The following is a 54444-nucleotide window of genomic DNA, read 5'->3' as shown; positions in this document are numbered from 1 at the left end:
GGTGATCTGTGCGCCGGGCCGACCACGTGGCCCGGATTGCCGGCTCGACCTCGACCAGCATCTGGTGCTGTCCTACCGCGCCTTTGTCGGTGACGTGCAGCTGTCGAGCTGGGACGGTCTGGTCGGCAAGTACCCGTCGCGGCTGTTCGTGCTGCCGCTGGCCCAGGTGATCGACGAATACACCAAGACTGAATTGCGCAGCCTCGCCTCGGTGCCATTGAATCTGTCACGCGACGAGATCGAAGGCGTGGTCGAACACGCTGCCGAAATGCACTGGAGTTATGACGGCAACTACTTCTTCCTGTCGAACAACTGCGCGGTGGAAGGCCTGAAATTGCTGCGCAGCGGCAGCAACAACAAGCAACTCGTCGGCCTCGACAGCATCATGCCCAACGGCTTGCTGGAAGTGCTCAAAGGCCGGGGGCTGGCCGACACCAGCGTGCTCGACAATCCCAAGGAAGCCCTGCGCCTGGGTTATCGCTTCGACTCGTTCCGCGATCGCTATCAGGCGATGTTCGATGTGTTGAAAAAGCAGCTGCCGATCAAGCAAACCAGCGTCGAAGATTGGCTATCGCTGTCTGCCGAGGAACGTCGCCAGTGGTTCGAACGTGCAGACCTGCGCACCAGCGCTGCATTGCTCCTGCTGGAACAGGCGAGCTATCGCCGTCAGTTGCTGCTGGCCCAGGACGAGGTCAAGCAGCGTTACCTCGGCGCTCGGGAGCTGGAAAACGGCGGCATGGACAAGGCCAACGCCACCCTGCAGGAAATTCTCGCCAACAGCGGCTTCCTCAGTCGTCCGGCGGAACTGCTCGACAGCCGCGGCTACGGGCTGCCGCAACCGAGCGAGTTCAAGCGCCTGCAAGACGAAAGCGCCCAACGCCAGAAACAACTGCTGGCGCTGAGCGGCGATCTGGACAAGGAAGTGCGCAAGTTGCTGGAACCCAAGCGAGCGGCCGAAATTGCCGCCAGCGAAGCCAACGTGAAGCAGATCGGCGAGCATCTGCGCAAACTGCACAAGGCGTCCGGCGGACTGGAGCTACCCTGAGACAGAAAACTGGAACTGAATCTTGTGGCGAGGGAGCTTGCTCCCGCTCGGCTGCGCAGCAGTCGTGAATCGGTTGAATGCCGAATTTTCAGGGCTGCTCCGCGCCCCAACGGGAGCAAGCTCCCTCGCCACAGATGATCGTGCCAAATCAGTACAAAACACCATCCAGAATTTCGTAAACGATCCCGGTACCCACCGCGATCAGCACGATATCGCCCCCGGCGCGGCGCCACTCATAACCCGGATAAACCGGCAGACGACTCAGCGCCCGACCGTCCAGCCGCTCGCCGTAATACCCGTGCGGTAACGGCCGGCCGCGTTCCAGATGGATTCCCGGAGGTGGCGGTGCGCCGCGCACGAAGTAGCCGTGATTGTCGCGAATGGTCTGGCGTACCGGGCCGAAGTCGTGTGGCGGGCCGCCACGGTGGTCGTTCTGCGGGCCACGGTGATCGTCACCACGGTTATCGTAGTGGCCCTGCTGCGGGCCGCCGTGGTCATGATCATCGCGTGGATCGGCGCTGGCCAGCAGCGGCGTCGCGCTGAGCATCAGCACGCCCAGTCCGGCAATCAGACGTTTCGGCATTTTCATCAAGTCTTCCTCACTGCACCAACAGCAAAAAGGGATTCAGAACGTGGTTCTGAATCCCTCGGTCTTGCTCAATTAGGCCGTGATGTGAGGCGCTAATTCCTCTGTATCAGGAACTTTACCTTCAGCTGACGCGGGCCTGACGCACGCCCTCGGACAGCGCCTTGCACAGACCCAGCACGCCATCGACAGCCTGGGCCGGCGTGGTCGCATTGGCGATGTGATCGATCAGTGCCGAACCCACCACCACCCCGTCCGCCAAACGAGCGATGGACGCCGCCTGCTCCGGAGTCCGGATACCGAAACCGATGCTGATCGGCAGGTCAGTGTGGCGACGCAAACGGGTGACCGCCTCTTCGACGTGTTCCAGAGTCGCCGCACCGGCACCGGTCACACCGGCCACCGACACGTAGTAAACGAAGCCCGAGCTGCCATTGAGCACTTTCGGCAGACGCGCATCATCAGTGGTCGGGGTGGTCAGGCGGATGAAGTCCAGACCTGCAGCCTGTGCCGGGTCGCACAGTTCATTATTGTGCTCTGGCGGCATGTCGACCACGATCAGACCGTCGACGCCCGCTTCCTTGGCATCAGCGATAAAACGCCCAACGCCATACATGTGAATCGGGTTGAAGTAGCCCATCAGCACCAGCGGCGTGTCGCTGTTGCCTTCGCGGAACTCGCGAACCATTTGCAGGGTTTTCGCCAGATTCTGCTTGGCGCCCAAGGCACGGATGTTCGCCAGTTGAATCGCCGGACCATCAGCCATCGGGTCGGTGAACGGCATGCCCAACTCGATCACGTCGGCGCCAGCGCCGGGCAAACCTTTGAGGATCGCCAGCGAAGTGTCGTAGTCCGGATCACCGGCGGTGACGAAGGTCACCAGCGCGGCGCGATTCTGTTGCTTGAGGTCGGCAAAACGGGTTTGCAGGCGGCTCATCAGTGTTTCTCCTGCTTGGACTGTTCCATATGGTGCATGACGGTCTGCATGTCTTTGTCGCCACGGCCGGAGAGGTTGACCACCATCAGGTGATCCTTCGGCAGTTTCGGTGCGCGTTTGAACACTTCAGCCAACGCATGGGCGCTTTCCAGCGCCGGGATGATGCCTTCGAGGCGGCAGCACTGGTGGAACGCAGCGAGGGCTTCGTCGTCGGTGACCGAGGTGTACTGGACGCGGCCGATGTCATGCAACCAGGCGTGCTCAGGGCCGATGCCGGGATAGTCGAGGCCGGCGGAAATCGAGTGGGCGTCGATGATCTGGCCATCGTCGTCCTGCAGCAGGAAGGTACGGTTGCCGTGCAGCACACCCGGTACGCCGCCATTGAGGCTCGCCGCGTGCTTGCCGGTTTCGATGCCGTAACCGGCCGCTTCGACGCCGATGATCTCGACGCTCTGGTCGTCAAGGAACGGGTGGAACAAGCCCATGGCGTTGGAACCGCCACCGATGCACGCCACCAGGCTGTCCGGCAGACGACCTTCCTGAGCTTGCAGCTGCTCGCGGGTCTCCTTGCCGATCACCGCCTGGAAGTCGCGCACCATGGCTGGGTACGGGTGCGGGCCGGCCACGGTGCCGATCAGGTAGAAGGTGCTGTCGACGTTTGTCACCCAGTCACGCAGCGCTTCGTTCATCGCGTCTTTCAGGGTGCCGGTGCCGGCCACCACCGGAATCACTTCGGCGCCCAGCAGCTTCATGCGGAACACGTTGGCCTGCTGACGTTCGATGTCCGTGGTGCCCATGTAGATCACGCAGTCCAGACCGAAACGTGCGGCCACGGTGGCAGTCGCAACGCCGTGCATGCCGGCACCGGTCTCGGCGATGATGCGTTTCTTGCCCATGCGCCGCGCCAGCAGGATCTGGCCGATGCAATTGTTGATCTTGTGCGCGCCGGTGTGGTTCAGCTCTTCGCGTTTGAGGTAGATCTTCGCGCCGCCGCAGAACTCGGTCAGACGCTCGGCGAAGTACAGCGGGCTCGGACGACCGACATAGTCACGCTGGAAGTAGGCCAGCTCTTCCTTGAACGCCGGATCTTCCTTGGCCGCTTCGTATTCGCGGGCCAGATCGAGGATCAACGGCATCAGGGTTTCCGCCACGTAGCGGCCGCCGAACGCGCCGAACAGGCCGTTATCGTCAGGGCCGCTGCGCAGGTTGGAGGTGTTCGAAGTCTGGGTCATGATGTGCTCCAGGTGAATTCGGGTGAGAAGACAATGGCGTCCACTCTACCCCTGACCTTCCAGGCTGAAAACCGATAAGATCGCCACAACCTGTCAGGAAAACTCACAGATACCATGAGCCACGACCTTCCCCCGTTGAACGCCTTGCGCGCGTTCGAAGCCACAGCCCGGCTGAACAGCGTCAGCCAGGCGGCCGAACAGCTGCACGTCACTCATGGTGCAGTCAGCCGTCAGCTCAAAGTGCTCGAAGAGCATCTGGGCGTGAGCCTGTTCGTCAAGGATGGTCGCGGCTTGAAACTCACAGATGCCGGTGTTCGTTTGCGAGATGCCAGCGGTGAGGCCTTTGATCGGTTGCGCAGTGTGTGTGCCGAGCTGACGCAAAACACCGCTGATGCGCCGTTCGTGCTCGGCTGCTCCGGCAGTCTGTTGGCGCGCTGGTTCATCCCACGCCTGGGGCGGCTCAACGCCGATCTGCCGGACTTGCGTCTGCACTTGTCAGCCGGTGAAGGTGATCTCGACCCGCGGCGCCCTGGACTCGATGCGTTGCTGTTGTTCGCCGAGCCGCCATGGCCGGCAGACATGCAGGTCTACGAACTGGCCGCAGAACGCATCGGCCCGGTGATGAGCCCGCTGTTCAGTGGCTACCAACGCCTGCAAGCGGCGCCGGCGTCAGCCTTGCTCAGCGAGCCGCTGCTGCACACCACATCGCGCCCGCAAGCCTGGCCGAGTTGGGCACAGCAAAATCACCTCGACGCCAAGGCGTTGAAGTTGGGGCAAGGTTTTGAGCATTTGTATTATCTGCTGGAAGCCGCAGTGGCCGGACTCGGCGTGGCAATCGCGCCAGAGCCGCTGGTGGCCGAAGACTTGAAGGCCGGTCGCCTGGTTGCGCCGTGGGGCTTTTGCGAAACCCCGGCGCAACTGGCGTTGTGGCTACCCAAGCGCGCCGCAGACGGGCGCGCCCGGCAACTGGCGCAATGGCTCAAGAATGAGCTGCGCCAGACGGATCACTCGCCGCGCTTGAACAGCAAATAAGCAGCCAGCAGACCAATTGCACCGACCGCCACACCGGCGGTGGTCCAAGGGTGTTCCTGAGCGTAATCGCGGGTGGCGATGCCGGTCTCGCGGGTTTTCACTTTAACTTCTTCATAGGCATCGCTGAGCAGGCTGCGCGAATGTTTCAGCGCGCTTTCAGCGTTGCTCTTGAGCGCCTTGAGGGTCTTGCGCGACTCGTCGGACGCGTCGTCCTTCAGGCTTTCCAACGATTTGAGCAGACTCTCGATCTCGGCTTCCATGCTTTGCAACGAGGCTTTACGTAAAGAGGTGTTGGCCATGGTGGCTCTCCTGCATTGGTGATGAGTGGCGTGTGTTGGTTGGGACTTCAGCGGTTTGAGAAAGTGCAGAAAATCTGAACTTCGCTTGCATTGAGCCGCCGAAATCAACAGTGCAGATTCACTGCTAGTCTCAAATCCACACATCCAGGAGATCGCCATGAGTGACCATCACACGTACAAGAAAGTCGAGCTGGTCGGCTCGTCCACCAGCAGCATCGAAGACGCCATCAACAATGCGCTGGCTGAAGCGAACAAGAGCATCAAACATCTGGAATGGTTTGAAGTGGTCGAGACCCGTGGCCACATCAAGGACGGCAAGGCTGCGCATTTCCAGGTCACACTCAAAGTCGGCTTCCGGATTGCCAGCAGCTGAGTTTGGGCTACGCTTCTGAACTTGCGCGCTGGCCGAGTGCCATAGGAATGGCAAAGCGCTACAAGGTGAGTGCATCGGGAGACCTGATGCCCACCTCTTTTAATCCGACCAGGGAGTGCGACCGATGAAGAAGTTCATATTGGCAGTAGGTTTGTTGAGCCTTGCGGGTGGCGCGTTTGCTGCTGGCAAGCCTTGTGAAGAGCTGAAAGGCGAGATTGCAGCGAAGCTGGATGCCAAGGGCGTTTCAGGGTATTCGCTGGAGGTTGTCGACAAGGGAGCCAATGGCGGAAAAGTTGTGGGCACCTGTGAAGGCGGCACCAAGGAAATCGTCTACAAACGCGGGTGATCGCGATTGAAATGCAAAAGCCGACGCGAAGGCGTCGGCTTTTTTGTGGGCCACTGGTTCCCAATGTGGGAGCGGGCTTGCTCGCGAAAGCGTTATGTCAGCCGACCTCCAGGGTGTCTGACACTCCGTCTTCGCGAGCAAGCCCGCTCCCACAGAAGCCGTATTCCAGAGTCAGCCCTTCATGACTTGGGCCAGCAATTCATAGGAGTGCAGACGATCGGCATGCTCATACAGATCGCAGGTGAAGATCAGCTCATCGGCCTGGGTCTGCTCGACCAGCACCTCCAGCTTCGCACGGATCTTCTGCGGGCTGCCGACCATCGCCAGGCCGAGGAAATCTCCCACCGCCTCGCGCTCATGGGGCAGCCACAGGCCGTCCATGGTTTTCACCGGCGGACGCTGCACCAGACTCTGCCCACGCATCAGCGCGAGAATTCGCTGGTACACCGAGGTCGCCAGGTAGTCGGCCTGCTCATCGGTATCGGCCGCCACCAACGGCACCCCGAGCATCACGTACGGTTTATCGAGCACTGCCGACGGCTTAAAGTGGTTGCGGTAGACGCGAATCGCCTCGTGCATGAAGCGCGGGGCGAAGTGCGAGGCGAAGGCGTAGGGCAACCCGCGCTCACCGGCCAGTTGCGCACTGAACAGGCTGGAACCGAGCAACCAGATCGGCACATTGGTGCCGGTGCCGGGCATGGCGATCACCCGCTGATCCGGGGTGCGCGGGCCGAGGAAGCGCGCCAGCTCGGCGACATCTTCCGGGAAATCATCGGCACTGCCGGAGCGTTCGCGGCGCAGGGCGCGGGCGGTCATCTGGTCGGAGCCGGGCGCACGGCCCAGACCCAGATCGATGCGTCCCGGATAGAGGCTTTCGAGAGTACCGAACTGCTCGGCGATCACCAGCGGCGCATGATTGGGCAGCATCACCCCGCCGGAGCCGACGCGAATCGTCGAGGTGCCACCGGCCAGATACCCCAGCAGCACCGACGTGGCGGAGCTGGCGATGCCGTCCATGTTGTGGTGTTCGGCGACCCAGAAACGGGTGTAGCCAAGCTTCTCGACATGCTGTGCCAGATCCAGCGAGTTGCGCAGCGATTGCGCCGGGCTGCCGTTCTCGCGCACCGGCACCAGGTCGAGGGTGGAAAACTTTACGTCGGACAGTTGCTTCATAAACCTGCGTCTCCGAATGAGGAGGCAGGTTTTTCTTGCGAACGAAAACCTGCCCAATCCATAAGCGTGTTTTATGCAATGAGGGCATATACCCGAGTTTCAATAGCCGCGATGAAATTTCCTACTAAAAAAGTCAACGATTCAGCCGGGCTGAACTTTGTCCCGACGTCTATCCTCAGAAGCCTTGCAAGTAAAAACCACGACGGCGCGGCGTTCCGCGCCAGATCTTGAGGAGGCAGACATGGCTATCGTGAAGAAAGCATCCGCACATTGGGCAGGCGATCTGAAAACCGGCATCGGCTCGATCTCCACTGAAACCGGTGTCCTCAGAGAAGCCCCCTACGGCTTCAAGGCACGCTTCGAGGGCGGCAAGGGCACCAACCCGGAAGAACTGATCGGCGCGGCGCATGCCGGCTGTTTTTCCATGGCGTTCTCGATGATTCTCGGTGATGCGGGCCTGAAGGCCGAGAGCATCGACACCCAGGCTGAAGTGACCTTGGATCAGGTGGAGGGTGGCTTTGCCATCACCGCGATCAAGTTGATCCTCAAGGCGAAAATCCCGGGCGCTACTCAGGCGCAGTTCGAGGAACTGAGCAACAAGGCCAAGGAAGGGTGCCCGGTGTCCAAGGTACTGAATGCGAAGATTACCCTTGAGGCTTCGCTGGTTAGCTGAATCAGCGCTGACTGACCCACTCGCGAGCAGGCTCGCTCCCACATTGGAATGCACTTCAAATGTGGGAGCGAGCCTGCTCGCGAATGTAATCCACAAATCAGCGCAGTTATTGAAGATGTGAGCGAAGTCAGAACCTGCCCCGCAAAAATATGGTCGAATAAGTGACAGCAGCTTCAGCGCACGCCCGTGCGCGCTGCATCAGGGAGCTTCATCTATGAAACGTATTGGCTTGGCGATTCTTTGCAGTGCACTGGCCACAACGGTTCTCGCCGCACCGAAAGACTGCGAAGAATTGAAGAAAGAGATCGAAGTAAAGATCCAGGCGAATGCAGTGCCGTCTTACACACTGGAAATTGTCAGCAAGGAAGAGGCCGACAAGCACGACGTGGCGATGGTTGTCGGCACCTGCGAAAACGGCACAAAAGCGATCGTCTACCAGAAAAACGACATCTGACAGTCCGCTCAAGGCACGCAGTTGATCTGGCGTTCTTCGGCAACTATCTGCCCTTGGCGATTGATCAACCGAGCACTCGGCGTGAACGCCAGCGACCGGGCTTCAAGTCGGTAACGTTGCCCGGCTTCGAAATGATCGTAGCGCACGGTCATGTAACACAGGCGTTCCTGCGGGTCGGTGTCCAAGCCCTGGCTGCCACCGAAGATCTCGAAATCGAAGCGCACCGTCAGCTCATGACTGCCCGGCGCGACCTGGAAAAAGCGCCCGTCCCGCAGGCGCACGTTGTCCAGCCGTTCAGCCATCAGCACCTTACCGCCGGGTGTCGGCATCGAAAAGTCGACCCAGGCGTTGCCGGGATCGGCTGCCGGCATCGGGCTCTGGCAGCCAGCAAGCAGACTTGCAGCGAGCAACAACGTCAACCTGTGCATGATCAATGTCCCGTGATTTGGACATCCAGCATAATCCCGATCAGGTTTTCTGGCAGCCTGCGGGTGTGCCCTGCCCTACGACTTTGCGCTGTTCATCATAAAGCCTGGCCCATGGCCGAAAACCGATGCTGCCGGCTTGCAACTGATAGCGCTGACCGGCGTTGAAGTCCTTGAATGTCAGCTTCAACTGACAATCGCGCCACAGCGGTTCGGCGTCGGGGCCGATGTTGGTGGCTTCGACCGGAAACTGATAACGCACCTTCAACTCATGGCTGCCGGGCTGCACTTCGAAATAACGTTTGTCGACAGTTGCCTTGTCATCGACTTTCAGCGCTTGCAACGCCGTGTCCTGTTGCCGGGCATCGAGATCAATCCAGGCTTGCGAGGGGTCAGGATCGGGCATTCCGAATCCGGCACAACCGGCCAGCGTCAGCAGGCCTCCTGTCAGCAACAACATGCGCATAGCGAAGCTCCAAATGGCGGGATAGTCTTGCGGGCAGACTTTCCAAAGGATTTTTATTTTGAGCAGGCCGCTTCCAAGCCATGGGTTACTTGATCGCGTTTTTCGGATTTTGTTTCCGGGGGTGATGTTTTTGTTGCTCAACGGTTGTTCCAGCGTCAGCTATTACAGCCAGTTGGCCAGCGGTCAGTTGCAGTTGTTGCGAGCGCGTGAGCCGGTGGCCAAGGTGATTGCCGACCCAAGCCGCGATGCAACCCTGCGCACGCACCTGACCCAGTCGCAAAAGGCCCGGGACTTCGCCAGCGAACAGCTGCACCTGCCGGACAACCAGAGCTATCGGCTGTACGCCGACATCGGCCGGCCGTATGTGGTGTGGAACGTGTTCGCCACCCCGGAGTTTTCCCTTACCCCGCAGAACCATTGCTTCCCGATCGCCGGTTGCGTGGCCTATCGCGGCTACTACAGCCAGAGCGCTGCCCGGGGCGAAGCGGCGATTCAGCGCCTGCAAGGCATGGACGTGGCGATTGGCGGCGTCGAGGCCTATTCAACCCTCGGCTGGTTCAATGACCCGATCCTCAATTCGATGATGGGCTGGGGTGACGAACGCCTGGCCACGTTGATCTTTCATGAACTGGCGCATCAGCGTTTCTATGTGAAAGACGACACCGAGTTCAATGAGTCGTTTGCCACGTTTGTCGAGCAGGAAGGCACCCGCCAGTGGCGGGCGTTTCGTGGCCTGCCGCCGGACACCGATGCCAGGCTCAAGCAGCGCGATCAGTTCATCGAACTGGTGCTGGAAACGCGGTCGCGCCTGGAAAAACTCTACGCCCAGCCGCTGCCGGCCGAGCAGATGCGCGAGCGTAAAGCAGCGCAATTCGAGCGATTTCGGCGCGATTACCGGGTGACGCGCGACAGCCAGTGGGCCGGGGACAAGCGCTATGACGCGTGGGTGAATATGCCGCTGAACAATGCGCGGTTGTTGCCGTTCGGGCTGTATGACCAGTGGGTGCCGGCGTTTGCGGCGTTGTTCAGGCAGGTTGGGGGGGATTGGGTGCGGTTTTATGTTGAGGTTGAGAAGCTGGGAGATTTGCCGGTTATCGAGCGTAAGGCAGCACTCAAAGCATTGGCAGAAGCCTGATTTTTCGCGGTCTGTACTGGCCTCTTCGCGAGCAGGCTCGCTCCCACATTGAAGCGGGGTGCAACAAAAATCCCCCGTGGGAGCGAGCCTGCTCGCGAAAGCAATTTCATCAGCGCCGCAAAAACGCCTGATGCAACTCAGCCAAAGTCTCAAAGTGATAAGCCGGCGCTTCGGCACTCAACTCTTCAAAACTGCCAAACCCATAACCCACCGCCGCCGCGTCCACGCCGTTGCTGCGCGCGCCGATCAGATCATGCTTGCGGTCGCCGATCATCAGCGTATTGGCCGGATCCAGCCCTTCTTCGGCGATCAGGTGCGCAATCAGCTCGACCTTGTTGGTCCGCGTGCCATCCAGCTCACTGCCGTAGATCACCTTGAAGTGCTTGGCGAAGTCGAAGTGCCGGGCGATTTCCCGGGCGAACTCCCAAGGTTTGGAGGTCGCGATGTACAGCTGTCGCCCTTGCCCGCTGAGGGTCTCGAGCAACGGTGTGACGCCATCGAACACACGGTTTTCGTAAAGGCCGGTGACCTTGAAGCGCTCACGATAGAAATTCACCGCCTCCCAGGCCTTGGCCTCGTCGAAGCCATAAAACTGCATGAACGCCTGCAACAGCGGCGGGCCGATGAAGTGTTCGAGTTTGCTCAGGTCCGGCTCGTCGATGCCGAGTTTGCTCAAAGCGAACTGGATGGAACGGGTGATGCCCTCACGCGGGTCGGTCAGGGTGCCATCGAGGTCGAACAGTACGGTCTGGTAGTGCATGAGAAATCCTGAGCAGGTGTAGGTCGTTTCAGAGCTGGTCGTAGCCTTCGGCCAGATGCAGGTCCTTGAGCTTCACGTAGTTCGCCGCGCTGTAGGTGAAGAAGGCTTGTTCCTTGTCGGTCAGCGGGCGGATCTGCTTCACCGGGCTGCCCACGTAGAGGAAGCCACTTTGCAGGCGCTTGCCCGGCGGCACCAGGCTGCCGGCGCCGATGATCACATCGTCCTCGACCACCGCGCCGTCCATGACGATGCTGCCCATGCCGATCAGCACACGACTGCCAACGCTGCAGCCATGCAGCATGACCTTGTGGGCGATCGTCACGTCATCGCCGATCAGCAGCGGGAAACCATCCGGGTTGAACGGGCCGGCGTGGGTGATGTGCAGCACGCAGCCGTCCTGCACGCTGGTGCGCGCGCCGATACGGATGCGGTGCATGTCGCCACGGATCACGGTCAGCGGCCACACGGAGCTGTCTTCGCCGATTTCGACGTCGCCGATCACCACCGCGGAGGCGTCGACAAACGCGCCTTGACCGAGCTGCGGGGTGTGATTCTGGTACTTGCGAACGGGCACGATAAGTTCTCTCTCTGTCGCCGATAGCTGCGGTGAGTGTCGATTGTAATTAAGATGGGCGCATGTTTCTTCCAGCCAAGGTGCCAACCGTGAGCGTGAACAACCCTCTTCTGCAGTCCTACGACCTGCCGCCGTTCTCCACGATCCGTGCCGAACACGTGCTGCCAGCCATCGAAACGATCCTGGCCGACAACCGCGCCGCCATCGCCGAAATCCTCAAGACCCAGGTTCAAAACCCGACCTGGGCCGGCCTGGTACTGGCGATGGACGAACTCAACGATCGCCTCGGCGCTGCCTGGAGCCCGGTCAGCCACCTCAATGCCGTGTGCAACAGCGCCGAACTGCGCGAAGCCTACGAGTCGTGCCTGCCGGCCCTGAGCGCCTACTCCACCGAGATGGGCCAGAACCGCGAACTGTTCCAGGCCTATGAAGCGCTGGCAAACAGCCCGGAAGCCGCCGGTTTCGACGTGGCGCAAAAAACCATTCTGGAACACGCCCTGCGTGATTTCCGTCTGTCGGGTATCGACCTGCCGGAAGCCGAACAGAAGCGTTACGCCGAAGTGCAGAGCAAGCTGTCCGAGCTGGGCAGCCGTTTTTCTAACCAGTTGCTCGACGCCACGCAAGCCTGGACCAAGCACATCACCGACGAAGCCGCCCTCGCCGGCCTGACCGATTCGGCCAAGGCGCAAATGGCTGCCGCCGCGCAGGCTAAAGGTCTCGATGGCTGGCTGATCACCCTGGAATTCCCGAGCTACTACGCGGTGATGACCTACGCCCAGGACCGCAAGCTGCGCGAAGAGGTCTACGCCGCCTACTGCACCCGTGCGTCGGACCAAGGCCCGAACGCCGGGCAGAACGACAACGGCCCGGTCATGGAAGAGATCCTCGACCTGCGTCAGGAACTGGCAAAACTCTTGGGCTTCGCCAGTTTCTCCGAGCTGAGCCTGGCCACGAAAATGGCCGAGTCCAGCGATCAGGTGCTGAGCTTCCTGCGCGACCTGGCCAAACGCAGCAAGCCGTTCGCTGCGCAGGATTTACAGCAGCTGCGCGCCTACGCCGCCGAACAGGGCTGCGCCGATCTGCAAAGCTGGGACAGCGGTTTCTACGGGGAAAAACTCCGCGAGCAGCGCTACAGCGTCGCTCAGGAAACCCTGCGTGCGTACTTCCCGATCGATAAAGTTCTCAGCGGTCTGTTCGCTATCGTCCAGCGTCTGTACGGCATCGAAATCGCCGAGCTGAAAGGCTTCGACACCTGGCACCCGGACGTGCGCCTGTTCGAAATCAAGGAAAACGGCCAGCACGTCGGGCGCTTCTTCTTCGACCTCTACGCCCGCGCCAACAAGCGTGGCGGTGCGTGGATGGACGGCGCCCGCGACCGTCGTCGCACAATCGATGGCGTGTTGCAAAGCCCGGTCGCCAACCTGGTGTGCAACTTCACCCCGGCCGACAGCGGCAAGCCTGCGCTGCTGACCCACGATGAAGTGACCACCCTGTTCCACGAATTCGGTCACGGCCTGCATCACCTGCTGACCCGCGTTGATCACGCCGGTGTTTCCGGGATCAACGGCGTGGCGTGGGATGCGGTCGAGCTGCCAAGCCAGTTCATGGAAAACTGGTGCTGGGAGCCGGAAGGCCTGGCGCTGATCTCCGGTCACTACGAAACCGGCGAGCCGCTGCCACAGGACCTGCTGGAGAAAATGCTCGCGGCGAAGAACTTCCAGTCCGGGCTGATGATGGTGCGGCAGTTGGAGTTCTCGCTATTCGACTTCGAGCTGCACGCCACCCACGGTGATGGCCGCAGCGTGGCGCAAGTGCTGGAAGGCGTGCGCGACGAGGTGTCGGTGATGCGTCCACCGGCGTACAACCGCTTCCCCAACAGCTTCGCGCACATATTCGCCGGCGGTTACGCCGCGGGTTACTACAGCTACAAGTGGGCGGAAGTGCTGTCAGCCGATGCCTTCTCCAGGTTCGAAGAAGACGGCGTGCTCAACGCCGAAACCGGTCGCGCCTTCCGCGAAGCGATTCTGGCGCGCGGTGGCTCACAGGCACCGATGGTGCTGTTCGTCGACTTCCGTGGCCGTGAGCCATCGATTGACGCACTCTTGCGCCATAGCGGCCTGAGTGAGGACGCAGCAGCATGAGTGAGGCACCTGTGATTACCAAAAAGCGCTTTATCGCCGGGGCTGTCTGCCCGGCGTGCAGCGAGCCGGACAAACTGATGATGTGGAACGAGGACAGCGTGCCGCACCGTGAGTGTGTGGCCTGCGGTTACTCGGATACATTGAACGAGCAAGGGCTGTCGGTTCCCAAGGAACTGGGCACGCGGGTCAATACCAGCGCGCTCAAGCCGGCGCCGGACAAGACTGTCCAGGCCGTGCAGTTCTTCCCGAATCCGAAGCTGAAGAAAAAGTCCGAAGACTGAGCCGGCAAATAACCCTCCACGGTGCAATGCCGTGGAGGGTGCGGCTTACTTGAGGTTGACTGACTGGAACCAGCTCTTCATCGAGCAAGTGGCAAAGGCACTGGTGCTGCAGTCGCCGTTGGCCAGCGCGGTGCGCAGTTTGTCGACATCGGCTTGCATCACATAACGCACGCCATCCTTGAAATGGCCGCTTTCACCAAAACCGCCCTGCGTCATTTCGTTCAGCGCGTCTTCCTTGCTCCAGCCCTGCACCACGATCCGGTACATCGCCGCCATCAGGCCGGTGCGGTCGGAGCCATGTTTGCAATGCATCAGCACCGGGCCATTGGCTTCGGCAGCCTGAATCGCGCGCAGCGTCTTGAGCACATCGGCGTCATCGACATGGTTGGTGCGATAAGGCAGTTGCAATTGATTGATGCCCGGCTCCGACAGCCAGCTGCTGTCAGCTTCCGGCAGGAAGTTGATCACCGTCGCCACTTTCAGGTTCTTCAGCAACGGCACTGCGCCGCCATCCGGCAAGGCGCTGCGGTAGAGGGTTGGCGACATCTGGAACAGGTTGTACTGCACTTCAACCGGTTGCGCCCACTCCGGCGGACGCGATGTTGCAGCGGCGTCAGCCTGGGCCGGCATCAAGTGCAACAAGGCAACAAGCGACAAACACAAAGCAAGGAAAAGGCGCACTCGAGACATGCTGGGCTGACCGTATCGGAATTCATCAATGAAAGGCCTCGCAGCTTCCACGTCTGACGGTCAAAGCCCTGTGAGGCACTTGTCAAAGAATCGTGAATCCGTGCGATTTCATTGAGCACTCAGGTAAAAAAACCGCAGCTTTTTCCGCTGAATCGGTTCAACCCGATGCATAGCCTGCTACCATTTGTCACACGATGTTGCAGGCGTCCCCCTTTTCCCGGTCAACCACCGGGCCACGCCGCGACGAAAAAATGCTCACGCCGTTCGCAGAAACGGCGGACAACCATCAATGCCTGATGAGGTGCACCCCCATGTCTGACGCAGATCGAGACAACCCGCGGCGTGAGTTCTTGCGCAAATCCCTGACCCTGATTCCCGTGGTCACCCTCGCCGGTAGCGGTCTGGGCAGCAGCGTGTTGCAAGCGGCGCCTGAGGCGGCCCCGTCGACGCCCGCAGCAACACCGGCCAAAGCTGACGCCAGCGCTTATCAGCCGAGCTATTTCACCGCCGAGGAATGGGCCTTCATCAACGCCGCCGTGGCGCACCTGATCCCCAACGACGAGCAAGGCCCGGGTGCCGTGGAAGCCGGCGTGCCGGAATACATCGACCGCCAGATGAACACCCCGTACGCCGCCGGTGCCCTTTGGTACATGCAAGGCCCGTTCAACGCCGACGCTGCGCCGGAGATGGGCTGGCAGAGCAAACTGGTGCCAAAAGAGATCTATCGCTTGGGCATCGCTGCCACGGATCAGTGGGCAAAATCCCTCAACGGTAAAACATTTGCTGAGCAAGACAGCGCTACCCGAGAAGATTTGCTCAAGCAGCTCGAAGCCGGCAAACCGCAGTTCGATGCGGTTCCAGCGAAGATTTTCTTCAGCCTGCTGCTGCAAAACACCAAGGAAGGGTTCTTCTGCGACCCGATCCACGGTGGCAATAAAGGCATGGTCGGCTGGACCATGATCGGCTTTCCCGGCGCCCGCGCCGATTTCATGGATTGGGTAGAACGCAACGAGCAATACCCCTTCCCGGCAGTGTCGATTCGCGGCGAGAGGGCTTGAGCATGGCAACCGTAATGAAAAAGGTCGACGCCGTGATCGTCGGTTTTGGCTGGACTGGCGCGATCATGGCCAAGGAGCTGACCGAGGCCGGGCTCAACGTGCTGGCGCTGGAGCGCGGGCCGATGCAGGACACCTACCCCGACGGCAACTATCCACAGGTGATCGACGAACTCACCTACAGCGTGCGCAAAAAACTCTTTCAGGACATCTCGAAAGAAACCGTCACCATCCGCCACAGCGTCAACGACATCGCCCTGCCGAATCGCCAGCTGGGTGCGTTCCTGCCGGGCAATGGAGTGGGCGGCGCCGGTCTGCACTGGTCGGGCGTGCACTTTCGCGTCGATCCGATCGAACTGCGTATGCGCAGCCACTACGAAGAGCGTTACGGCAAGAGCTTCATCCCCAAGGACATGACCATCCAGGACTTCGGCGTCAGCTATGAAGAGCTGGAGCCGTTCTTCGATTTCGCCGAAAAGGTCTTCGGCACCTCCGGCCAGGCCTGGACCGTGAAGGGCCAACTGGTCGGTCAGGGCAAGGGCGGTAACCCTTACGCACCGGATCGCTCCAATCCGTTCCCGCTGGAAGCGCAGAAGAACACCGTTTCCGCACAACTGTTCGGCAAAGCGGCGACAGAGGTCGGTTACAAACCCTACAACCTGCCCTCCGCGAATACCTCAGGCCCGTACACCAATCCCTACGGCGCACAGATGGGCCCGTGCAACTTCTGCGGGTTCTGCAGCGGTTACGTTTGCTACATGTACTCCAAGGCCTCTCCGAACGTGAACATTCTGCCGGCGCTCAAGCCACTGCCGAATTTCGAGCTGCGGCCCAACTCGCATGTGCTGCGGGTCAACCTCGACAGCACCAAGTCCAAGGCCACCGGCGTGACGTACATCGACGGCCAGGGCCGCGAGATCGAGCAGCCGGCGGATCTGGTGATCCTCGGCGCCTTCCAGCTGCACAACGTGCGCCTGATGCTGCTCTCGGGCATCGGCAAACCGTACGACCCGATCAGCGGCGAAGGCGTGGTCGGGCGTAATTTCGCCTACCAGAACATGGCGACCATCAAGGCGTTCTTCGACAAGGACACCCACACCAACAACTTCATCGGCGCCGGCGGCAACGGCGTGGCGCTGGACGATTTCAACGCCGACAACTTCGATCACGGCCCGCACGGCTTCGTCGGCGGCTCGCCAATGTGGGTCAACCAGGCGGGCAGCCGGCCGATTGCCGGCACCTCAAACCCACCCGGCACTCCGGCCTGGGGCAGCCAATGGAAACGCGCGACCGCCGATTACTACACCCACCAGGTGTCGATGGATGCCCACGGCGCGCATCAGTCCTACCGTGGCAACTACCTCGATCTGGATCCGGTGTACCGCGATGCCTACGGCTTGCCGCTGCTGCGCATGACCTTCGACTGGCAGGAAAACGACATCAAGATGAACCGCTTCATGGTCGAGAAAATGGGCAAGGTCGCTCAAGCCATGGGCCCGAAAGCCATCGCGGTGATCGGCAAGCAGGTCGGTGATCATTTCAACACTGCGGCCTACCAGACCACCCACCTCAACGGTGGCGCAATCATGGGCACCGATCCGAAGAGGAGCGCCCTGAACCGTTATCTGCAGAGCTGGGACGTGCACAACGTGTTCGTGCCAGGTGCGTCGGCGTTTCCGCAAGGCTTGGGTTACAACCCGACCGGGCTGGTGGCGGCGTTGACCTACTGGTCGGCCAAGGCGATCCGCGAGCAGTACCTGAAAAACCCCGGCCCACTGGTTCAGGCATAAGGAGCGATGACCATGAAAAATCTCGTTATCGCCACCCTGGCGCTGCTCGGCAGCGCGGCTGTACACGCCGCCGACGTTGATCAGGCGTTGATCAAACAAGGCGAATACCTCGCCCGCGCCGGTGACTGCGTGGCCTGCCACACCGCCAAGGGCGGCAAACCGTTCGCCGGCGGCCTGCCGATGGAAACACCGATCGGCACGATCTACTCGACCAACATCACTCCAGACAAAAACGGCATCGGTGACTACAGCTTCGAGGACTTCGACAAAGCGGTGCGCCATGGCGTGGCGAAAAACGGCAGTACCTTGTACCCGGCAATGCCGTATCCGTCCTACGCCCGTGTCAGCGAAACCGACATGCAGGCGCTGTACGCCTACTTCATGCACGGTGTCGAACCGGTGGCGCAGGAGAACAAGGCCAGCGACATTCCATGGCCGCTGAGCATGCGCTGGCCGCTGATGGGCTGGCGCTGGCTGTTTGCGCCGAAAGTCGAGGACTACAAGACCACCTCGGATGATCCGGTGATCGATCGCGGCGCCTATCTGGTCGAAGGCCTCGGCCATTGCGGCGCCTGCCATACGCCACGGGCGCTGACCATGCAGGAAAAATCCCTGAGCGCGGCGGACGGCAACAACTTCCTCGCCGGCAGTGCGCCGCTGGAAGGCTGGATCGCCAAAAGTCTGCGCGGTGATCACAAGGATGGCCTGGGCAGCTGGAGCGAAGAGCAGCTGGTGCAGTACCTCAAGACCGGCCGCAGCGACCGCAGTGCAGTGTTCGGCGGCATGAGCGATGTGGTCACCCACAGCATGCAATACATGACCGATGCCGACCTCACTGCGATCGCCCGCTACCTCAAGTCGCTGCCCGCAACTGATCCGAACGATCAGCCGCATCAGTACGATGAGAAAGCGGCCAAAGCCCTGTGGAACGGCGACGACAGTCAGCGCGGCGCAGCGGTGTACATCGACAACTGCGCGGCCTGCCACCGTACCGACGGCCATGGCTACACCCGGGTGTTCCCGGCGCTGGCGGGCAATCCGGTGCTGCAATCGGAAGACCCGACCTCGCTGATCCACATCGTGCTCAAGGGCGGTACCTTGCCGGCGACGCACACGGCACCCTCGACCTTCACCATGCCGGGTTTCGCCTGGCGGTTGTCGGATCAGGAAGTGGCGGATGTGGTGAGTTTCATCCGTGGCAGCTGGGGCAACAAAGGTGCGCCGGTGAAAGCCGCTGACGTCGCCGAGTTGCGTAAGGAGGATATGAAGCACACCTCCGGCGATGACCTCGGTCAGGTCACGCAACACAACTGACCAGTCGCCCGACGGCACTAGCCAGATGAGCAACGCCCAGATACTGTATATGCACACAGTATCTGGGCGTTTTCATGTCTACTCCATTGCCACCGCGCGGCCGCGGCACCGCGACCAACCCGCACAACCGCTTTGCGCCGAACCGTTCGGTGGCCGAGGACGACGGCTGGTATCAGGAAGTGCCCGAAACGCAGAACACCGAGGTGATGATCGAGACCGCGAAAACCATCATCACCCGCAACACCTCGCCAGACCTGCCCTTCGATCGCTCAATCAACCCCTATCGCGGCTGCGAGCACGGTTGCATCTATTGCTACGCGCGACCCAGCCACGCCTATTGGGACATGTCGCCGGGGCTGGATTTCGAAACTCGGCTGATCGCCAAGACCAACGCCGCCCAGGTGCTTGAGGAACAGTTGAGCAAACGCGGTTACCAATGCGCGCCGATCAATCTTGGCTCCAACACCGATCCGTATCAGCCCATCGAGCGCGAGCACAGGATCACCCGGCAGACCCTTGAAGTGCTGCTGCGCTACCGGCACCCGGTGACCATTGTCACCAAAGGTTCGCTGATTCTGCGCGACCTCGACCTGCTCACCGAGCTGGCGCAGCAACGGCTTGTGGCGGTGATGATCAGCCTGACCACGCTGGACGATGAACTCAAACGCATCCTCGAACCCCGTGCCGCTGCCCCGAAAGCACGGCTGCGGGCGATCCGGGTGATGCGCGAAGCAGGCATTCCGGTGGGGGTGCTGTGTTCGCCGATGATCCCGATGATCAACGACAGCGAAATCGAAAGCCTGCTGACCGAGGCACATGCCGCCGGTGCACAAAGTGCCGCCTATATGATGCTGCGCCTGCCGCTGGAAGTGGCGCCGTTGTTCGAGGAGTGGTTACAGGCGCACTATCCGCAGCGTGCGACCCATGTCCTGAGCCTGATCCGCCAGAGCCGAGGCGGTGAGCTCTACGACAGCCGGTTCGGTGCGCGGATGCGCGGCGAGGGGCCGTTCGCCGACCTGCTCGCGCAACGTTTCGCCAAAGCCATTAAACGTCTCGGTTTAAACCACCGTGAGGGCTATAACCTGGACTGCACGGCCTTCTGTCCGCCGGGTCGCCAGATGTCGTTGATTTAGCGACAATTAGCCTATGGTTGCCGGGTTGGAATCCTTCCGTCGAAATACCTCAGTCACGTTTTTTGTGACCTGGAACACACGTTCTAGAGCGCTCGATTCAGTTTGAGTTAAGTTTCGGCGGCTACCTTGTTCATCGAGTGACTGACGGGTCGGGATGGCCCGGATGTTTTAAACAGCCACTGGCTTCATACCGGAATACACGGGAACGACTCCCCGAATCCGCCAAAGAGGATGAATCATGAGTGACAAGGATAAACAGCCGTTGGCTGCGTCGGCGCAAGCCGTCCCTGGGGCGGAATCCGCCGATGCAGCGTTGCGTACGATCGTTGACGGCTTTTTGCATTTTCATCATGAGGTCTTCCCACAGCAGGAAGAACTCTTCAAGAAACTCGCCACGGCGCAATCGCCACGGGCGATGTTCATCACCTGCGCCGACTCGCGCATCGTGCCCGAGCTGATCACCCAGAGTTCGCCAGGCGATCTGTTCGTGACCCGTAACGTCGGCAACGTTGTACCGCCTTACGGCCAGATGAACGGTGGCGTTTCCACTGCCATCGAATACGCGGTACTGGCGTTGGGCGTGCAACACATCATCATCTGCGGCCACTCCGATTGCGGTGCCATGCGCGCAGTGCTCAACCCGGACAGCCTGGAAAAAATGCCGACGGTCAAAGCCTGGTTGCGCCACGCCGAAGTGGCAAAAACCATGGTGCACGAAAACTGTAATTGCACCGACGAAAAAGAAAGCATGCCGATCCTCACCGAGGAGAACGTCATCGCCCAACTGCAGCACTTGCGTACCCATCCTTCGGTAGCCTCACGCATGGCGAACGGTCAACTGTTCATCCATGGCTGGGTCTACAACATCGAAACCAGCGAAATCAAGGCTTACGACGCGGATCAGGGACGCTTCCTGCCGCTCGACGGCAGCCATCCGATTCCGGTGGCGACGCCCAAAGCGCGCTTCTAAATCCTCCTAAAAATCTGTGTGGTTTGATGCCGGCCGCTGTTTCAGCGGTTCGGCGAAGCCATGCCTGAAGAAAACTTCGGGAGAGTCATCATGCGTGCTGCTCAATTGAAAGCGGTGTTGCCACGGGAGCTGCTGGCTTCGGTGGTGGTGTTTCTGGTCGCGCTGCCGTTGTGCATGGGCATTGCGATCGCTTCCGGGTTGCCGCCGGCCAAAGGTCTGATCACCGGGATCATCGGCGGTCTGGTGGTGGGTTGGCTGGCAGGCTCGCCGTTGCAGGTCAGCGGGCCGGCGGCCGGTCTGGCGGTGTTGGTGTTCGAGCTGGTGCGCCAGCACGGGATCGAGATGCTCGCGCCGATTCTGTTGCTTGCGGGTTTCCTGCAACTGGTGGCCGGGCGCCTGAAGCTCGGGTGCTGGTTTCGGGTCACGGCGCCAGCGGTGGTCTACGGCATGCTCGCCGGGATCGGCGTGCTGATCGTGCTCTCGCAAGTGCATGTGATGCTCGATGCCAAGCCACAACCGTCCGGGCTGGATAACCTCACGGCCTTCCCCGGCGCAGTGGCGCAAGCCTTGCCGTCGTTCGGCTGGCAGGCCGGCTTGCTCGGCCTGGCGACCATTGCGGTGATGTGGCTGTGGGAGAAATTTCGCCCGCATTCGCTGCGCTTCATTCCCGGTGCGCTGCTCGGCGTCGGTCTGGCTACGGGCGCAAGCCTGCTGTTGGCGTTGCAGGTTAAACGGGTCGAGGTGCCGGAGAATCTGGCCGAAGCCATTGACTGGCTGAAGCCGGCGGACTTGCTCAGCCTCGCTGATCCAACCCTGCTGATTGCGGCATTTGCCGTGGCGTTCATCGCCAGCGCCGAAACGCTGCTGTCCGCCGCAGCGGTGGATCGCATGCACAACGGCGTGCGCTCGGATTTCGACCGTGAGCTGTCGGCGCAAGGTGTCGGCAACATGCTCTGCGGTCTGGTCGGTGCGCTGCCGATGACCGGGGTGATCGTGCGCAGCTCGGCCAACGTCCAGGCCGGTGCAACCACCCGTTACTCGACGATCTTCCATGGTCTGTGGCTACTGGCGTTCGTGCTGTTGCTGTCGAGCGTGCTGCAAAGCATTCCGGTGGCGAGTCTGGCGGGCGTGTTGGTGTACACCGGGTTCAAACTGGTGGACCTCAAAGCGTTTCGCGGTCTGAGCCGTTACGGGCGGATGCCGATGTTCACCTATGCCGCCACGGCGCTGGCGATCATCTTCACCGACCTACTGACCGGTGTGTTGATCGGTTTCGGCCTGACGATGTTGAAACTGGCGTTCAAGGCTTCGCGATTGAAGATCAGCCTGATCGATCTGCCGCAGGACGGCGAGATGGAGTTGCGTCTGATCGGTGCGGCGACATTCCTCAAAGTGCCGGCGCTGACGCAAGTGCTGGGCAGTATTCCGCAAGGCACGACGGTGCACGTGCCGCTCAATAACCTGAGCTACATCGACCATTCGTGTCTGGAGTTACTGGAAGAGTGGGGCCGGGCGAATGCGGCCAAGGGGTCGAAGCTGCTGATCGAGTCGCGTGGGTTGAAGCGACGGTTGGAGGGGCGGGTTCGGACCAATACCGGGATCGGCGCGGCCGGCTAAAAAACCCGTTGTGCATACAAACCCTGTGGGAGCGAGCCTGCTCGCGAAAGCGATGTATCAGCCAACAGAAGATGTTGAATGATCGACCGCATTCGCGAGCAGGCTCGCTCCCACATTGGATCTATGGCGTATGAGGATTACGCGGCAGGCTGGTCCAGCTCCAGTCCCACACCCAGGCGACGGCCCATGCATGGCCAGCGCTTCCACGCGGCACCGGTATCCGGGCTGCTCAGTTTGTCGCGGTAGGCCTCTACCGATTCCAGGGCAAAACTCTCGTCGTCGAGCATCTCGTCGATAGTGTGATGCACCACTTCGTCCAGTTGATTGGCAAATTCCTCACCGAGCAATTGGTGAGCAATCAGGTTGGCGACCGTCATGTCCAAGGGGATCAGTGGCTGGCCGAGGTGTTTGATGTACAGGTCGTTGACCTCTTCGACAAAGCGGTGCGCCAGATAGGCTTCGTCCAGCAGGCTGTCCAGACCGACCGGCGGCTGGAGGAAGTACTGCTCGGCGATTTTCAGCACCGGCTTGATCTGCGACTCGATTCCCGCTTCCCTGGCAACTTCATTGGCTGCGTCCAGCATGTCTGGTACTTCATCGATATAGGCGGTGACGAAACTGGTCAACGCTTCTTCGCGGTTGGCGTCTGGCAACTGGATGGCGGAATGCAGATGAGGCAGTTTGGCTTCCAGCTGACGCTTGAGCCGTCCGGTTTCGTTTTCGGTCTGTCGGGCTTTTTGGATCTGCTCGCGCAATGCGGCGGTGTTCATGAAAACTCCAGGGAACAAGGCAATGAAATAGGGAAGACATAACTTAGCTGGCTTACGAAAAATGCTAAGACGCATTTGTCATAATTATTTCATCCTTGATGCAGCAGCGTTATATCGGTTCGCCACCACTCGTCTGCATCCTTCTCCATTCGTACCCTTGAGCGCAAGCCCCGGCTGTTTCAGATCATTTACGCGTCGACATTGCAATTCCCGATGGCTGTCTATACTCGCCATTGAATGGAGTTAGCTGATGACGCCCGACTGCCCACGCAGCAAGGCCCGGCGATTCAAGTTCGTAGTCTGATGCAGCCGCTCCCTTGCCGAAGGCGTTGCGCCTACGGGATAACAAGAACGATAAGGGGAACCCGCAATGATGCGACATCCACACGTCTGGATGGGCCTCCTGTTGTGGTCGATTTTCAGCCCGGCTCAAGCGGCCTGGACTGTGAATATGGCGCCTGGAGCGACTGAAATCAGTCACGCAGTATTCGACCTGCACATGACCATTTTCTGGATCTGTGTGGTGATCGGGATCATCGTCTTCGGCGCCATGTTCTGGTCGATGATCGTGCATCGCCGCTCGACCGGGCAGGTCGCCGCAAAATTCCACGAAAGTACCACCGTCGAGATTCTCTGGACGGTCGTGCCGCTGCTGATCCTGGTGGCGATGGCGGTTCCGGCGACCGCCACCCTGATCCGCATGTACGACACCAGTGAGCCGGATATCGATATCCAGATCACCGGCTATCAGTGGAAGTGGCACTACAAATACCTGGGTCAGGATGTCGAGTTCTTCAGCAACCTGGCCACCCCCGCCGAACAGATCCACAACAAGGAAGCCAAGGGCGAGCACTACCTGCTCGAAGTCGACAAGCCGCTGGTGCTGCCGGTCGGCGCCAAGGTGCGCTTCCTCGTGACCTCCGCCGACGTTATCCACTCCTGGTGGGTGCCGGCCTTCGCGGTCAAGCGCGATGCGATCCCCGGGTTCGTCAACGAAGCCTGGACGCGCATCGACAAGCCCGGCCTCTACCGTGGCCAGTGCGCCGAGTTGTGCGGCAAGGATCACGGCTTCATGCCGATCGTAGTCGACGTCAAAGAGAAGGCCGACTACGACAAGTGGCTTGCCGACCGCAAAGCCGAAGCCGCGCAGCTCAAGGAGCTGACCAGCAAGGAATGGACCCTCGACGAACTCAAGGAACGCGGCGACAAGATTTATCACACCACTTGCGTGGCCTGTCACCAGGCCGAAGGCCAGGGCCTGCCGCCGATGTTCCCGGCGCTCAAGGGCTCTCCGATTGCCACCGGGCCGAAAGCCGACCACCTGCACCGCGTGTACTTCGGCAAACCCGGCACCGCCATGGCAGCGTTCGGCAAGCAGTTGTCGGAAGTCGATATCGCAGCGGTGGTGACCTACGAACGTAACGCCTGGGGCAACAACAAGGGCGACATGGTCACGCCAAAAGAAGTGCTTGAGCTCAAACAGGCGGAAAGCAAATGAGCCGGTGTATCGCGTACTTCGTGAACCGGCCGGGGCAGCGCGCCCCGGCCAGCCCCGTCCACTCACGTAAAGGAGACCGGCCATGAGCGCTGTAATCGATGACCACGGTCATGCCGACCACGCCCACGGCCCCGCCAAAGGCCTGATGCGCTGGGTGCTGACCACCAACCACAAGGACATCGGCACGCTCTACCTGTGGTTCGCGTTCTGCATGTTCCTGCTCGGCGGCACGTTCGCCATGGTGATCCGTGCCGAGCTGTTCCAGCCCGGGCTGCAGATCGTCGAACCGGCGTTCTTCAACCAGATGACCACCATGCACGGCCTGGTGATGGTCTTCGGCGCGGTGATGCCGGCGTTCGTCGGCCTCGCCAACTGGATGATCCCGTTGATGATCGGCGCGCCGGACATGGCCCTGCCACGGATGAACAATTTCAGCTTCTGGCTGCTGCCGGCGGCGTTCCTGCTGCTGGTCTCGACCCTGTTCACCGCCGGTGGCGGGCCGAACTTCGGCTGGACGTTCTACGCCCCGCTGTCCACCACCTACGCACCGGAAAGCGTCACCTACTTCATCTTCGCCATCCACTTGATGGGGATCAGTTCGATCATGGGCGCGATCAACGTGGTCGCGACCATCCTCAACCTGCGCGCCCCCGGCATGACCCTGATGAAAATGCCGCTGTTCGTCTGGACCTGGCTGATCACCGCGTTCCTGCTGATCGCGGTGATGCCGGTGCTGGCCGGGTGCGTGACGATGATGCTGATGGACATCCACTTCGGCACCAGTTTCTTCAGTGCCGCCGGTGGCGGTGACCCGGTGCTGTTCCAGCACGTATTCTGGTTCTTCGGCCACCCCGAGGTGTATATCATGATCCTGCCGGCCTTCGGCGCCGTCAGCCAGATCATCCCGACCTTCTCGCGCAAGCCGCTGTTCGGCTACACCTCGATGGTCTACGCCACGGCGAGCATCGCGTTCCTGTCGTTCATCGTCTGGGCGCACCACATGTTCGTGGTCGGCATCCCGCTGGTGGGCGAGTTGTTCTTCATGTACGCAACCATGCTCATCGCAGTGCCGACCGGGGTGAAGGTGTTCAACTGGGCCAGCACCATGTGGCAAGGCTCGCTGACTTTCGAAACACCGATGCTGTTCGCCGTGGCGTTCGTGATTCTGTTCTCGATCGGCGGTTTCTCCGGGCTGATGCTGGCCATCGCCCCGGCGGACTTCCAATACCAGGACACCTACTTCGTGGTCGCGCACTTCCACTACGTGCTGGTGCCGGGGGCGATCTTCGGGATCTTCGCTTCGGCCTATTACTGGCTGCCGAAGTGGACCGGGCACATGTACGACGAAACCCTCGGCAAGCTGCACTTCTGGCTGTCGTTCGTCGGCATGAACCTGACCTTCTTCCCGATGCACTTTGTGGGGCTGGCGGGAATGCCGCGGCGGATTCCGGACTACAACCTGCAGTTCGCCGACTTCAACATGGTTTCCTCGATCGGCGCGTTCATGTTCGGCGCTACGCAGATCTTCTTCCTGTTCATCGTGATCAAGACCATTCGCGGTGGCGCGCCAGCCCCGGCGAAACCGTGGGATGGCGCCGAAGGCCTGGAGTGGAGCGTGCCGTCACCGGCGCCGTATCACACCTTTACCACGCCGCCGGAAGTGAAATGAACACTTTCTGCCTTGTGGAAACTCCTGTGGGAGCGGGCTTGCCCGCGATGGCGGCCTGCCTGAAACACCGCGTCGGCTGCATCGCTGGCAAGCCAGCTCCCACAGGGTTCTCGGCCGAGGGCAAAAATCATGGCTGACTCGATCTCGCTGAAAAAACTGGTCACCCGCCTGCTCGGCGTGGTGGTGGCAATGTTTGTCTTCGGTTTTGCCCTGGTGCCGATCTACGACGTGATGTGCAAGGCCTTCGGCATCAATGGCAAAACCGCCGGGCAGTACGAGGGCGAGCAGGTGGTGGACAGCTCGCGCCAGGTGCGCGTGCAGTTCCTGTCGACCAACAACATCGACATGCCGTGGGAGTTCTACCCCAAGCACGACGAGTTGACCGCCAACCCCGGCGCGGTCAACGAGATGATCTTCGTCGCACGCAATCCCACCGACAAACCGATGAGTGCGCAAGCCGTGCCGAGCATCGCGCCGAGCAATGCGGCGGCGTATTTCCACAAGACCGAATGCTTTTGCTTTACCCAGCAGGTGCTGCAGCCGGGTCAGCAGATCGAGATGCCGGTGCGTTTCATCGTTGACCGCGACATGCCCAAGGACGTGAAGCACCTGACGCTGTCCTACACGCTGTTCGATATCACCGCCCGACATCCTCCGGTGGCTGCAAACACTGGCGGTTAAGCGTGCCCGATAAGGAGAACAATAAATGGCAACTCATGAGCACTATTACGTCCCGGCCCAGAGCAAATGGCCAATCATCGCCACGTTCGGCATGGTTATCACCGTGTACGGCCTGGCGACTTGGTTCAACGATCTGAAGGCAGCGCGTCCGGAATCCCACGGCCCGTACATCTTTTTCGTCGGCGGGCTGTTGCTGGCGTACATGCTGTTCGGCTGGTTCGGGGCGGTGATCAAGGAAAGTCGCGCCGGGCTGTACAGCCCGCAGCTCGATCGCTCGTTCCGCTGGGGCATGAGCTGGTTCATCTTTTCCGAGGTGATGTTCTTCGTCGCCTTCTTCGGTGCGCTGTTTTACGTGCGCCACGTCTCGGGGCCCGCTCTGGGTGGTGAAGGCCCGAAAGGTATCGCCCACATGCTGTGGCCGAACTTCCAGTTCACCTGGCCGCTGCTGCACACGCCGGATCCGAAACTGTTCCCGCCGCCCAAGGAAGTCATCAGCCCGTGGGGCCTGCCGCTGATCAACACGATTCTGCTGGTCAGCTCCAGCGTGACCATCACCATCGCCCACCATGCCTTGAAGAAGGGCCATCGCGGCGCGCTGAAAATCTGGCTGGCGATCACCGTGCTGCTGGGCTGCGGATTCCTCGCCTTGCAGGCCGAGGAATACATGCACGCCTACCACGAACTGGGCCTGACCCTGGGTTCGGGCATCTACGGCGCGACGTTCTTCATGCTCACCGGTTTCCACGGTGCCCACGTGACCATCGGCACGATCATTCTGTTCGTGATGCTGATGCGCATCATGAAGGGCCATTTCGATGCCGAGCATCAGTTCGGTTTCGAGGCCGCGAGCTGGTACTGGCACTTCGTCGATGTGGTGTGGATCGGCTTGTTCGTCTTCGTTTACGTGCTCTGAGCACTGATCACCAAGGCGCGTGCGACACCAGTTGGCCGCTGTAGAAGCCCCAGGCGATCAAGCCGACGGTGGCAGCGGCCAGTGCCACCCGAACACTCAAGGCGATCACCAGGCGATTGGAGCTGCTGTCGTCCTTGACCAGGAAAAACAGGCCGCTGAACAGGCTGATCACCGTGGCAATCAGCAGCAGGACGATGGCTGCTTTGAGCATGGGAAGACTCCGGGGGACAGGCGATGCAGTTGAGTATAGCGATCGCGACGACTGACTTTGTGGCACGGCCATGAAGCGCTTCCGGCCGGGCGTGATACCGACCGTGGTGGTGGCGCTGTTGCTGCCGCTGCTGGTGTCGCTGGGTTTCTGGCAGCTCGGTCGGGGCGCGGAGAAAACCGCCCTGCTCGCCACTTACGCCGAGCGCCGCGCGGCTGATCCGATGGCCAGCAGCGAATTGCTGCACAGCGCCGACCCGGCCTTTCGCCGTGTGCATCTGTACGGCCAGTTCGATGGCGCCCACAGCCTGCTGCTGGACAACCGCCAGCGCAACGGCAAGGTCGGTATCGAGCTGCTGCAACCGTTTCAGGATCGGGCCAGCGGCCAGTGGCTGCTGGTCAATCGCGGCTGGTTGCCATGGCCGGATCGCCGGGTGACGCCGCAATTCGCAACCCCCACCGACGCGGTCAACCTGGATGCCTGGGTCTACGTCGCCCCCGGCGCGACCTTCCAGTTGCACGCCGACCCGGCCAGCAGCAGCTGGCCGCAAACGATCACCGCCGTCGAGCCGGCGAAGCTGTGGAAAACCCTCGAACGCGACGGCTTCGCCTACGAACTTCGTGCCGAACCCGGCCCCGCCAGCTATGAGGCCGACTGGCCGGTCGTCGCCATGGGCCCGCAAAAACACCTTGGATACGCCGTGCAGTGGTTCGCCATGGCCACCGCCCTGCTCGGCCTCTACCTCTACCTTGGATTGCACAACGCAAAGGAGAAACACCATGGGAACGGCCATGAATCCACCCAGCATGTCTGAGGCGAAAACCCCGGCCACCCGCCGCCGTGGGCGGATCCAGCTGTTGCTGATTGTGCTCGGCGTAGTCGGCCCGATGATTCTCGCCACCGGCATGTACAAATTGCAGTTCTGGGTGCCGGAAGGCCGCAGCTATCACGGCGAACTGCTCGGCAACGGCCAGACCCGCGCCGACCTCGGCGTGCAGGCCGACGAACAGCGCTGGCAGATGCTGGTGACCGCGCCGAAGGATTGCGCGGTGGACTGTCAGCAACTGGTGTACCTCGCCCGGCAGATCCAGATCGGCCTCGGTCGCGACGCCGGGCGCGCCAGCCACGCCCTCGCCGCCGCGCAACCGTTGAGCGCCGACTACGAAGCCAAGCTGAGCCGCGAATATCCGCAGCTGCAACGCTACCCGCTGGACAGCGCAGCGTTGAGCAAGGCCACCGGCGACAAGGCCACACCGCAACTGTGGATCATCGACCCCCACGGCAACCTGGTGCTGCGCTACGAGCCGAGCGTGAAGGGCAAGGATCTGCTCAACGACCTGCGCCACCTGCTGAAACTGTCGAACATCGGATAAGGGCATCGTCATGGCCAAACCTGGATTTCGCCTCGCGTTGTTTGCCACCCTGCTGGCACTGATCGTCGTGCTGCTCGGCGCCTACACCCGCCTGACCCACGCAGGCTTGGGCTGTCCGGACTGGCCGGGCTGTTACGGTTTTATCAGCGTGCCGAAAAGCGAAGCCCAACTGGCGCATGCCGAACTGCATTACCCCGACTCGCCGGTGGTGGCGCACAAGGGCTGGAACGAGATGATCCACCGTTATTTCGCCGGCACCCTCGGCCTGCTGATTGCGATTCTGGCCGGGCGTGCCTGGGTCAATCGTGGTCACCCGGGACAGCCGCTGAAGCTGCCGCTGTTTCTGCTGGCGGTGGTGTTCGCCCAAGCGGCGTTCGGCATGTGGACGGTGACGCTCAAGCTCTGGCCGCAAGTGGTCACCGGGCATTTGCTCGGCGGTTTTGCGACCTTGAGTCTGTTGTTTTTGCTGACCTTGAGATTGTCCGGGGTGCTGCCGGCACTGACCGTGCCCAAGCGCTTGCAGTATTGGGCAACGGCGGGGCTGTTGCTGGTGATCGGCCAGATCGCACTGGGTGGTTGGGTCAGTTCCAACTACGCGGCGGTGGCCTGCATCGACTTCCCGACCTGCCACGGTCAATGGCTGCCACCGGCGGACTTTGCCAACGGCTTTCACCTGACCCAACACATCGGCCCCAATTACCTCGGCGGTCAGCTCGACAGCGACGCGCGCACGGCGATTCACCTGACTCATCGCATCGGCGCGCTGTTGGTGACGATCGTCCTGCTCGGTCTGGCCTGGCAACTCAGGGCTGTCGGCATGACGCGTTTGGCCGGGCTAGTCGTCATTGCCCTCGGCGCACAGATCACCCTCGGCATCAGCAACGTGCTGTTCCATCTGCCGCTGCCGGTGGCCGTGGCCCACAACGCCGGTGGCGCCGCGCTACTGCTGAGCATGGTGCTGGTCAATTATCACGCGCGCACCAGTCTGGTTCGGGTCAAACAGCCGATGTTGGCGCGCTGGCGTCTGAGCCCGCGTAAACATTCGGCTGCGCCCATCACGATAAAAGGAGAAACGCCATGGCGCTTCTGATCGGCGAACGTCCCGCGCAAGCGCTGTGGCGTGACTATCTGGAGCTGACCAAGCCGAAAGTGGTGGTGCTGATGCTGATCACCTCGCTGGTCGGCATGTTCCTCGCGACCCGCGCCGGGGTGCCGTGGACGGTACTGGTGTTCGGCAATCTGGGGATTGCGTTGTGTGCCGGCGGCGCGGCGGCGGTCAATCATGTGGTGGATCGGCGTATCGACGCGGTGATGGCGCGCACGCACAAACGGCCATTGGCCGAGGGCCGGGTTTCGCCGGCAGCGGCGCTGACCTTTGCGCTGGTGCTGGCGCTGCTCGGGCAGGCGATGCTGCTGACGTTCACCAATGCGCTGACCGCGTGGCTGACCCTCGCTTCGTTACTCGGCTACGCGGTGATCTACACCGGCTTCCTCAAACGCGCGACGCCACAGAACATCGTCATCGGCGGTCTTGCCGGCGCCGCCCCTCCGCTGCTCGGCTGGACCGCCGCTACCGGCCATGTCAGCGCCGAACCGTTGCTGCTGGTGCTGATCATCTTCGCCTGGACCCCGCCGCACTTCTGGGCGCTGGCGATCCATCGCAAGGAGGAATACGCCAAGGCCGACATCCCGATGCTGCCGGTAACCCACGGCGAGCACTACACCAAGGTGCATATTCTGCTGTACACCTTCGCGCTGCTCGCGGTGAGCCTGCTGCCGTACGTGATCCACATGAGCGGCGTGCTCTACCTCATCTGCGCCCTCGCGCTGGGCGCAAGGTTTCTGCAATGGGCCGTGGTGCTGTACCGTGGCACTCGGCCGCACGCGGCGATCAACACCTTCAAGTACTCTATTTATTACTTGTTCCTGTTGTTCATCGCCCTGCTCGTAGACCACTACTTACTGTTGAACCTATGACTCGAACCCAGAAAACCGTCTTCATTCTCGTCGCCGTGATCGCGCTGATCCTGGGACTGACCGTCAACAAAGTCCTGAGTGGCAAAGGCCAGGGCGACCCCACCGCGCTGATCGACGCCGGCATCATCCTGCTGCCGCAGAGCCGCACCCTGCCGGGCGTGACCATGACCAATCAGGACGGCCAACCGGTCGCAATCGACGAGTTGAAAGGCAAGTGGAGCCTGCTGTTCTTCGGCTACACCTTCTGCCCGGACATCTGCCCGACCACCCTCGCCCAACTGCGCCAGATCAAGAGCGAATTGCCCAAAGACGCGGTGGATAAGTTGCAGATCGTGCTGGTCAGCGTCGACCCGAACCGCGATAATCCGCAGCAGTTGAAGCAGTACCTGGGCTACTTCGATCCACAGTTCGTGGGCCTGACGCCGAAGTCGATCGAAGAACTGCAGAAGGTCGCGAATGCGGTGAGTATTCCGTTCATTCCGGCCGATACCAGCAAACCGAATTACACGGTGGATCACAGTGGCAACCTGGCGGTGATCGGCCCGGACGGGACGCAGCGTGGGTTCATCCGGGCGCCGCTGAACAACGCCAAACTGGTTGCGCAGCTCCCGGTAATGCTTAACCGCAAGTAGCAACAACACTGAACCATTGTGGGAGCGGGCTTGCTCGCGAATGCAATGGGTCAGATAAAGAAATGTTGGCTGACACAACGCATTCGCGAGCAAGCCCGCTCCCACAGGGACGGTGTTCCGGGCACAAAAAAGGGGGCGCTCATGGCGCCCCCTTTTCGTTGCAGCAATCTAAATCAGAACGCCGGCAATACCGCGCCTTTGTACTTCTCGGTAATGAATTTCTTCACTTCCGGGCTGTGCAGCGCAGCCGCCAGTTTCTGCATCGCGTCGCTGTCCTTGTTGTCCGCACGGGACACCAGGATGTTCACGTACGGCGAGTCGTTGCCTTCGATCACCAGCGCATCCTTGGACGGATCAAGCTTGGCTTCCAGCGCGTAGTTGGTGTTGATCAGCGCCAGATCGACTTGGGTCAGCACGCGCGGGATGGTCGCGGCTTCCAGTTCACGGATTTTCAGGTCTTTCGGGTTCTGCGAGATGTCCTTCGGGGTCGACAGAATGTTGGTCGGATCCTTCAGGGTGATCAGGCCAGCCTTGGCCAGCAGCAACAGCGCACGGCCGCCGTTGGTGGCGTCGTTCGGGATCACCACGTTGGCGCCGCTTGGCAGGTCCTTCAGATCCTTGATCTTGTTCGAGTAGGCGCCCAGTGGTTCCAGATGCACGCCGGTCACCGCCACCAGGCTGGTGCCCTTGGCCTTGTTGAACTCATCGAGGTATGGCTGGTGCTGGAAGAAGTTGGCGTCCAGGCGCTTTTCAGCCACCTGCACGTTCGGCTGAATGTAGTCGGTGAACACCTTGACCTTCAGATCCACGCCTTCTTTGGCCAGGGCCGGCTTCACGAACTCGAGGATTTCCGCGTGCGGCACCGGGGTGGCGGCGACAGTCAGGGTTTCGGCGTGGGCCGAAAAAGCGGCTATGGCAGCGAAAGCAGCGATCAGTTTTTTCATTCAGCTAACTCCTTATGAGGCGCCCGTCTGGCGCCTGCCAGCGAATGGCCGGCTCATTTCTTGATTACAAAAACCGGTTATTTGCGCGAGAAATGCACGACCAGTCGGTCGCCCACCATTTGCAGCACTTGTACCAGAATCAGCAGCAACACCACGGTGACGATCATCACGTCAGTCTGGAAACGCTGATAGCCGAAACGGATCGCCAGGTCACCCAGACCACCGGCACCGACCACACCGGCCATCGCCGTGTAGGACACCAGTGTAATCGCGGTCACCGTAATCGCCGCGAAGATGCCCGGACGGGCTTCCGGCAGCAAGGCGTTCATGATGATCTGCCGGGTGGTCGCGCCCATCGACTGGGTGGCTTCAATGATGCCGCGATCGACTTCACGCAGGGCGGTTTCCACCAGACGCGCAAAGAACGGGGTCGCACCTACCACCAACGGCGGAATCGCACCGGCCACGCCCAGCGAAGTGCCGGTGATCAGCACGGTGAACGGGATCATCACGATCAACAGAATGATGAACGGCAACGAACGCAGGATGTTCACCGCCAACGACATGAAGGCATAGAGGCCACGGTTTTCCAGCAACTGACGCGGGCTGCAGAGAAACAGCAGCACGCCCAGCGGCAGACCGAGCAATACGGTGAACAGCAGCGAACCACCGAGCATCAGCATGGTGTCGCCAGTGGCCAGCCAGATTTCCAGCCAATCGATGTTCTCGAAGAAAGCCTTGAGCATTTCCATTAACGCAGCACCTCCATATGAACGTCAGCGGCGGTGAAGCGGGCGAACGCCGCTTCCATGTCGCCACCGGTGACGGCGAGGGTCAATTGCCCGTAAGGAATGTCTTTGATGCGGTCGATGCGACCGGCGAGGATGCTGTAGTCGACCCCGGTTTCCCGGGCAACGGTACCGAGCAACGGCGCGTAGGTCGCTTCGCCCTGGAAGGTCAGACGCACGATGCGGCCCGGCACGTGAGCGAAGTCATCGCGCTGTTCGCTTTCGTCGATCTGCTCGCTTTCCTGGACGAAACGCTTGGTGGTCGGGTGCTGCGGATGCAGGAACACATCGGCTACCGAGCCCTGCTCGACGATCACCCCGGCGTCCATCACTGCCACCTGATCGCAGACGCGACGGATCACGTCCATCTCGTGGGTGATCAGGACGATGGTCAGCTTCAGTTCACGATTGATCTCGGCCAGCAGTTGCAGAACCGACGCGGTGGTCTGCGGGTCGAGGGCGCTGGTGGCCTCGTCGCACAGCAGAATTTTCGGCTTGGTCGCCAGGGCGCGGGCGATGCCGACGCGCTGTTTCTGGCCGCCGGACAATTGTGCCGGGTACTTTTTGGCGTGATCGGACAGACCGACCCGGGCCAGCAACTCGGCGACGCGTTGATTGATTTCACTGCTCGACAGTTCGCCGGCCAGGGTCAGCGGCAGCGCAACGTTGTCGGCCACGGTCTTGGAGGCGAGCAGGTTGAAGTGCTGGAAGATCATCCCGACCTGCTGGCGGAAACGGCGCAGGCCGTTGGCGTCCAGCGCGGTGACTTCTTCGCCGTCGACGATGATCTTGCCGCCGCTGGAATCTTCCAGGCGATTGATCAGACGCAGCAGGGTACTTTTTCCCGCACCGGAATGGCCGATCAGGCCGAAGACCTGACCGTTTTCAATCGAAAGACTGGTCGGGTGCAGGGCGGGGATGTCCTTACCGGCGACGCGGTAAGTTTTGTGGACGTTTTGAAACTCGATCACGTAGCGAACCTTGTGGGGCGCGTTAGAAAAGGATCAGCGGTTAGCCGGGCGCGCATTTTAGCCTGTCCGTATAGAGGTTCTTAGCATTTATTTCGCAATTAACCTTCGATTTGGCAATAACAAGATCAAAGGTCATAAAAAAGGAACGCCCGTTCCTGCTCATTGGTCACTAGTTAAGCGACTTGAAACCCTGGGTAACCGTGCCCGGAAACGCTCAAGAGTCCCCGTTGAAACGGGGTCAACCGAGGAGTTTACGTCTGATGAGCAGCAAGAAACCTACGACCGACAAAAGCCAGCTGGCCGGAACCGATACCAAGGATCGCGCCAACACCAACGCCAAACTCGACAGCCTGGAGAAATTTCGCTCCGACGCTACCGGCCAGGCCCTGCGCACCAACCAAGGGGTGAAGGTCGCCGATAACCAGAACACCCTCAAGGCCGGCCCGCGCGGGCCGTCGTTGCTGGAAGACTTCATCATGCGTGAGAAAATCACGCACTTTGACCACGAACGCATTCCGGAGCGCATTGTTCACGCGCGCGGCACTGGCGCGCATGGTTTCTTTCAGGCCTACGAGAACCATTCGACACTGACCAAGGCCGGCTTCCTACAGGATCCGGGGAAAAAGACTCCGGTGTTCGTACGTTTTTCCACCGTGCAGGGGCCGCGCGGTTCCGGTGACACCGTGCGCGACGTGCGCGGTTTCGCGGTGAAGTTCTTCACCGACGAAGGCAACTTCGATCTGGTCGGCAACAACATGCCAGTGTTCTTCATTCAGGACGCGATCAAGTTCCCCGACTTCGTCCATGCGGTGAAACCCGAGCCGCACAACGAAATCCCCACTGGCGGCTCGGCCCACGACACCTTCTGGGACTTCGTCTCGCTGGTACCGGAATCGGCGCACATGGTGATCTGGGCGATGTCCGACCGGGCAATCCCGAAAAGCCTGCGCAGCATGCAGGGCTTTGGCGTGCACACCTTCCGCCTGGTCAACGCCGAGGGCAAATCGCGCTTCGTCAAATTCCACTGGCGCCCTACCGCCGGCACCTGTTCGCTGGTGTGGGACGAAGCGCAGAAGCTCGCCGGTAAAGACACCGACTACCACCGTCGCGATCTCTGGGAAGCCATCGAGATGGGCGACTACCCGGAATGGGAGCTGGGTGTGCAGATCATCGAGGAGGAAAACGAACATGACTTCGATTTCGACATCCTCGACCCGACCAAGCTGATCCCCGAAGAAATCGTGCCGATCACCCCGCTGGGCAAGATGACCCTCAACCGCAACCCGGACAACTTCTTTGCCGAGACCGAGCAGGTCGCATTCTGCCCCGGCCACATCGTGCCCGGCATCGATTTCTCCAATGACCCGCTGCTGCAAGGCCGGCTGTTTTCCTACACCGACACGCAAATCAGCCGACTCGGTGGGCCGAACTTTCATGAGCTGCCGATCAACCGCCCGGTGGCGCCATTCCACAACGGCCAGCGCGACGCGCAGCACCGCACAGTGATCGACAAGGGTCGCGCGTCCTACGAGCCGAACTCGATTGATGGCGGCTGGCCGAAAGAGACTCCGCCAGCCGCGCAGGACGGCGGCTTCGAGAGCTACCCGGAACGCATCGATGCGAACAAGATCCGCCAGCGCAGCGAGTCGTTCAGCGATCACTTCTCGCAGGCGCGGCTGTTCTTCAACAGCATGAGTGAGCACGAGAAGGAGCACATCATCGCCGCCTACAGCTTCGAGCTGGGCAAGGTCGAACGCGAGTTCATCCGTGCACGGCAGGTGAACGAGATTCTCGCCAACATTGACCTGGAACTGGCCAAACGTGTCGCGGCCAACCTCGGGCTGCCGGCGCCGAACAAAAGCACGGTCGAGGTGCGCAAGACTTCGTTCGATCATTCGCCAGCACTGAGTCAAGCGAATCTACTGCCAGAGGACATCAAAACCCGCAAAGTGGCGATTCTTGCCGCTAACGGCGTCGATGGCGCAGCGATTGATGCGATGAAAAAGGCCTTGGAAGCAGAAGGTGCGCACGCCAAGCTGCTCGGCCCGACTTCGGCACCGGTGAAGACTGCCGACGGCAAAGCCCTGCCGGTGGACGCATCCATGGAAGGTATGCCTTCAGTGATCTTCGATGCGGTATTCGTGCCAGGTGGTGCGGCGTCGATCAAGGCGTTGAGTGGCGACGGCGTGGCGCTGCATTACCTGCTGGAAGCCTACAAACACCTCAAGGCGATTGCGCTGCACGGCGAGGCCAAGCAGTTGCAGGATCTGCTGAAGCTGGAAGCGGATGCAGGACTGCTGCAGGGCAAGGATGTGCCGGGGTTGACCAAGCCGTTCTTCGCGGCGATCGGGCAGCATCGGGTCTGGGCGCGGGAGCCTAAGGCCAAGGCCATTCCAGCTTAAGTTCTTGGCTGGCTGAGAGGACGCTTTCGCGAGCAAGCCCGCTCCCACAGGGTTCACGCTGTACCTGTGGGAGCGAGCCTGCTCGCGAAGCTTTTAGGGTTTGGCTGGAATCAGAACCATCTGCGCCGGCACCGTGCGCAGGATCTGTTTTTCAATCTTCAGCTCAAAATCCGGATTGAGTTTCTTCACGCGCTTGCTCAGCAACGTCGCCAGCCATGGGTAATCCTGGGTGCGCGGCGCCTGAATGCTCACGGCGCACTCATAATTCACCACATCGGCGGCGATCGCGTCGAGTTGCCGGCGAAGCTTGCGGCTATCGTTGATGTTCAGCGCCACCGTGGTGCTTTCGGCAGTCGGATCGATGACCTTGGCTTTCGGCTTGGCTTCGGCCGCCAGCAGCGCCGCTTCGGCTTTCTCCAGCTCGGCTTTGCGCGCTTCGGTGATGGCACCATTGACGCCACCGGTCAGCGCCGGGGCTTTCGGCATCAGGGCACGGGCACGGCTCAGCGCAGTGGCTGCGGCGTTCACATCACCCTTTTGCAATACGATCTGGCTGCGGCGCAGGTAGGCCTCAGCCAACTGGCGCTGGTATTGCTCCAGGGACTGATCGTTGGGGGTTTGTGCCTGCAAGGCGGCCAGTTGGTCTTCGGCGGTGGCCAGTTCGCTGCTGGCCAGGCTTTGCTCCAGCTGTGCGATGGCCGTGGCCCGCGCGTCGGGGGCTTCGGCCACCGGCGGCGTGCTTTGGCAGGCGCCCAGCAGCACGGAAAATGCGACAAGGAGCAGATAACGGGAGGCGAACGGCTTCATTCCTGCGACTCTCTAATTGCGCAAAAAGCGAGCAAGTCTACACCCCTCGACGGGGCAGAACAAAACTCAGCAGAAACAGTGCGGCCGCCGTCACAACGATCGACGGCCCCGCCGGGGTGTCTTTGAACCATGACAACGCCAGCCCGCCACATACGGCGAGCATGCCCAGCAGGCTCGCGCCCACGGCCATCTGCTCCGGCGAGCGGGCGTGACGCTGTGCCGCAGCCGCCGGAATGATCAGCAGCGAAGTAATCAGCAACACACCGACGATTTTCATCGCCACCGCGATCACCACCGCAATCAACAGCATCAGCGCCATGCGCAGGCCCGCCACCGGCAGGCCTTCGACCTTGGCCAATTCCTCATGCACGGTGATCGCCAGCAGCGGCCGCCACAGCGTCACCAGCAGCACCAGCACCGCCGCGCTGCCGCCGAGGATCCACGCCAGATCGGTCGGGCTGATCGCCAGCAGGTCGCCGAACAGATAGGCCATCAGGTCGATCCGCACTTCATGCATGAAGCTTAGTACCACCAGCCCGAGAGAGAGCGTGCTCGGTGCGAGAATTCCCAAAAGCGTGTCGGAGGCCAGCGGCTGACGCTGTTGCAAGGTCACCAGCAGCACCGCCAGCAGCAGGCAGCCGACGGTCACCGCGACCGTTGGGCTGACATCCAGCAGAAAGCCCAGGGCGACGCCAAGCAGCGCAGCGTGTGACAGGGTGTCGCCGAAATAGGCCATGCGCCGCCAGACCACGAACGAACCCAATGGCCCGGCCACCAGCGCCAGCGCCAGACCTGCAAGCAGGGCATACAACAGAAAATCAGCCATGCTTGCAGTGGTCTCCGTGAACGTGGGTGTGGCCCGCACCGGGCGCCTTGACCACCGAACCGTGCAGGTCGTGGGCGTGGTCGTGATGGTGGTGATAGATCGCCAGGCTCGGCGCATTCTTGCCGAACAGCTCGACGAACGCCGGATCGCCGCTGACCTGCTCGGGATGCCCGGAGCAGCAGACGTGGCGATTCAGGCACACCACCTGATCGGTGGTGCTCATCACCAGATGCAAATCGTGGGACACCATCAGCACGCCGCAACCGTGACGGTCGCGCAGGCGGGTAATCAGGCTGTATAGCTCGGCCTGCCCGGCGACGTCGACGCCCTGCACCGGCTCATCCAGCACCAGCAGCTCAGGCTCGCGCAAAAGCGCCCGAGCCAGCAGCACGCGCTGCATTTCACCGCCGGAAACACTTTGCACCGGGCTGTCGATGACGTGTTCGGCGCCGACTTCTTTCAGCGCCGCCAACGCGCGCGGGCGGTCTACACCGGGCACCAGACGCAGGAAGCGCAGCACCGACAACGGTAAGGTCGGATCGACGTGCAGCTTTTGCGGCATGTAGCCGACGCGCAGTTTTGGCTTGCGCCAGACGCTGCCGCTGTCAGGCTTCAGCAGGCCAAGCACGGCGCGCACCAGGGTGGTCTTGCCGGCGCCGTTGGGGCCGATCAGGGTGACGATCTGCCCCGGTTCGACGCTCAGCTCGATGTTGTCCAACACGGTCTGCCCGGCAAAAGTGACGGCGACCTGCTCAAGACGGATCAACGGGTTGCTCATCAAGCCCCCTGGCAACCGGAGCACAGGCCGACCACTTCGACGGTCTGCGCTTCGACGATGAACCCGACATCCCTGGCGCTGTGGATGATCGCGTCGCTGATGGCTTTCTGTTCCAGCTCGATCGCGGCGTGGCACTCGCGGCAGATCAGGAACTGGCCCTGATGCGCATGCTCGGGATGCACACAACCGACGAAGGCGTTGAGCGAGGAGATGCGGTGCACCAAGCCGTTTTCCAGAAGGAAATCCAGCGCGCGGTACACGGTCGGCGGCGCGGCGCGGCGGCCGTCCTGCTCGCTCAGTACCGCCAGAATGTCGTAGGCGCCCAGTGGCTTGTGGCTCTGCCACACCAGTTCCAGCACCCGCCGGCGCAACGCAGTCAGGCGCAGGCCTTTCTGGGCGCACAAGGTATCGGCCTCGGTCAGTGCGCTGTGCACGCAATGAGAGTGGTCGTGGGGACGGCTGGCAATCGGTGTAATAGGCATGGGCGGCGACGCGTTTTGATAGAGACGTTATTATGTTACCCGTTCTCGCCTCCTTGAGTGGTCATCGTGTCCCGACTTTTTTCTGTTTTTGTGGCGTTTATCGCCAGTTTTCTGCTGATCGGTTCGGCTCAGGCCGAGGTCAGGGTTCTCACCAGCATCAAACCGCTGCAGTTGATTGCCGCCGCGGTGCAGGACGGCGTGGCCATCCCGGAAGTGCTGCTGCCGCCGGGCGCGTCGCCGCACAACTACGCGTTGCGCCCGTCCGACGTGCGCAAGGTGCAATCGGTGGACCTGCTGTACTGGATCGGCCCGGACATGGAAGGTTTCCTGCCGCGCGTGCTCAACGGTCGTACGCTGCCGAGCGTCGCCGTGCAGGACCTGCCGGGCATGAAGTTGCGCCGCTTTGCCGAAGACAGCCACTCCCACGCCGAAGATGCCGACGAGCATGATCACGATCATCGCCCGGGCACGCTGGACGCGCATTTGTGGCTATCGCCGGTCAATGCTCGGGTGATTGCCGACAGGATGGCGGCTGATTTGAGCGCTGCGGATCCGGCGAATGCCGAGCGTTATCAGAGCAATGCCAAGGCCTTCGATGAGCGCCTCGATGCGCTGGATGCACGTTTGAAGCAGCGTCTGGCCGGCATTGAGGGCAAGCCCTACTTCGTCTTCCACGAGGCGTTTGATTACTTTGAAGAGGCTTACGGCCTGAAGCACACCGGCGTGTTCAGTGTGGCGGCGGAAGTGCAGCCCGGCGCGCAGCATGTGGCGGCAATGCGCAAACGCCTTCAGGAAGTCGGCAAGACCTGTGTGTTCAGCGAACCACCGTTGCGTCCACGCCTGGCGGAGACGCTGGTAGCGGGTCTGCCGGTGAAACTGGCGGAGCTGGATGCGTTGGGCGGCTATACACCGGCGACAGCTCAGGGGTATGAGCAGGTGCTGGAGAAGCTGGGCAACGATTTGGCCAGGTGCCTGGAATCTCTGTAATCCCCGGCAAAGGTGTTGCCCCCATTCGCGAGCAGGCTCGCTCCCACAGGATCGCCGAGACCCTGTGGGAGCGAGCCTGCTCGCGAAGCTTTCAAAGGGCGAAAGGTAGCGGTGTATGTACCTGCTGCCGCTGCGCCAAGCGCTGCTCGAACTCCCGCGGATCGTGAATCAGCACGTCCTGCCCGGCAAACTGCTCGGCGGCGATCAACCGCGACAGCCAGAACCGCACACAGGCCACACGCAGCAGGGTCGGCCATAGCTCCGCTTCAGCGGCAGTGAACGGACGCAGCGCCGCATAGGCGCCGAGGAATGCGCGGGCACGCGGCCCATCAATCAAGCCATCCTCATCCGAACACCAGTCGTTCAAAGCAATCGCCACGTCATAGAGCATCGGTCCCGAGCAGGCGTTGTAGAAGTCAATCAACCCGGTCAGGTGCGTGCCTTCGAACATCGCGTTATCGCGGAACAGATCCGCATGAATGTTCGCCCGTGGCAGCGCGAGAATTCTGTCTTTCTGCGCAGTGATCTCCTCCAGTGCCTTGTGCAGCAGCGCACGCGGCTCGTCCGCCAGATGCGAAAGAAACTCCGTGCCCTCCTCCAGCATCCAGTCCAGGCCACGATCGGTCTTGCGCTTGATCATGCGCTCGCCCTGGGTCGCCAGGTGCAGATGCGCCTGCAACTCGCCAACCTGCGCGCAATGCTGGGCGTTGGCAACCTTGATGTGCTTGCCGGACAGGCGCGGCTGGAGCAATGCCGGTTTACCCTTCAGTTCACGCAGGGCCACGCCGTCAGTGGTACGCAGCGCGTAGGGCACCGGCAGATCAGCCTCGTGCAGCACGTCGAGCAGGTCGATGAAGAACGGCATTTCCTGCACCGGGCCGCGCTCGACCAGGGTCAGGACGAACTCGCCCTGTTCCAGGCTGATAAAGAAATTGGTGTTTTCGCTGCCGGCGGCGATCCCCTGGAAATCAAGCAGACGGCCGAGCCCGTAAGGGGCGAGAAAGGTTTCCAGCTCGGGCCGAGCCAGGGGGGTGAACACAGACATGGTTAAAAACTGCTCAGTTCGGGCGCCGCGATCAAGCGGCGCCGATTAAAAGTCGGGAATCTTACTTCCAGGTAAAGATTTCCCACGACGGAATCAGCATATCCGGCTGGTCGGAACGGATGTAGTTCACGTCCGAACCATCGGCGCGCACCAGAAAATACGGTTTGCCGCCCTTCGGCGTGACCTTGATCGCATACACAAAGCCACTGCGGCTGTACTCCTGAATGACCTTGTCGCCTTCGGTGTGCGTGTTAATGGTAACTTCCGGCTCCTTTGACGGCGCATCATCCGCCGCCATCGCGGCCAATGGTGAGGCCGCAATCAAACCGACCAGCAGCAAGCGATTTAACGTACGCATGATAACCTTGTCCCTTTGTCGTCAACGGTCCCGCTATTCTAGCGCCGGGCCCGCCGAAAAGGTTGATTCTGCTCATGAGCCAAGCCCCCCTCGTCCTGGTGGACGGTTCGTCTTACCTGTACCGCGCTTTCCACGCCCTGCCACCGTTGACCACCTCCAAAGGCCTGCCGACCGGCGCGGTCAAAGGTGTGCTGAACATGCTCAAGAGTCTGCGCAAGCAGTACCCGGACAGCCCGTTCGCCGTGGTCTTCGACGCCAAGGGCGGGACGTTTCGCGACGAGATGTACGCCGAATACAAGGCCAACCGTCCGAGCATGCCCGACGACATGCGCGTGCAGATCGAGCCGCTGCACCAGAGCGTGATCGCTCTCGGCTTTCCGCTGCTGTGCGTGGAAGGCGTCGAGGCTGACGACGTGATCGGCACCCTCGCCCGCAGCAGCGCGGCGGCGGATCGTCCGGTGATCATCTCCACCGGCGACAAAGACATGGCACAACTGGTCGATGGCCACATTACCTTGGTCAACACCATGTCCGGTAGCTCGATGGATGTGGAGGGCGTGAAGGAGAAATTCGGTGTCGCACCCGAGCAGATCATCGATTATCTGGCGCTGATGGGCGATTCTTCCGACAACATTCCGGGTGTTCCCGGCATCGGTCCGAAGACCGCCTCCGGCCTGCTGGTCGGCGTCAACGGCGGCCTGACCGAGCTGTACGCGAATCTCGACATCGTCCCGACCCTGCCGATTCGCGGCGCGAAGACCCTGCCGGCCAAGCTCGAAGAGCACAAGGAGATGGCTTTCCTCTCCTATCAACTGGCGACCATCAAAGTCGACGTGCCGCTGGACATCGGCCTCGATGACCTGCAGATGGGCGCGGAAGACCCGGCCAAGCTCTACGAGCTGTACACCTTGCTGGAATTCAAAAGCTGGCTGAACGACCTCGATCGTGACGCCAAGCGCCAGGAACTGAGCGATGCCGCCGAACCTGCGCCGGCTGGCGATCTGTTCAGCGCCCCCGCAGAAGAAGCCCCTGCCGCTCCAACCGAAGCAGCGTATGAAACCATCCTTGATCAGGCGCGTTTCGACGTCTGGCTGGAGAAACTGAACAACGCCAAGCTGTTCGCTTTCGACACCGAAACCACCGGCATCGACGCGCAACAGGCGCAACTGGTCGGCCTGTCGTTCGCGGTGCAAGCCAACGAAGCCGCGTACATTCCGCTGACCCACTCCTACATCGGTGTGCCCGAGCAGCTGGATCGCGACACGGTGCTGCGCGCGCTGAAGCCGATTCTGGAAGACCCGAACAAACTCAAGGTCGGCCAGCACGCCAAGTTCGACATGAACATTCTGGCCAACTGCGCCATCGGCGGCGATCAGAGCCAAGGCATCAATGTGCGCGGGATCGCCTTTGACACCATGCTTGAGTCCTACGTGCTCAACTCCACCGCTACCCGCCACGACATGGACAGCCTCGCGCAGAAGTACCTGGATCACACCACCGTGAGCTTCCAGGACATCGCCGGCAAAGGCGCCAAGCAGCTGACCTTCGACCAGATCGCCCTTGAGCAGGCTGGCCCGTACGCCGCCGAAGACGCAGACATTACCCTGCGCCTGCACCAGACCCTGTTTGAAAAACTCAGCGGGATCCCGAGCCTGGCCAGCGTGCTGACCGACATCGAGATTCCGCTGGTGCCGGTGCTGGCGCGCATCGAGCGTCAGGGCGCGTTCGTCGATGCTGAGCTGCTCGGCATCCAGAGCATCGAACTGGGCAACAAGATGGTCGCGCTGGAGCGTGAAGCGTTCGAGATCGCCGGCGAAGAATTCAACCTCGGCTCGCCGAAGCAGTTGGGCGTGATCCTCTACGAAAAACTCGGCCTGCCGGTGCTGAAGAAAACCGCCAAGGGCCAGCCATCGACCGCCGAGGAAGTGCTGGCGAAACTGGCCGAGGACGATCACCGCTTGCCAAAAGTGCTGATGGAACACCGTTCCATGAGCAAGCTGAAAAGCACCTACACCGATCGCCTGCCGGAGCAGATCAACCCGCGCACCGGGCGTATCCACACCTCGTATCACCAGGCCGTGGCATCGACCGGGCGCTTGTCCTCCAGCGATCCGAACCTGCAGAACATTCCGGTGCGTACCGCTGAAGGCCGCCGCATCCGTCAGGCGTTCGTCGCGCCCAAAGGCTACAAACTGCTGGCAGCGGACTATTCGCAGATCGAACTGCGGATCATGGCCCACTTGTCCAAGGACGAAGGCTTGATGAACGCCTTCCGCAACAATCTGGACGTGCACACCGCGACCGCCGCTGAAGTATTCAAGGTCGAGCTGAGCGACGTGACTTCCGACCAGCGCCGTGGCGCCAAGGCGATCAACTTCGGCCTGATCTACGGCATGGGCGCGCAGAAACTCGGCAAGGACATCGGCGTCGACACCAAGACCGCCAAGGCCTACATCGACACCTACTTCGCCCGTTATCCGGGTGTGCGCGAATACATGGAGCGCACCCGCAAGCAGGCCGCCGACCAAGGCTATGTAGAGACCTTCTTCGGTCGTCGCCTATATCTGCCGGAAATCAACTCGAACAAGCCGCAGGAACGCGCTGCCGCCGAACGCACGGCGATCAACGCGCCGATGCAAGGCACCGCCGCCGACATCATCAAGAAAGCCATGGTGGCGGTGGATAACTGGCTGGCATCGTCCGGGCTGGACGCCAGAGTCATCCTGCAGGTGCACGACGAACTGGTACTGGAGGTTCGCGAGGATCTGGTCGATCAGGTGAGTCAGGAAATCCGCCTGCACATGAGCGAAGCGGCGAAACTGGACGTGCCGTTGCTGGTGGAAGTTGGCGTCGGCAACAACTGGGATGAGGCGCACTGAGGCGTCTAGACCGGGCGTTTGCCGCGACACACTGTCGCGGCAAACGGCCGAAAAGCGCTTATTTCGAATCGCGCTTGCGGTTATTCCAAAGCTTTTTGAAAAAAATCTGAACTAATCTGACAACTCACTACTCAGAGATACTGAATGGCTGGTGAAGCCCTTCGATGCTCCTATGTTGTGTTAAGTGTTGGCAGATATCTGAACCCCGCCCTAGCGGTTCGGAACTTGAACCCCGGAACTTCTCCCTCCCCATATGAAGTCCGGGGCTTTTTTTGCCTGCGATTTACTCAGCAGGCAATTCGGCACCTTTATCGGCCAGTTCCATCCAGCCTGCCAACACAGTGTAGGCCTCTTCCAGGCCCATGCGTTTTGGCGCGGAGAACAGCTGGATTGTCACCAGATCGCCCCAGCCCTTGCGGATTTCCGCCTGCACTTTGAGCAGGGTGTTCTTGGCAGCGCCGTAGGTCAGTTTGTCGGCCTTGGTCAGCAGAATATGCATCGGCATGCCGGCCGCAACGGCCCAGTCGAGCATCAGCAGGTCGAAGTCGGTCATTGGATGACGGATGTCCATCATCAGAATCAAACCCTTCAAACTCTCCCGGCCACCGAGGTACGCCTCGAGGTGACGCTGCCAGTGTTGCTTGAGCGGGATCGGTACTTTTGCATAACCATAGCCCGGCAGGTCGACCAGACGCCGTTCATCGTCTAGCTTGAAGAAGTTCAACAGCTGTGTGCGACCCGGGGTTTTCGAGGTACGCGCCAGACTGGCGTGAGTCAGGGTGTTCAGTGCGCTGGATTTACCGGCGTTGGAACGACCGGCGAACGCCACTTCGAAGCCTTCGTCGTCAGGGCATTGATCGACTTTGGCGGCACTGAGCATGAATGTGGACTGTTGGCACAGGCCGAGGATGGGATTCTTGAGTTGCATGGGATTTCCGATGTGGGCGGCGCCGGGATTGGGCGCGGAACGCGGTGTCGCTTCCGTTTCAGTGACGCCAGTATATAATGCCGCAGATTTTGTGTGTGCTTTGTCCCAGCGAAGGATGAAGTTCATGAGAGCCAAAGACCTTGATTGCGCATCAGAACGCAGAACGCTCTCAACCCTGAAAAGGTCGTTTTATGACGAAATGGCTGCTGGCTGCCGGAGTCCTGATACCGCTTTGCGGCGCACAGGCTACACAGGAACCGGAAGCCGTGTACAACCGTGTTTGTGGTGCCTGTCATTCCGGCCAACTACCCATGGCGCCCGCAAGAGGCGATCAGGCAGCTTGGACGCCGAGGTTGGCGAAAGGTATGGGGACGCTGGTGCAACACGTGACCCAGGGTTTCAAGGCGATGCCGCCGCGTGGTTTGTGCATGGACTGCAGTGCCGAGGATTACCAGGCCATCATCCTTTGGATGAGCGAGAGTAAACCCGGTCCATAACTCTTAACCCTTAGCCGTAGTTGGATTAGCTGATGAACAAATTGATCGTGAGTCTGCTGTTGACCGTGGGAATTTCAGGCTTCGCCCATGCTGCCGGTGATGCCGCCGCCGGCCAGGCGAAAGCTGCCGTCTGCGGAGCCTGCCATGGCCCTGACGGGAACAGCATGGCGCCAAACTTCCCGAAACTGGCCGGTCAGGGTGAACGCTACCTGACCAAGCAACTGCACGACATCAAGTCGGGCAAGCGCACCGTTCTGGAAATGACCGGCCTGCTGACCAACCTGAGCGACCAGGATCTGGCTGACATCGCAGCCTACTTCGCCAGCCAGAAAGGCAGCGTCGGCGCAGCCGATCCGAAGATCGTCGCTCGCGGTGAAGCTTTGTTCCGCGGCGGTAATCTGGCCAAGGGGCTGCCAGCCTGCACCGGTTGCCACTCGCCGAATGGCGCCGGCAACGCCGCCGCTGGCTTCCCGCATCTGGGTGGTCAACACGCTCAATACATCGCCAAGCAACTGACCGATTTCCGTAAGGAAGAAGGCGGCCGCAACAACGACGGCGACACCATGACGATGCAGACCATCGCCAAGCGCTTGAGCGACGAAGACATTGCCGCAGTCTCCAGCTACATCCAGGGCCTGCACTAACCGCCCTGAATCGAGCGTTAACGCTGATGGACATCTCCTGCAACGTTAACGCTCGATTAATCCGGCGCAGCAAGTATAAAAAGGGTGGCTTTGGCCGCCCTTTTTTGTGGCCGCTGCCGTTACACTACAGAACTCATGCCCGCCAGGATCTGTCTGAAAACAGGTCGCGCGAGGCGACCAAAATTGTCCAGGAGTAAAGCATGCGTAATCTGATCATCAGCGCCGCCCTCGTCGCTGCCAGCCTGTTCGGCGTGACCGCCCAGGCCGCTGAAGCCCCTGCCGCACCCTATGTCGAACTGGCCAACCCGGTGCCAGTGGCAGAGCCTGGCAAGATCGAAGTCGTGGAGCTGTTCTGGTACGGCTGCCCGCATTGCTACGCGTTCGAGCCGGTGATCAATCCCTGGGTTGAAAAACTGCCGTCCGACGTCAACTTCGTACGCATTCCTGCCATGTTCGGCGGCCCGTGGGACGCTCACGGCCAAATGTTCCTGACCCTGGAAGCAATGGGCGTCGAGCACAAGGTTCACGCTGCGGTTTTCGAAGCAATTCAGAAACAACACAAGAAGCTGACCGACAAGAACGACATGGCTGACTTCCTCGCCACACAAGGCGTGGACAAGGACAAGTTCCTCGCCACCTTTGACTCGTTCGCGATCAAAGGTCAGATCGTCAAAGCGCGTGAGCTGGCCAAGAAGTATGAAATCACTGGCGTGCCAACCATGATCGTCAACGGCAAGTACCGCTTCGACATCGGCTCTGCCGGTGGTGCCGAGCAAGCCCTGAAACTGGCTGATCAACTGGTCGCCAAAGAGCGAGCGGCCAACAAGGCAGCCGCCAACTAAGCGCGGTAACCGCCATGCGCCGCTGGGGCACCGAACGCAGCGTTGGCCTGCATGATCCGCAGGTCAACGAGCATCACCTGGAGTCCACGGGCCTGCCCGCAGACCATCGTCTGCGCTTGCTCAGTTTCAATATCCAGGTCGGCATCAGCACCGAGCGCTATCGGCATTACCTGACCCGTAGCTGGCAGCATCTGCTGCCGCACACCGGGCGCTCAGGCAATCTGCAGAAGATCGGTGACCTGCTTGGCGACTTCGATCTGGTCGCCCTGCAGGAAGCCGATGGCGGCAGTCTGCGCTCAGGCTACGTCAATCAAGTCGAACACCTGGCCCACCTCGGCGCCTTCCCCTACTGGTATCAACAACTCAATCGCAACCTCGGCCGACTGGCCCAGCACAGCAACGGCGTGCTCAGTCGCCTGAAACCGTGGGCGATCGAAGATCATCCGCTGCCCGGCCCGAAAGGTCGCGGCGCGATCCTGCTGCGCTTCGGTGAAGGTCCGGAGGCGCTGGTGGTGGTGATGATGCATCTGGCGCTCGGCGCACGGGTGCGCAGCCTGCAACTGGCCTATATTCGTGACCTGATCAGTGGCTACAAGCACCAGATATTGATGGGCGACATGAACACCCATGCCAGTGATCTGCTACAACAGTCACCGTTACGCGATCTCGGCCTGCTGGCCCCGCAGATGCAAGCCACCTTTCCCAGCTGGCGGCCACAGCGATGCCTTGATCATATTTTGCTCAGCCCGACCCTGACCCTGGAAAAGGTCGAAGTGCTGGCCCAACCCATTTCCGATCACCTGCCGGTCGCGGTAGAGATTCGTCTGCCGGGTTCGCTCACGGCCGATGCATTGCCCGCGTTGAGTCCTGCCCCTCGCGGAACCCCTGAATGAGCGACGACGCCCAGCGCTGGAAAGAGAAGTACCTCAAAAGCATCGAACAACAGGACAAGCTCGAACGTCGCTGGGCCGCCCGGCTCGACTTGCTGCGCCGCGGTCTGGTGCGCAGCACGCTGGCCGCTGAAGGCACCGACAAGGTCGTTGATCAGTGCATGAAAGAGATGCGCGACGTGGTGCGCACCGACGACATGGACGCCGGCCTCGCCGCCCTGCTGCCGCGCCTGGAAAAAGCCGTGCTCGATTCCGAACAACGTCGCGAAACCCGAATCGATCAGGTCAGCACCGCGCTTACCGCGCTGGTCACCCAGCTACAAGCGCTGCCGCTGCCCCGGGAAGTCGCCCAGCCGCTGAAGAAATTCGCCAAGCAACTCGACAGCCGGGTCGGTCAGGCGCGGGAAATGCCGCTGCTGCTGAGCGAACTCAGTGGTTTGCAGGGCAAGGCGTTGAGCCAGCTGGAAACGCCGCCCGAGCCCGACCGCCCGGGCTTTTTGCAGCGCCTGTTTGGCAGCCGTGACAGTGAAGGGGTGCCAGAGTCTTCGGATCAGCCTCAGGCGCCGACGCCGACGCCGACGCCGACGCCGGCCAATGCTGAACCTGCATCTGAGCCGGTACCCGCGCCAACCGCAGCGGTCGAGCCGATTCCGGCAGCACCCGTCACCGTAGCGGCCATCGCGCAACCACCAGAGGCCGAGCTTAAGCAAACGCCAGCAGTGCAGCCCGAGTCCGAATCACCTGTGTTCGCGTTCGTGCCTCCGGTCATTGCTGCCGAGCCGATCAGCGAACCCGTTGCTGCACCTGCACTACCAGCGGCCGAACCTGAAGCCGAACGGCCGACCACCCCGATCACGGCGCCAGCACCTGCTGCAGCGGTCAACCCCGACGAGTTGATCCACCCGGGCGACATCCCGGCACCGTTGCTCCTCGATACTCTGCCCCTACCCGAACCGATTGCCCAGGCTTTGGCCGCCATCGATCCGGAGCAACCCGAGCAGGACATTCTGTACGCCTTGCCCGATTCCCCGGAGCCGTCTTACAGTTCAGTGGCCAAACACATCGAAGACACGCTGATCGGGCTGCTCGACGACCTGACCCTGCCCGAGCGCCATCGCCCGCAGGCCGAAGCAATGCGCGACCGGTTGAAAAATGGCCTGAACTGGTACGAACTGCTGCCGATTCTCGACGATCTGGCGACCTTGATGCTGGCGATCACCGACAGCGGCCAGCACGAATTCGAAGCCTATCTGCAGCAACTCAACGAGCGCCTCGAAGCGTTCCAGAGCAACCTGCAGGCCGCCAGCGATGGCCACGCCGACAACAGCTCGGCGGCGCGGGCGATGGACACGCAGATCCGCGAGCAGGTCGATGGTTTGCAGACCAGCATGCAGGAAGCGGCCGATCTGGATGACCTCAAGCAAGTGCTGGAGAACCATCTGGAAGGCCTGCTCGGCACCATGGATCAACACCAGAAACAACGCGACGCCCGCGAGCAGGAAGTGGCGGCACGCCTCAAGGGTCTGGCCGAGCGTGTCGCGCACATGGAGCAGGAAGCCCTGGGCTTTCGCGAACACCTGGAAGAACAGCGGCAGAAAGCCCTGATCGATCCGCTGACCGGCCTGCCCAACCGCGCCGCCTGGAGCGAACGCCTGGAACACGAGATCAAGCAGTGGCAGCAACACGGCAACACCTTGAGTCTGGCGATGCTCGACCTCGATCATTTCAAGCGCATCAACGACAACTACGGCCATCTGGCCGGCGACAAGGTGCTGAAGATCATCGCCACAGTGCTGCGCAAACGCCTGCGCGCAGCGGATTTCATTGCCCGTTTTGGTGGTGAGGAATTCGTTCTGCTGCTGCCGGCGACCACGCCTGCGGTGGGCGCCAAACTGCTGGAGACCCTGCGCGCGGCGATCGAAGCCTGCCCGTTTCACTTCAAGGGCGACCGGGTGACGATCACCATCTCCATGGGCCTGGCGTCGTTCAGGATGGGAGAACACAGCGATCTGGTGCTCAAAAGAGCCGATCAGGCGTTGTACCGCGCAAAAAACGGCGGGCGCAACCGGGTCGAGCTGGGCTGAGCAATTGTTCCATTTTGTTTAATTCAGCCCGCCGGCCGTCGAGACCCAAGGCAGTACGTTACACTGTTGCATTACTGTCTTGCGTGTACTGTCTTCTGCCATGAAATTTTTTGCCCTCCTCGCGTCGCTGCTCGTTCTGGCCGGTTGTGCCAGCGGCCCGCGTTACGACACCAGCCATCCTTCGGCCAATCACGACAGCCGCGTGCAGTTCGTGATCGTGCATTACACCTCGGCGTCGCTCGCGCGTTCGCTGCAACTGCTGACCCACGGCGAAGTCAGCAGCCACTACCTGATCGGCGACGACAAGAGCGCCACCATCTTCAAACTGATGGATGAAAACCAGCGCGCCTGGCACGCCGGGGAAAGCCAATGGCAGGGCCGCACCTGGCTCAATTCCAGCTCGATCGGTATTGAAATCGTCAATCCGGGCTTCAAGGACACGCCGACCGGGCGCCTGTGGTTCCCCTATAGCGAAGCGCAGATTCAGTCGCTGATTGTTCTGCTCAAGGACATCAGTCAGCGCCAGGGCATCAGCCCGCGCCATATCATCGGCCACAGCGACATCGCGCCCCTGCGCAAACTCGACCCCGGCCCACTGTTCCCATGGAAACGTCTGGCCGCCGAAGGCCTGGGCGTATGGCCTAATGAACAAGCGGTGGCGCGGCAGCAGGTACTGTTCAACGCCGAATTGCCGAGCATCAGTTGGTTCCAGGAACAACTGGCGCGCGTCGGTTACGACACCCCGCAAACCGGCGAGCTGGATGTAGCGACGCGCCATGTGCTCGCAGCGTTCCAGATGCATTTCCGCCCTTCCCGTTTCGACGGTATGCCGGACGCGCAAACAGCCGCGTTGTTGCTGGTACTCAATCAGACAAAATAATGACGCCCGCCCGACGGTCAGGGCGAAATCGCAATCAGCAGCTATAACTCATTGGTAATTCTTCGGATATTCCATGATGGTTGCTACCCGAGCGACGCTGCGTAGCTGGTTTTATCGCCCGTGGTTTTTGGCGATGATCGCGGCTGTCCTCAGTGCAAGCCTGCTGATCGCCGGCGGAATGTTCGTCGCCATGCGCCAGATCGAACAGAACGAGAGCCAGGAGATGAACGCCCAGGGCGAGCGTTTTCTGGCCCGCCTCGAGCAACTGTTCGGGCAATTGCGCGAAAGTCTCGACGACCTCCAGGCACAGCCGTTGCGCAGTTGCGATGAGGAAATGATCGCCACCCTGCAACAGGTCACGTTCAACTATCGCTTCGTCTATGAAGCGGCCTACATGGACGGCTCGCGGATCTGCTCCAACCGCCCCCGCCAAGAGGGACTGTCGGTCGTCCGCGCGCCGGACATCAAGGGCCCGACTTACAGCTACTGGCTCAACACCACCACCGAACCCGATGAAAACCGCGCGGCGCTGATGCTCGGGCGCGGCAACTTCCGTGTGGCGACATCGCGCGGGCATTTGACCGACATGGTCGACCTGCCACCGGACAGCAGCCTGCTGGTGGTACTCGATCATGGCAGGCGAGCGATTCCGGTACTCGGCACCGCACAGACCTGGCCACCGAGCGAAACCTGGCCACCGAAGAGCCGCGAAGCCCTGCAAGTCACCCAGTCACGGCTGATCTACCGCATGCCAACCAACAATCCGGAATACCAATTGGTGCTGATCACTCCGCGCAGTGGCATGCACATTCCCACCGTCTGGTGGTGGATGGTGCCGGCCTGCCTGCTGCTGGGGGCGTTTGCCGGTTTCTTCGTGTTTCTGCTGGTGCGCCAGCGCCAGTCACTGGACGCCGAACTCCAGGGCGCGATACGACGGGGCGAGCTACAAGTGCTGTATCAACCGATATTCGACCTCGACAGCCGCAATTGCGTGGGCGCCGAAGCCCTGCTGCGCTGGCGCCGCCCGGACGGCACCCTGACCAGCCCCGACCTGTTCATTCCATTGGCAGAAAACACCGGGCAGATACGGCAGATGACCGATTTCGTCCTGCAACGGCTGCTGGAACAACTGGGACCAGTGCTGCGCGCCAATCCGCAGCTGTACATCTCGGTCAACCTCGCAGCATGCGACGTAATGGTGCCGCGCATCGGCCAGGTCATGGCCAGGCTGTTGACCCTGCACCGGGTTGCGGCGCGGCAGATCGCCTTCGAAGTCACCGAGCGCGGGCTGATCGATGTGGTGGTGGCGCGGGAGAACCTGCAAGCCTTGCGCGATGTCGGCCATCAAGTGTTGATCGACGATTTCGGTACCGGTTATTGCAGCCTCGCCTACCTGCAAACGTTGCCGGTGGACTGCCTGAAAATCGACAAGGCCTTCATCGACGCACTCGGTCATGACGCGGCCAGCAGTGGCGTTGCTCCGCACATCATTCACATGGCGCAGGCACTGGATCTGAAGGTGATTGCCGAGGGCATCGAGCACGAAGCGCAAGCCGTGTTTCTCAGCAGCGAGGGGGTCAAGTTCGGTCAGGGCTGGCTGTTCGCCCAGGCCTTGAGTGCGGTGCAGTTCATTGAACTGATCACCCGTGGACGGCGCCTTGCCGGACGCCGGCTGGATGACGAAGCCTAGACCGCCAGCGCCATGTAGAACTGCGTGCCCTGCCCCGGCCGCGAATAGACGCCCATGCGCCCGCCATGCAACTGCACAATTTCCTTGCACAAAGCTAAACCGAGCCCGGCGCCGCCCTTCTTGCGCCCGACCTGCACGAACGGTTCGAAAATCCGCCCTTGCTGCCCGTAGGCAATGCCTTCTCCGTTGTCTTCGACGCTGATAATCACCCGCTCGCCATGTCGGCGCGCTTGCAGGCGGATCTGCCCGTCGCGGGCAGTGTGGCGCAGAGCATTATCGATCAGGTTATCCAGTACCCGGTCCAGTTGCGCCTGATCGGCCTGCAGGCGCGGCAACGGCCCCTGCACTTCGACGTTCAAGGCAATGCCTTTGGCCGCCGCCGCATCCGCAAAGCGCGATTGCGCCTGCGCCAGCAAGTCTTCGATGGAGCACGGCGCCAGGGTGAGCTTCTGTAAACCGTTCTGATAACGCGAAAAGTTGAGCAAGTCATTGATCAACTG

Annotated in this window: 57 protein-coding genes (2 of these 57 cut by a window edge); 34 read left to right on the top strand and 23 right to left on the bottom strand. The window is 61.1% G+C overall.

The features are described 5' to 3' along the window. Positions 1-1045, top strand: partial view of a DUF7844 domain-containing protein gene (locus ACOYXG_RS27655; RefSeq protein WP_096797303.1) — the 3' portion only. 917 nt of this gene lie to the left of the window's left edge; only the last 1045 of its 1962 coding nucleotides appear in the window; the start codon falls outside the window, past its left edge; its stop codon occupies positions 1043-1045. A gap of 148 nt (positions 1046-1193) precedes the next feature. Here the strand turns inward: ACOYXG_RS27655 and ACOYXG_RS27650 are convergent, their stop codons facing one another. The 3 genes from ACOYXG_RS27650 to trpB all read right to left on the bottom strand — a co-directional run bounded on the left by ACOYXG_RS27650 (position 1194) and on the right by trpB (position 3800). Beyond that, positions 1194-1634, bottom strand: coding sequence for an anti-virulence regulator CigR family protein (locus ACOYXG_RS27650; RefSeq protein ID WP_027610197.1), 441 nt, complete (start codon positions 1632-1634; stop codon positions 1194-1196). 121 nt (positions 1635-1755) lie between these two features. Further along, entirely contained in the window at positions 1756-2568 is an 813-nt protein-coding gene (trpA, locus tag ACOYXG_RS27645) for a tryptophan synthase subunit alpha (RefSeq protein WP_096797304.1), read from the bottom strand. Continuing rightward, complete coding sequence (trpB, locus tag ACOYXG_RS27640) at positions 2568-3800, bottom strand: tryptophan synthase subunit beta (protein ID WP_041074734.1); 1233 nt, start codon at positions 3798-3800, stop codon at positions 2568-2570. Before trpB ends, trpA begins: the two co-directional genes overlap by 1 nt. Positions 3801-3914: 114 nt before the next feature. Between trpB and ACOYXG_RS27635 the strand changes: the two genes are divergently transcribed. Further along, positions 3915-4832 (top strand): LysR family transcriptional regulator, encoded by a 918-nt coding sequence (locus ACOYXG_RS27635; protein ID WP_096797305.1) that lies wholly within the window; start codon positions 3915-3917, stop codon positions 4830-4832. On the opposite strand, the gene ACOYXG_RS27630 is transcribed toward ACOYXG_RS27635, so the two are convergent. Beyond that, on the bottom strand, positions 4805-5131 hold the full coding sequence (locus tag ACOYXG_RS27630) for an ElaB/YgaM/YqjD family protein (RefSeq protein ID WP_003220391.1): 327 nt from the start codon (positions 5129-5131) through the stop codon (positions 4805-4807). The genes ACOYXG_RS27635 and ACOYXG_RS27630 overlap by 28 nt on opposite strands. A gap of 157 nt (positions 5132-5288) precedes the next feature. On the opposite strand from ACOYXG_RS27630, the gene ACOYXG_RS27625 reads away from it, so the two are divergent. Both ACOYXG_RS27625 and ACOYXG_RS27620 read left to right on the top strand, forming a co-directional pair. After that, complete coding sequence (locus tag ACOYXG_RS27625; RefSeq protein WP_027610201.1) at positions 5289-5504, top strand: dodecin; 216 nt, start codon at positions 5289-5291, stop codon at positions 5502-5504. A 124-nt stretch (positions 5505-5628) separates the two neighbouring features. Continuing rightward, positions 5629-5850, top strand: a complete 222-nt coding sequence (locus tag ACOYXG_RS27620) for a DUF1161 domain-containing protein (protein WP_115988512.1) — start codon at positions 5629-5631, stop codon at positions 5848-5850. A 171-nt stretch (positions 5851-6021) separates the two neighbouring features. On the opposite strand, the gene ACOYXG_RS27615 is transcribed toward ACOYXG_RS27620, so the two are convergent. Next, positions 6022-7023, bottom strand: coding sequence for an LLM class flavin-dependent oxidoreductase (locus ACOYXG_RS27615; protein WP_027610203.1), 1002 nt, complete (start codon positions 7021-7023; stop codon positions 6022-6024). 241 nt (positions 7024-7264) lie between these two features. Between ACOYXG_RS27615 and ACOYXG_RS27610 the strand changes: the two genes are divergently transcribed. Together ACOYXG_RS27610 and ACOYXG_RS27605 are read left to right on the top strand one after the other, a co-directional pair. Continuing rightward, the gene (locus ACOYXG_RS27610; protein WP_007962818.1) at positions 7265-7696 is read left to right on the top strand and encodes an OsmC family protein; all 432 of its coding nucleotides are present in this window, start codon (positions 7265-7267) and stop codon (positions 7694-7696) included. Positions 7697-7910: 214 nt separating this feature from the next. Further along, positions 7911-8150 (top strand): DUF1161 domain-containing protein, encoded by a 240-nt coding sequence (locus tag ACOYXG_RS27605; protein ID WP_027610205.1) that lies wholly within the window; start codon positions 7911-7913, stop codon positions 8148-8150. Positions 8151-8158: 8 nt separating this feature from the next. Here ACOYXG_RS27605 and ACOYXG_RS27600 read toward each other — a convergent pair whose 3' ends face one another. Continuing rightward, positions 8159-8578, bottom strand: a complete 420-nt coding sequence (locus ACOYXG_RS27600) for a PA0061/PA0062 family lipoprotein (RefSeq protein ID WP_285373499.1) — start codon at positions 8576-8578, stop codon at positions 8159-8161. Between the two features lie 40 nt (positions 8579-8618). Beyond that, positions 8619-9041, bottom strand: coding sequence for a PA0061/PA0062 family lipoprotein (locus tag ACOYXG_RS27595; RefSeq protein WP_096797306.1), 423 nt, complete (start codon positions 9039-9041; stop codon positions 8619-8621). 58 nt (positions 9042-9099) lie between these two features. Between ACOYXG_RS27595 and ACOYXG_RS27590 the strand changes: the two genes are divergently transcribed. Then, positions 9100-10176 (top strand): aminopeptidase, encoded by a 1077-nt coding sequence (locus tag ACOYXG_RS27590; RefSeq protein ID WP_460355140.1) that lies wholly within the window; start codon positions 9100-9102, stop codon positions 10174-10176. Positions 10177-10285: 109 nt separating this feature from the next. Here ACOYXG_RS27590 and ACOYXG_RS27585 read toward each other — a convergent pair whose 3' ends face one another. Next, a complete protein-coding gene (locus tag ACOYXG_RS27585; protein ID WP_041074751.1) occupies positions 10286-10936 on the bottom strand; it encodes an HAD family hydrolase in 651 nt (216 codons plus the stop codon). A 28-nt stretch (positions 10937-10964) separates the two neighbouring features. Beyond that, positions 10965-11510 (bottom strand): gamma carbonic anhydrase family protein, encoded by a 546-nt coding sequence (locus ACOYXG_RS27580; RefSeq protein ID WP_097090190.1) that lies wholly within the window; start codon positions 11508-11510, stop codon positions 10965-10967. 62 nt (positions 11511-11572) lie between these two features. Here ACOYXG_RS27580 and prlC point away from each other — a divergent pair, with 62 nt between their 5' ends. Together prlC and ACOYXG_RS27570 are read left to right on the top strand one after the other, a co-directional pair. After that, positions 11573-13651 (top strand): oligopeptidase A, encoded by a 2079-nt coding sequence (prlC, locus tag ACOYXG_RS27575; RefSeq protein ID WP_460355136.1) that lies wholly within the window; start codon positions 11573-11575, stop codon positions 13649-13651. Next, entirely contained in the window at positions 13648-13932 is a 285-nt protein-coding gene (locus tag ACOYXG_RS27570; protein ID WP_007962808.1) for a YheV family putative zinc ribbon protein, read from the top strand. Before prlC ends, ACOYXG_RS27570 begins: the two co-directional genes overlap by 4 nt. A gap of 45 nt (positions 13933-13977) precedes the next feature. Here the strand turns inward: ACOYXG_RS27570 and ACOYXG_RS27565 are convergent, their stop codons facing one another. Next, positions 13978-14622, bottom strand: coding sequence for a dual specificity protein phosphatase family protein (locus ACOYXG_RS27565; protein ID WP_460355133.1), 645 nt, complete (start codon positions 14620-14622; stop codon positions 13978-13980). Between the two features lie 311 nt (positions 14623-14933). On the opposite strand from ACOYXG_RS27565, the gene ACOYXG_RS27560 reads away from it, so the two are divergent. From ACOYXG_RS27560 to ACOYXG_RS27535, 6 genes are all read left to right on the top strand, one after another. Next, positions 14934-15680, top strand: a complete 747-nt coding sequence (locus tag ACOYXG_RS27560) for a gluconate 2-dehydrogenase subunit 3 family protein (RefSeq protein ID WP_414888640.1) — start codon at positions 14934-14936, stop codon at positions 15678-15680. 2 nt (positions 15681-15682) lie between these two features. Continuing rightward, positions 15683-17467, top strand: a complete 1785-nt coding sequence (locus ACOYXG_RS27555; RefSeq protein ID WP_460355130.1) for a GMC family oxidoreductase — start codon at positions 15683-15685, stop codon at positions 17465-17467. Between the two features lie 12 nt (positions 17468-17479). Next, positions 17480-18781 carry a c-type cytochrome gene (locus ACOYXG_RS27550; protein WP_460355128.1) on the top strand — a complete coding sequence of 434 codons (1302 nt, stop codon included), beginning with the start codon at positions 17480-17482 and terminating at the stop codon, positions 18779-18781. A gap of 74 nt (positions 18782-18855) precedes the next feature. Beyond that, positions 18856-19914 (top strand): PA0069 family radical SAM protein, encoded by a 1059-nt coding sequence (locus tag ACOYXG_RS27545; protein WP_096797311.1) that lies wholly within the window; start codon positions 18856-18858, stop codon positions 19912-19914. A 238-nt stretch (positions 19915-20152) separates the two neighbouring features. After that, positions 20153-20884 (top strand): carbonic anhydrase, encoded by a 732-nt coding sequence (locus ACOYXG_RS27540; protein WP_098966495.1) that lies wholly within the window; start codon positions 20153-20155, stop codon positions 20882-20884. A gap of 90 nt (positions 20885-20974) precedes the next feature. After that, positions 20975-22501, top strand: a complete 1527-nt coding sequence (locus ACOYXG_RS27535) for a SulP family inorganic anion transporter (RefSeq protein ID WP_460355124.1) — start codon at positions 20975-20977, stop codon at positions 22499-22501. A gap of 137 nt (positions 22502-22638) precedes the next feature. Here ACOYXG_RS27535 and ACOYXG_RS27530 read toward each other — a convergent pair whose 3' ends face one another. Beyond that, the gene (locus ACOYXG_RS27530; RefSeq protein WP_007962790.1) at positions 22639-23271 is read right to left on the bottom strand and encodes a hypothetical protein; all 633 of its coding nucleotides are present in this window, start codon (positions 23269-23271) and stop codon (positions 22639-22641) included. A gap of 370 nt (positions 23272-23641) precedes the next feature. On the opposite strand from ACOYXG_RS27530, the gene coxB reads away from it, so the two are divergent. From coxB to ACOYXG_RS27510, 4 genes are all read left to right on the top strand, one after another. Next, positions 23642-24769: a cytochrome c oxidase subunit II gene (gene coxB / locus ACOYXG_RS27525; RefSeq protein ID WP_027610220.1), complete on the top strand. Its 1128-nt coding sequence runs from the start codon at positions 23642-23644 to the stop codon at positions 24767-24769. An 82-nt stretch (positions 24770-24851) separates the two neighbouring features. Further along, positions 24852-26438, top strand: a complete 1587-nt coding sequence (gene ctaD / locus ACOYXG_RS27520) for a cytochrome c oxidase subunit I (RefSeq protein ID WP_027610221.1) — start codon at positions 24852-24854, stop codon at positions 26436-26438. A 129-nt stretch (positions 26439-26567) separates the two neighbouring features. Then, a complete protein-coding gene (locus ACOYXG_RS27515; protein WP_041073722.1) occupies positions 26568-27119 on the top strand; it encodes a cytochrome c oxidase assembly protein in 552 nt (183 codons plus the stop codon). Between the two features lie 25 nt (positions 27120-27144). Beyond that, entirely contained in the window at positions 27145-28032 is an 888-nt protein-coding gene (locus ACOYXG_RS27510; RefSeq protein ID WP_027610223.1) for a cytochrome c oxidase subunit 3, read from the top strand. Between the two features lie 7 nt (positions 28033-28039). Here ACOYXG_RS27510 and ACOYXG_RS27505 read toward each other — a convergent pair whose 3' ends face one another. After that, on the bottom strand, positions 28040-28243 hold the full coding sequence (locus tag ACOYXG_RS27505) for a twin transmembrane helix small protein (RefSeq protein WP_003220344.1): 204 nt from the start codon (positions 28241-28243) through the stop codon (positions 28040-28042). Positions 28244-28313: 70 nt separating this feature from the next. Between ACOYXG_RS27505 and ACOYXG_RS27500 the strand changes: the two genes are divergently transcribed. The 5 genes from ACOYXG_RS27500 to ACOYXG_RS27480 are packed head-to-tail and all read left to right on the top strand — an operon-like array spanning position 28314 to position 32222. Further along, positions 28314-29054, top strand: a complete 741-nt coding sequence (locus tag ACOYXG_RS27500; RefSeq protein WP_460355116.1) for an SURF1 family protein — start codon at positions 28314-28316, stop codon at positions 29052-29054. Continuing rightward, positions 29020-29613 carry a hypothetical protein gene (locus ACOYXG_RS27495; RefSeq protein WP_460355114.1) on the top strand — a complete coding sequence of 198 codons (594 nt, stop codon included), beginning with the start codon at positions 29020-29022 and terminating at the stop codon, positions 29611-29613. The genes ACOYXG_RS27500 and ACOYXG_RS27495 overlap by 35 nt, the downstream gene beginning before the upstream one ends. Positions 29614-29623: 10 nt before the next feature. Next, positions 29624-30703 (top strand): COX15/CtaA family protein, encoded by a 1080-nt coding sequence (locus tag ACOYXG_RS27490; protein ID WP_135294667.1) that lies wholly within the window; start codon positions 29624-29626, stop codon positions 30701-30703. Beyond that, the gene (gene cyoE / locus ACOYXG_RS27485) at positions 30691-31590 is read left to right on the top strand and encodes a heme o synthase (RefSeq protein WP_003220336.1); all 900 of its coding nucleotides are present in this window, start codon (positions 30691-30693) and stop codon (positions 31588-31590) included. The genes ACOYXG_RS27490 and cyoE overlap by 13 nt, the downstream gene beginning before the upstream one ends. Further along, entirely contained in the window at positions 31587-32222 is a 636-nt protein-coding gene (locus tag ACOYXG_RS27480; protein ID WP_007962772.1) for an SCO family protein, read from the top strand. Before cyoE ends, ACOYXG_RS27480 begins: the two co-directional genes overlap by 4 nt. A gap of 173 nt (positions 32223-32395) precedes the next feature. On the opposite strand, the gene ACOYXG_RS27475 is transcribed toward ACOYXG_RS27480, so the two are convergent. The 3 genes from ACOYXG_RS27475 to ACOYXG_RS27465 all read right to left on the bottom strand — a co-directional run bounded on the left by ACOYXG_RS27475 (position 32396) and on the right by ACOYXG_RS27465 (position 34925). Continuing rightward, entirely contained in the window at positions 32396-33166 is a 771-nt protein-coding gene (locus ACOYXG_RS27475; RefSeq protein ID WP_460355109.1) for a MetQ/NlpA family ABC transporter substrate-binding protein, read from the bottom strand. A 77-nt stretch (positions 33167-33243) separates the two neighbouring features. Further along, the gene (locus ACOYXG_RS27470; protein ID WP_027610229.1) at positions 33244-33918 is read right to left on the bottom strand and encodes a methionine ABC transporter permease; all 675 of its coding nucleotides are present in this window, start codon (positions 33916-33918) and stop codon (positions 33244-33246) included. Further along, complete coding sequence (locus ACOYXG_RS27465; protein WP_027610230.1) at positions 33918-34925, bottom strand: methionine ABC transporter ATP-binding protein; 1008 nt, start codon at positions 34923-34925, stop codon at positions 33918-33920. Before ACOYXG_RS27465 ends, ACOYXG_RS27470 begins: the two co-directional genes overlap by 1 nt. A gap of 260 nt (positions 34926-35185) precedes the next feature. On the opposite strand from ACOYXG_RS27465, the gene katE reads away from it, so the two are divergent. Continuing rightward, positions 35186-37327, top strand: coding sequence for a catalase HPII (gene katE, locus ACOYXG_RS27460; protein ID WP_460355104.1), 2142 nt, complete (start codon positions 35186-35188; stop codon positions 37325-37327). A 93-nt stretch (positions 37328-37420) separates the two neighbouring features. On the opposite strand, the gene ACOYXG_RS27455 is transcribed toward katE, so the two are convergent. The 4 genes from ACOYXG_RS27455 to ACOYXG_RS27440 are packed head-to-tail and all read right to left on the bottom strand — an operon-like array spanning position 37421 to position 40220. Further along, complete coding sequence (locus tag ACOYXG_RS27455; protein WP_103367997.1) at positions 37421-38134, bottom strand: PA5502 family lipoprotein; 714 nt, start codon at positions 38132-38134, stop codon at positions 37421-37423. Positions 38135-38171: 37 nt separating this feature from the next. Then, positions 38172-38960 carry a zinc ABC transporter permease subunit ZnuB gene (znuB, locus tag ACOYXG_RS27450; protein ID WP_008081222.1) on the bottom strand — a complete coding sequence of 263 codons (789 nt, stop codon included), beginning with the start codon at positions 38958-38960 and terminating at the stop codon, positions 38172-38174. After that, positions 38953-39738 carry a zinc ABC transporter ATP-binding protein ZnuC gene (znuC, locus tag ACOYXG_RS27445; RefSeq protein ID WP_027610233.1) on the bottom strand — a complete coding sequence of 262 codons (786 nt, stop codon included), beginning with the start codon at positions 39736-39738 and terminating at the stop codon, positions 38953-38955. Before znuC ends, znuB begins: the two co-directional genes overlap by 8 nt. After that, positions 39738-40220, bottom strand: a complete 483-nt coding sequence (locus ACOYXG_RS27440; RefSeq protein ID WP_097090199.1) for a Fur family transcriptional regulator — start codon at positions 40218-40220, stop codon at positions 39738-39740. Before ACOYXG_RS27440 ends, znuC begins: the two co-directional genes overlap by 1 nt. A gap of 66 nt (positions 40221-40286) precedes the next feature. Between ACOYXG_RS27440 and ACOYXG_RS27435 the strand changes: the two genes are divergently transcribed. Continuing rightward, a complete protein-coding gene (locus tag ACOYXG_RS27435) occupies positions 40287-41207 on the top strand; it encodes a zinc ABC transporter substrate-binding protein (protein WP_460355098.1) in 921 nt (306 codons plus the stop codon). A gap of 91 nt (positions 41208-41298) precedes the next feature. Here the strand turns inward: ACOYXG_RS27435 and ACOYXG_RS27430 are convergent, their stop codons facing one another. Further along, the gene (locus ACOYXG_RS27430; RefSeq protein WP_115988526.1) at positions 41299-42252 is read right to left on the bottom strand and encodes a homoserine kinase; all 954 of its coding nucleotides are present in this window, start codon (positions 42250-42252) and stop codon (positions 41299-41301) included. Positions 42253-42313: 61 nt separating this feature from the next. Continuing rightward, positions 42314-42610 carry a DUF2782 domain-containing protein gene (locus ACOYXG_RS27425; protein WP_007962757.1) on the bottom strand — a complete coding sequence of 99 codons (297 nt, stop codon included), beginning with the start codon at positions 42608-42610 and terminating at the stop codon, positions 42314-42316. 74 nt (positions 42611-42684) lie between these two features. Here ACOYXG_RS27425 and polA point away from each other — a divergent pair, with 74 nt between their 5' ends. Further along, positions 42685-45489 (top strand): DNA polymerase I, encoded by a 2805-nt coding sequence (polA, locus tag ACOYXG_RS27420; RefSeq protein ID WP_460355095.1) that lies wholly within the window; start codon positions 42685-42687, stop codon positions 45487-45489. Between the two features lie 283 nt (positions 45490-45772). Here polA and yihA read toward each other — a convergent pair whose 3' ends face one another. Further along, on the bottom strand, positions 45773-46417 hold the full coding sequence (gene yihA / locus ACOYXG_RS27415; RefSeq protein ID WP_027610238.1) for a ribosome biogenesis GTP-binding protein YihA/YsxC: 645 nt from the start codon (positions 46415-46417) through the stop codon (positions 45773-45775). A gap of 191 nt (positions 46418-46608) precedes the next feature. On the opposite strand from yihA, the gene ACOYXG_RS27410 reads away from it, so the two are divergent. The 7 genes from ACOYXG_RS27410 to ACOYXG_RS27380 all read left to right on the top strand — a co-directional run bounded on the left by ACOYXG_RS27410 (position 46609) and on the right by ACOYXG_RS27380 (position 53944). After that, positions 46609-46914 (top strand): c-type cytochrome, encoded by a 306-nt coding sequence (locus ACOYXG_RS27410; protein ID WP_096797607.1) that lies wholly within the window; start codon positions 46609-46611, stop codon positions 46912-46914. 32 nt (positions 46915-46946) lie between these two features. Next, positions 46947-47558, top strand: coding sequence for a c-type cytochrome (locus ACOYXG_RS27405; RefSeq protein WP_016986443.1), 612 nt, complete (start codon positions 46947-46949; stop codon positions 47556-47558). 200 nt (positions 47559-47758) lie between these two features. Further along, positions 47759-48400: a thiol:disulfide interchange protein DsbA/DsbL gene (locus ACOYXG_RS27400; RefSeq protein WP_027610241.1), complete on the top strand. Its 642-nt coding sequence runs from the start codon at positions 47759-47761 to the stop codon at positions 48398-48400. A gap of 14 nt (positions 48401-48414) precedes the next feature. Next, positions 48415-49293 carry an endonuclease/exonuclease/phosphatase family protein gene (locus ACOYXG_RS27395; RefSeq protein ID WP_027610242.1) on the top strand — a complete coding sequence of 293 codons (879 nt, stop codon included), beginning with the start codon at positions 48415-48417 and terminating at the stop codon, positions 49291-49293. Next, complete coding sequence (locus ACOYXG_RS27390; protein ID WP_460355089.1) at positions 49290-51374, top strand: GGDEF domain-containing protein; 2085 nt, start codon at positions 49290-49292, stop codon at positions 51372-51374. Before ACOYXG_RS27395 ends, ACOYXG_RS27390 begins: the two co-directional genes overlap by 4 nt. Before the next feature lie 100 nt (positions 51375-51474). Next, positions 51475-52254, top strand: a complete 780-nt coding sequence (locus ACOYXG_RS27385) for an N-acetylmuramoyl-L-alanine amidase (RefSeq protein ID WP_460355087.1) — start codon at positions 51475-51477, stop codon at positions 52252-52254. 76 nt (positions 52255-52330) lie between these two features. After that, positions 52331-53944: an EAL domain-containing protein gene (locus tag ACOYXG_RS27380; protein ID WP_027610245.1), complete on the top strand. Its 1614-nt coding sequence runs from the start codon at positions 52331-52333 to the stop codon at positions 53942-53944. Here the strand turns inward: ACOYXG_RS27380 and ACOYXG_RS27375 are convergent. Then, positions 53941-54444: the end of a KinB sensor domain-containing domain gene (locus ACOYXG_RS27375; RefSeq protein ID WP_027610246.1), read on the bottom strand. The gene runs 1287 nt beyond the window's last position; only the last 504 of its 1791 coding nucleotides appear in the window; the start codon falls outside the window, past its right edge; it ends in the stop codon at positions 53941-53943. The two genes, ACOYXG_RS27380 and ACOYXG_RS27375, sit on opposite strands and share 4 nt — an antisense overlap.

It is taken from the genome of Pseudomonas sp. G3-39 (genome assembly GCF_054790485.1).
Note: the sequence above shows the minus strand (reverse complement) of the source record. Positions and strands in the feature narration are given on the sequence as shown.

What these genes read in the sequence shown, in the direction of transcription:
- polA (WP_460355095.1), top strand. Translation starts at nt 42,685, where the DNA reads ATGAGCCAAGCCCCCCTCGTCCTGGTGGACGGTTCGTCTTACCTGTAC.
- ACOYXG_RS27585 (WP_041074751.1), bottom strand. Translation starts at nt 10,936, where the DNA reads ATGCACTACCAGACCGTACTGTTCGACCTCGATGGCACCCTGACCGAC.
- znuC (WP_027610233.1), bottom strand. Translation starts at nt 39,738, where the DNA reads ATGAGCAACCCGTTGATCCGTCTTGAGCAGGTCGCCGTCACTTTTGCC.
- ACOYXG_RS27570 (WP_007962808.1), top strand. Translation starts at nt 13,648, where the DNA reads ATGAGTGAGGCACCTGTGATTACCAAAAAGCGCTTTATCGCCGGGGCT.
- coxB (WP_027610220.1), top strand. Translation starts at nt 23,642, where the DNA reads ATGATGCGACATCCACACGTCTGGATGGGCCTCCTGTTGTGGTCGATT.
- trpB (WP_041074734.1), bottom strand. Translation starts at nt 3,800, where the DNA reads ATGACCCAGACTTCGAACACCTCCAACCTGCGCAGCGGCCCTGACGAT.
- ctaD (WP_027610221.1), top strand. Translation starts at nt 24,852, where the DNA reads ATGAGCGCTGTAATCGATGACCACGGTCATGCCGACCACGCCCACGGC.
- ACOYXG_RS27395 (WP_027610242.1), top strand. Translation starts at nt 48,415, where the DNA reads ATGCGCCGCTGGGGCACCGAACGCAGCGTTGGCCTGCATGATCCGCAG.
- yihA (WP_027610238.1), bottom strand. Translation starts at nt 46,417, where the DNA reads ATGCAACTCAAGAATCCCATCCTCGGCCTGTGCCAACAGTCCACATTC.
- ACOYXG_RS27495 (WP_460355114.1), top strand. Translation starts at nt 29,020, where the DNA reads ATGGGAACGGCCATGAATCCACCCAGCATGTCTGAGGCGAAAACCCCG.
- ACOYXG_RS27545 (WP_096797311.1), top strand. Translation starts at nt 18,856, where the DNA reads ATGTCTACTCCATTGCCACCGCGCGGCCGCGGCACCGCGACCAACCCG.
- ACOYXG_RS27400 (WP_027610241.1), top strand. Translation starts at nt 47,759, where the DNA reads ATGCGTAATCTGATCATCAGCGCCGCCCTCGTCGCTGCCAGCCTGTTC.
- ACOYXG_RS27390 (WP_460355089.1), top strand. Translation starts at nt 49,290, where the DNA reads ATGAGCGACGACGCCCAGCGCTGGAAAGAGAAGTACCTCAAAAGCATC.
- ACOYXG_RS27475 (WP_460355109.1), bottom strand. Translation starts at nt 33,166, where the DNA reads ATGAAAAAACTGATCGCTGCTTTCGCTGCCATAGCCGCTTTTTCGGCC.
- ACOYXG_RS27455 (WP_103367997.1), bottom strand. Translation starts at nt 38,134, where the DNA reads ATGAAGCCGTTCGCCTCCCGTTATCTGCTCCTTGTCGCATTTTCCGTG.
- ACOYXG_RS27615 (WP_027610203.1), bottom strand. Translation starts at nt 7,023, where the DNA reads ATGAAGCAACTGTCCGACGTAAAGTTTTCCACCCTCGACCTGGTGCCG.
- ACOYXG_RS27510 (WP_027610223.1), top strand. Translation starts at nt 27,145, where the DNA reads ATGGCAACTCATGAGCACTATTACGTCCCGGCCCAGAGCAAATGGCCA.
- ACOYXG_RS27380 (WP_027610245.1), top strand. Translation starts at nt 52,331, where the DNA reads ATGGTTGCTACCCGAGCGACGCTGCGTAGCTGGTTTTATCGCCCGTGG.
- ACOYXG_RS27410 (WP_096797607.1), top strand. Translation starts at nt 46,609, where the DNA reads ATGACGAAATGGCTGCTGGCTGCCGGAGTCCTGATACCGCTTTGCGGC.
- ACOYXG_RS27500 (WP_460355116.1), top strand. Translation starts at nt 28,314, where the DNA reads ATGAAGCGCTTCCGGCCGGGCGTGATACCGACCGTGGTGGTGGCGCTG.
- ACOYXG_RS27595 (WP_096797306.1), bottom strand. Translation starts at nt 9,041, where the DNA reads ATGCGCATGTTGTTGCTGACAGGAGGCCTGCTGACGCTGGCCGGTTGT.
- ACOYXG_RS27650 (WP_027610197.1), bottom strand. Translation starts at nt 1,634, where the DNA reads ATGAAAATGCCGAAACGTCTGATTGCCGGACTGGGCGTGCTGATGCTC.
- ACOYXG_RS27505 (WP_003220344.1), bottom strand. Translation starts at nt 28,243, where the DNA reads ATGCTCAAAGCAGCCATCGTCCTGCTGCTGATTGCCACGGTGATCAGC.
- ACOYXG_RS27425 (WP_007962757.1), bottom strand. Translation starts at nt 42,610, where the DNA reads ATGCGTACGTTAAATCGCTTGCTGCTGGTCGGTTTGATTGCGGCCTCA.
- ACOYXG_RS27565 (WP_460355133.1), bottom strand. Translation starts at nt 14,622, where the DNA reads ATGTCTCGAGTGCGCCTTTTCCTTGCTTTGTGTTTGTCGCTTGTTGCC.
- ACOYXG_RS27555 (WP_460355130.1), top strand. Translation starts at nt 15,683, where the DNA reads ATGGCAACCGTAATGAAAAAGGTCGACGCCGTGATCGTCGGTTTTGGC.
- ACOYXG_RS27530 (WP_007962790.1), bottom strand. Translation starts at nt 23,271, where the DNA reads ATGAACACCGCCGCATTGCGCGAGCAGATCCAAAAAGCCCGACAGACC.
- ACOYXG_RS27385 (WP_460355087.1), top strand. Translation starts at nt 51,475, where the DNA reads ATGAAATTTTTTGCCCTCCTCGCGTCGCTGCTCGTTCTGGCCGGTTGT.
- katE (WP_460355104.1), top strand. Translation starts at nt 35,186, where the DNA reads ATGAGCAGCAAGAAACCTACGACCGACAAAAGCCAGCTGGCCGGAACC.
- ACOYXG_RS27600 (WP_285373499.1), bottom strand. Translation starts at nt 8,578, where the DNA reads ATGCACAGGTTGACGTTGTTGCTCGCTGCAAGTCTGCTTGCTGGCTGC.
- ACOYXG_RS27605 (WP_027610205.1), top strand. Translation starts at nt 7,911, where the DNA reads ATGAAACGTATTGGCTTGGCGATTCTTTGCAGTGCACTGGCCACAACG.
- ACOYXG_RS27540 (WP_098966495.1), top strand. Translation starts at nt 20,153, where the DNA reads ATGAGTGACAAGGATAAACAGCCGTTGGCTGCGTCGGCGCAAGCCGTC.
- ACOYXG_RS27550 (WP_460355128.1), top strand. Translation starts at nt 17,480, where the DNA reads ATGAAAAATCTCGTTATCGCCACCCTGGCGCTGCTCGGCAGCGCGGCT.
- ACOYXG_RS27635 (WP_096797305.1), top strand. Translation starts at nt 3,915, where the DNA reads ATGAGCCACGACCTTCCCCCGTTGAACGCCTTGCGCGCGTTCGAAGCC.
- ACOYXG_RS27610 (WP_007962818.1), top strand. Translation starts at nt 7,265, where the DNA reads ATGGCTATCGTGAAGAAAGCATCCGCACATTGGGCAGGCGATCTGAAA.
- ACOYXG_RS27490 (WP_135294667.1), top strand. Translation starts at nt 29,624, where the DNA reads ATGGCCAAACCTGGATTTCGCCTCGCGTTGTTTGCCACCCTGCTGGCA.
- ACOYXG_RS27620 (WP_115988512.1), top strand. Translation starts at nt 5,629, where the DNA reads ATGAAGAAGTTCATATTGGCAGTAGGTTTGTTGAGCCTTGCGGGTGGC.
- ACOYXG_RS27480 (WP_007962772.1), top strand. Translation starts at nt 31,587, where the DNA reads ATGACTCGAACCCAGAAAACCGTCTTCATTCTCGTCGCCGTGATCGCG.
- ACOYXG_RS27560 (WP_414888640.1), top strand. Translation starts at nt 14,934, where the DNA reads ATGTCTGACGCAGATCGAGACAACCCGCGGCGTGAGTTCTTGCGCAAA.
- ACOYXG_RS27470 (WP_027610229.1), bottom strand. Translation starts at nt 33,918, where the DNA reads ATGGAAATGCTCAAGGCTTTCTTCGAGAACATCGATTGGCTGGAAATC.
- ACOYXG_RS27515 (WP_041073722.1), top strand. Translation starts at nt 26,568, where the DNA reads ATGGCTGACTCGATCTCGCTGAAAAAACTGGTCACCCGCCTGCTCGGC.
- ACOYXG_RS27535 (WP_460355124.1), top strand. Translation starts at nt 20,975, where the DNA reads ATGCGTGCTGCTCAATTGAAAGCGGTGTTGCCACGGGAGCTGCTGGCT.
- prlC (WP_460355136.1), top strand. Translation starts at nt 11,573, where the DNA reads ATGTTTCTTCCAGCCAAGGTGCCAACCGTGAGCGTGAACAACCCTCTT.
- ACOYXG_RS27630 (WP_003220391.1), bottom strand. Translation starts at nt 5,131, where the DNA reads ATGGCCAACACCTCTTTACGTAAAGCCTCGTTGCAAAGCATGGAAGCC.
- ACOYXG_RS27625 (WP_027610201.1), top strand. Translation starts at nt 5,289, where the DNA reads ATGAGTGACCATCACACGTACAAGAAAGTCGAGCTGGTCGGCTCGTCC.
- ACOYXG_RS27440 (WP_097090199.1), bottom strand. Translation starts at nt 40,220, where the DNA reads ATGCCTATTACACCGATTGCCAGCCGTCCCCACGACCACTCTCATTGC.
- ACOYXG_RS27430 (WP_115988526.1), bottom strand. Translation starts at nt 42,252, where the DNA reads ATGTCTGTGTTCACCCCCCTGGCTCGGCCCGAGCTGGAAACCTTTCTC.
- cyoE (WP_003220336.1), top strand. Translation starts at nt 30,691, where the DNA reads ATGGCGCTTCTGATCGGCGAACGTCCCGCGCAAGCGCTGTGGCGTGAC.
- trpA (WP_096797304.1), bottom strand. Translation starts at nt 2,568, where the DNA reads ATGAGCCGCCTGCAAACCCGTTTTGCCGACCTCAAGCAACAGAATCGC.
- znuB (WP_008081222.1), bottom strand. Translation starts at nt 38,960, where the DNA reads ATGGCTGATTTTCTGTTGTATGCCCTGCTTGCAGGTCTGGCGCTGGCG.
- ACOYXG_RS27405 (WP_016986443.1), top strand. Translation starts at nt 46,947, where the DNA reads ATGAACAAATTGATCGTGAGTCTGCTGTTGACCGTGGGAATTTCAGGC.